50 protein-coding genes (1 of these 50 cut by a window edge) are annotated in these 56,605 nt (G+C 70.2%); 24 read left to right on the top strand and 26 right to left on the bottom strand.

What is annotated here, in order from left to right:
* Together CDO81_RS25575 and CDO81_RS25570 are read right to left on the bottom strand one after the other, a co-directional pair.
* Positions 1-405: the 5' portion of a branched-chain amino acid ABC transporter permease gene (locus CDO81_RS25575; RefSeq protein WP_088486091.1), read on the bottom strand. The gene continues 633 nt to the left of window position 1, outside the view; the window shows 405 of its 1,038 coding nt (coding positions 1-405); its start codon is at positions 403-405; its stop codon lies beyond the left edge, outside the window.
* 111 nt (positions 406-516) lie between these two features.
* Positions 517-2,208, bottom strand: a complete 1,692-nt coding sequence (locus tag CDO81_RS25570) for an ABC transporter ATP-binding protein/permease (RefSeq protein WP_088486090.1) — start codon at positions 2,206-2,208, stop codon at positions 517-519.
* A 162-nt stretch (positions 2,209-2,370) separates the two neighbouring features.
* On the opposite strand from CDO81_RS25570, the gene CDO81_RS25565 reads away from it, so the two are divergent.
* Both CDO81_RS25565 and CDO81_RS25560 read left to right on the top strand, forming a co-directional pair.
* Positions 2,371-4,314 carry an AsmA family protein gene (locus CDO81_RS25565; protein ID WP_088486089.1) on the top strand — a complete coding sequence of 648 codons (1,944 nt, stop codon included), beginning with the start codon at positions 2,371-2,373 and terminating at the stop codon, positions 4,312-4,314.
* Between the two features lie 42 nt (positions 4,315-4,356).
* On the top strand, positions 4,357-4,518 hold the full coding sequence (locus tag CDO81_RS25560) for a DUF1328 domain-containing protein (protein ID WP_088486088.1): 162 nt from the start codon (positions 4,357-4,359) through the stop codon (positions 4,516-4,518).
* Between the two features lie 64 nt (positions 4,519-4,582).
* On the opposite strand, the gene CDO81_RS25555 is transcribed toward CDO81_RS25560, so the two are convergent.
* The gene (locus tag CDO81_RS25555) at positions 4,583-5,053 is read right to left on the bottom strand and encodes a hypothetical protein (RefSeq protein WP_088486087.1); all 471 of its coding nucleotides are present in this window, start codon (positions 5,051-5,053) and stop codon (positions 4,583-4,585) included.
* A gap of 137 nt (positions 5,054-5,190) precedes the next feature.
* On the opposite strand from CDO81_RS25555, the gene CDO81_RS25550 reads away from it, so the two are divergent.
* Positions 5,191-6,456, top strand: coding sequence for an MFS transporter (locus tag CDO81_RS25550; protein WP_088486086.1), 1,266 nt, complete (start codon positions 5,191-5,193; stop codon positions 6,454-6,456).
* Between the two features lie 13 nt (positions 6,457-6,469).
* On the opposite strand, the gene CDO81_RS25545 is transcribed toward CDO81_RS25550, so the two are convergent.
* The 4 genes from CDO81_RS25545 to CDO81_RS25530 form a co-directional block, all read right to left on the bottom strand.
* The gene (locus CDO81_RS25545; RefSeq protein WP_088486085.1) at positions 6,470-7,432 is read right to left on the bottom strand and encodes an SMP-30/gluconolactonase/LRE family protein; all 963 of its coding nucleotides are present in this window, start codon (positions 7,430-7,432) and stop codon (positions 6,470-6,472) included.
* Complete coding sequence (locus CDO81_RS25540; RefSeq protein WP_088486122.1) at positions 7,429-8,259, bottom strand: NAD-dependent epimerase/dehydratase family protein; 831 nt, start codon at positions 8,257-8,259, stop codon at positions 7,429-7,431. Before CDO81_RS25540 ends, CDO81_RS25545 begins: the two co-directional genes overlap by 4 nt.
* 139 nt (positions 8,260-8,398) lie before the next feature.
* Positions 8,399-9,487, bottom strand: coding sequence for a LacI family DNA-binding transcriptional regulator (locus CDO81_RS25535; RefSeq protein ID WP_241517159.1), 1,089 nt, complete (start codon positions 9,485-9,487; stop codon positions 8,399-8,401).
* 54 nt (positions 9,488-9,541) lie between these two features.
* A complete protein-coding gene (locus CDO81_RS25530; RefSeq protein WP_088486084.1) occupies positions 9,542-11,674 on the bottom strand; it encodes an alpha-glucuronidase family glycosyl hydrolase in 2,133 nt (710 codons plus the stop codon).
* A gap of 246 nt (positions 11,675-11,920) precedes the next feature.
* Here CDO81_RS25530 and CDO81_RS25525 point away from each other — a divergent pair, with 246 nt between their 5' ends.
* From CDO81_RS25525 to CDO81_RS25450, 16 genes are all read left to right on the top strand, one after another.
* Positions 11,921-13,120: an ROK family transcriptional regulator gene (locus CDO81_RS25525; RefSeq protein WP_088486083.1), complete on the top strand. Its 1,200-nt coding sequence runs from the start codon at positions 11,921-11,923 to the stop codon at positions 13,118-13,120.
* A gap of 17 nt (positions 13,121-13,137) precedes the next feature.
* A complete protein-coding gene (locus CDO81_RS25520) occupies positions 13,138-14,787 on the top strand; it encodes a glycoside hydrolase family 43 protein (RefSeq protein WP_088486082.1) in 1,650 nt (549 codons plus the stop codon).
* Positions 14,788-14,835: 48 nt separating this feature from the next.
* A complete protein-coding gene (locus tag CDO81_RS25515) occupies positions 14,836-16,356 on the top strand; it encodes an MFS transporter (RefSeq protein ID WP_088486081.1) in 1,521 nt (506 codons plus the stop codon).
* Positions 16,357-16,412: 56 nt separating this feature from the next.
* Entirely contained in the window at positions 16,413-17,738 is a 1,326-nt protein-coding gene (gene xylA, locus CDO81_RS25510) for a xylose isomerase (RefSeq protein ID WP_088486080.1), read from the top strand.
* Positions 17,739-17,896: 158 nt separating this feature from the next.
* Positions 17,897-19,360 carry a xylulokinase gene (xylB, locus tag CDO81_RS25505; RefSeq protein WP_088486079.1) on the top strand — a complete coding sequence of 488 codons (1,464 nt, stop codon included), beginning with the start codon at positions 17,897-17,899 and terminating at the stop codon, positions 19,358-19,360.
* A 37-nt stretch (positions 19,361-19,397) separates the two neighbouring features.
* Positions 19,398-21,356 (top strand): sialate O-acetylesterase, encoded by a 1,959-nt coding sequence (locus CDO81_RS25500; protein ID WP_158218430.1) that lies wholly within the window; start codon positions 19,398-19,400, stop codon positions 21,354-21,356.
* A 107-nt stretch (positions 21,357-21,463) separates the two neighbouring features.
* On the top strand, positions 21,464-21,982 hold the full coding sequence (locus CDO81_RS25495) for an RDD family protein (protein WP_158218429.1): 519 nt from the start codon (positions 21,464-21,466) through the stop codon (positions 21,980-21,982).
* 62 nt (positions 21,983-22,044) lie between these two features.
* Positions 22,045-22,698, top strand: a complete 654-nt coding sequence (locus CDO81_RS25490) for an RDD family protein (RefSeq protein WP_241517157.1) — start codon at positions 22,045-22,047, stop codon at positions 22,696-22,698.
* A complete protein-coding gene (locus CDO81_RS25485; protein WP_088486076.1) occupies positions 22,695-23,663 on the top strand; it encodes a stage II sporulation protein M in 969 nt (322 codons plus the stop codon). The genes CDO81_RS25490 and CDO81_RS25485 overlap by 4 nt, the downstream gene beginning before the upstream one ends.
* Entirely contained in the window at positions 23,653-24,399 is a 747-nt protein-coding gene (locus tag CDO81_RS25480) for a hypothetical protein (protein ID WP_088486075.1), read from the top strand. Before CDO81_RS25485 ends, CDO81_RS25480 begins: the two co-directional genes overlap by 11 nt.
* Complete coding sequence (locus CDO81_RS25475) at positions 24,386-25,120, top strand: DUF4129 domain-containing protein (RefSeq protein ID WP_241517156.1); 735 nt, start codon at positions 24,386-24,388, stop codon at positions 25,118-25,120. Before CDO81_RS25480 ends, CDO81_RS25475 begins: the two co-directional genes overlap by 14 nt.
* Positions 25,117-26,298: a DUF4350 domain-containing protein gene (locus CDO81_RS25470; RefSeq protein ID WP_088486074.1), complete on the top strand. Its 1,182-nt coding sequence runs from the start codon at positions 25,117-25,119 to the stop codon at positions 26,296-26,298. The genes CDO81_RS25475 and CDO81_RS25470 overlap by 4 nt, the downstream gene beginning before the upstream one ends.
* 21 nt (positions 26,299-26,319) lie before the next feature.
* A complete protein-coding gene (locus CDO81_RS25465; protein ID WP_088486073.1) occupies positions 26,320-27,300 on the top strand; it encodes an AAA family ATPase in 981 nt (326 codons plus the stop codon).
* Positions 27,301-27,305: 5 nt separating this feature from the next.
* On the top strand, positions 27,306-28,667 hold the full coding sequence (locus CDO81_RS25460; protein WP_088486072.1) for a DUF58 domain-containing protein: 1,362 nt from the start codon (positions 27,306-27,308) through the stop codon (positions 28,665-28,667).
* Between the two features lie 19 nt (positions 28,668-28,686).
* Positions 28,687-29,178, top strand: coding sequence for a hypothetical protein (locus CDO81_RS25455; protein WP_088486071.1), 492 nt, complete (start codon positions 28,687-28,689; stop codon positions 29,176-29,178).
* Positions 29,179-29,267: 89 nt separating this feature from the next.
* Positions 29,268-30,362 carry a calcium:cation antiporter gene (locus CDO81_RS25450; RefSeq protein ID WP_241517155.1) on the top strand — a complete coding sequence of 365 codons (1,095 nt, stop codon included), beginning with the start codon at positions 29,268-29,270 and terminating at the stop codon, positions 30,360-30,362.
* 10 nt (positions 30,363-30,372) lie between these two features.
* Here CDO81_RS25450 and glmS read toward each other — a convergent pair whose 3' ends face one another.
* Positions 30,373-32,232: a glutamine--fructose-6-phosphate transaminase (isomerizing) gene (gene glmS, locus CDO81_RS25445; RefSeq protein ID WP_088486069.1), complete on the bottom strand. Its 1,860-nt coding sequence runs from the start codon at positions 32,230-32,232 to the stop codon at positions 30,373-30,375.
* A 130-nt stretch (positions 32,233-32,362) separates the two neighbouring features.
* Here glmS and CDO81_RS25440 point away from each other — a divergent pair, with 130 nt between their 5' ends.
* Positions 32,363-32,836: an Lrp/AsnC family transcriptional regulator gene (locus tag CDO81_RS25440; protein WP_088486068.1), complete on the top strand. Its 474-nt coding sequence runs from the start codon at positions 32,363-32,365 to the stop codon at positions 32,834-32,836.
* 82 nt (positions 32,837-32,918) lie between these two features.
* The gene (locus tag CDO81_RS25435) at positions 32,919-33,974 is read left to right on the top strand and encodes an NF038122 family metalloprotease (RefSeq protein WP_088486067.1); all 1,056 of its coding nucleotides are present in this window, start codon (positions 32,919-32,921) and stop codon (positions 33,972-33,974) included.
* Positions 33,975-34,010: 36 nt separating this feature from the next.
* On the opposite strand, the gene CDO81_RS25430 is transcribed toward CDO81_RS25435, so the two are convergent.
* From CDO81_RS25430 to CDO81_RS25405, 6 genes are all read right to left on the bottom strand, one after another.
* Positions 34,011-35,192 carry a class I SAM-dependent rRNA methyltransferase gene (locus tag CDO81_RS25430; protein WP_088486066.1) on the bottom strand — a complete coding sequence of 394 codons (1,182 nt, stop codon included), beginning with the start codon at positions 35,190-35,192 and terminating at the stop codon, positions 34,011-34,013.
* Positions 35,189-36,703, bottom strand: coding sequence for a hypothetical protein (locus CDO81_RS25425; RefSeq protein ID WP_144397407.1), 1,515 nt, complete (start codon positions 36,701-36,703; stop codon positions 35,189-35,191). The genes CDO81_RS25430 and CDO81_RS25425 overlap by 4 nt, the downstream gene beginning before the upstream one ends.
* A 71-nt stretch (positions 36,704-36,774) precedes the next feature.
* The gene (locus CDO81_RS25420) at positions 36,775-37,698 is read right to left on the bottom strand and encodes a tyrosine recombinase XerC (protein WP_088486064.1); all 924 of its coding nucleotides are present in this window, start codon (positions 37,696-37,698) and stop codon (positions 36,775-36,777) included.
* Entirely contained in the window at positions 37,695-38,411 is a 717-nt protein-coding gene (locus tag CDO81_RS25415; protein WP_088486063.1) for a DUF484 family protein, read from the bottom strand. The genes CDO81_RS25420 and CDO81_RS25415 overlap by 4 nt, the downstream gene beginning before the upstream one ends.
* Positions 38,408-39,247, bottom strand: coding sequence for a diaminopimelate epimerase (gene dapF / locus CDO81_RS25410; protein WP_088486062.1), 840 nt, complete (start codon positions 39,245-39,247; stop codon positions 38,408-38,410). Before dapF ends, CDO81_RS25415 begins: the two co-directional genes overlap by 4 nt.
* Before the next feature lie 82 nt (positions 39,248-39,329).
* Positions 39,330-40,205, bottom strand: a complete 876-nt coding sequence (locus CDO81_RS25405; RefSeq protein WP_088486061.1) for a lysophospholipid acyltransferase family protein — start codon at positions 40,203-40,205, stop codon at positions 39,330-39,332.
* Positions 40,206-40,335: 130 nt separating this feature from the next.
* Here CDO81_RS25405 and metK point away from each other — a divergent pair, with 130 nt between their 5' ends.
* A complete protein-coding gene (gene metK, locus CDO81_RS25400; RefSeq protein WP_088486060.1) occupies positions 40,336-41,517 on the top strand; it encodes a methionine adenosyltransferase in 1,182 nt (393 codons plus the stop codon).
* A 239-nt stretch (positions 41,518-41,756) separates the two neighbouring features.
* Positions 41,757-43,298, top strand: coding sequence for a methyl-accepting chemotaxis protein (locus CDO81_RS29200; RefSeq protein WP_088486059.1), 1,542 nt, complete (start codon positions 41,757-41,759; stop codon positions 43,296-43,298).
* Between the two features lie 5 nt (positions 43,299-43,303).
* Here CDO81_RS29200 and glcF read toward each other — a convergent pair whose 3' ends face one another.
* The 8 genes from glcF to CDO81_RS28275 all read right to left on the bottom strand — a co-directional run bounded on the left by glcF (position 43,304) and on the right by CDO81_RS28275 (position 50,947).
* Positions 43,304-44,554 (bottom strand): glycolate oxidase subunit GlcF, encoded by a 1,251-nt coding sequence (gene glcF, locus CDO81_RS25390; protein ID WP_088486058.1) that lies wholly within the window; start codon positions 44,552-44,554, stop codon positions 43,304-43,306.
* Positions 44,555-44,563: 9 nt separating this feature from the next.
* Positions 44,564-45,226: a class I SAM-dependent methyltransferase gene (locus tag CDO81_RS25385; protein ID WP_088486057.1), complete on the bottom strand. Its 663-nt coding sequence runs from the start codon at positions 45,224-45,226 to the stop codon at positions 44,564-44,566.
* The gene (gene glcE / locus CDO81_RS25380; RefSeq protein WP_277596158.1) at positions 45,213-46,304 is read right to left on the bottom strand and encodes a glycolate oxidase subunit GlcE; all 1,092 of its coding nucleotides are present in this window, start codon (positions 46,302-46,304) and stop codon (positions 45,213-45,215) included. The genes CDO81_RS25385 and glcE overlap by 14 nt, the downstream gene beginning before the upstream one ends.
* Positions 46,301-47,806 (bottom strand): FAD-linked oxidase C-terminal domain-containing protein, encoded by a 1,506-nt coding sequence (locus CDO81_RS25375; RefSeq protein ID WP_088486056.1) that lies wholly within the window; start codon positions 47,804-47,806, stop codon positions 46,301-46,303. The genes glcE and CDO81_RS25375 overlap by 4 nt, the downstream gene beginning before the upstream one ends.
* Positions 47,807-47,896: 90 nt before the next feature.
* Positions 47,897-48,742, bottom strand: coding sequence for a substrate-binding periplasmic protein (locus CDO81_RS25370; protein WP_088486055.1), 846 nt, complete (start codon positions 48,740-48,742; stop codon positions 47,897-47,899).
* A gap of 28 nt (positions 48,743-48,770) precedes the next feature.
* Positions 48,771-49,535 (bottom strand): PhaM family polyhydroxyalkanoate granule multifunctional regulatory protein, encoded by a 765-nt coding sequence (locus tag CDO81_RS25365; protein WP_088486054.1) that lies wholly within the window; start codon positions 49,533-49,535, stop codon positions 48,771-48,773.
* A gap of 42 nt (positions 49,536-49,577) precedes the next feature.
* Entirely contained in the window at positions 49,578-50,504 is a 927-nt protein-coding gene (locus tag CDO81_RS25360) for a TraB/GumN family protein (RefSeq protein ID WP_088486053.1), read from the bottom strand.
* A complete protein-coding gene (locus CDO81_RS28275; RefSeq protein ID WP_158218428.1) occupies positions 50,501-50,947 on the bottom strand; it encodes a retropepsin-like aspartic protease family protein in 447 nt (148 codons plus the stop codon). The genes CDO81_RS25360 and CDO81_RS28275 overlap by 4 nt, the downstream gene beginning before the upstream one ends.
* 210 nt (positions 50,948-51,157) lie before the next feature.
* Between CDO81_RS28275 and CDO81_RS28270 the strand changes: the two genes are divergently transcribed.
* Complete coding sequence (locus tag CDO81_RS28270; protein WP_158218427.1) at positions 51,158-51,982, top strand: DUF6279 family lipoprotein; 825 nt, start codon at positions 51,158-51,160, stop codon at positions 51,980-51,982.
* On the opposite strand, the gene CDO81_RS25345 is transcribed toward CDO81_RS28270, so the two are convergent.
* Genes CDO81_RS25345 through CDO81_RS25330 form a run of 4 tightly spaced genes read right to left on the bottom strand, consistent with a single transcriptional unit; the run spans position 51,972 to position 56,471 of the window.
* On the bottom strand, positions 51,972-53,195 hold the full coding sequence (locus CDO81_RS25345) for an ABC transporter permease (protein ID WP_206602177.1): 1,224 nt from the start codon (positions 53,193-53,195) through the stop codon (positions 51,972-51,974). The two genes, CDO81_RS28270 and CDO81_RS25345, sit on opposite strands and share 11 nt — an antisense overlap.
* Complete coding sequence (locus CDO81_RS25340; RefSeq protein WP_088486050.1) at positions 53,195-54,502, bottom strand: ABC transporter permease; 1,308 nt, start codon at positions 54,500-54,502, stop codon at positions 53,195-53,197. Before CDO81_RS25340 ends, CDO81_RS25345 begins: the two co-directional genes overlap by 1 nt.
* Positions 54,502-55,791: a TolC family outer membrane protein gene (locus CDO81_RS25335; protein WP_158218426.1), complete on the bottom strand. Its 1,290-nt coding sequence runs from the start codon at positions 55,789-55,791 to the stop codon at positions 54,502-54,504. Before CDO81_RS25335 ends, CDO81_RS25340 begins: the two co-directional genes overlap by 1 nt.
* Positions 55,788-56,471 (bottom strand): ABC transporter ATP-binding protein, encoded by a 684-nt coding sequence (locus tag CDO81_RS25330; protein ID WP_088486048.1) that lies wholly within the window; start codon positions 56,469-56,471, stop codon positions 55,788-55,790. The genes CDO81_RS25335 and CDO81_RS25330 overlap by 4 nt, the downstream gene beginning before the upstream one ends.
* Positions 56,472-56,605: the final 134 nt, after the last annotated feature.

The raw sequence follows: 56,605 nt of genomic DNA, 5'->3' as shown, positions 1-56,605 counted from the left end.
GCCCATGGCGGTGACGATGGCCAGGGTCAGCAGCACCTGGAGCCACAGGGGCGGCTGTTGCTGCAGCAGCCACGGGGTGGCGAGCGACAAGGCCACGGGCAGCGCCAGCGTCTTCAGCAGCACGGACTTGAATCGCCCGGCGGGCCAGCGCTCGCGCAGTCCCTGCGTGACGTCCAGCACCGCCGCGGCCACGGCCATCATCAACAGCAGCCACACCGTGCCCGGCACCTTGCCGAGTTGCAGCGACGCCAGCGTGAGCGCGCCGAAGGCGACGAACTCGCCCTGCGGAATGAAGATGATGCGGGTGACGGAGAACACCAGCACCAGGGCCAGGGCGACCAAGGCATAGATGGCCCCGTTGGTGAGGCCGTCGAGCCCGAGGATGGCGGCAATCGTGAGGTCCATGGCAACGCGGAAAGAAGGCGTGGCCGATCCTATGCGCGATTGATCGACCGAACGGTCGGGAATTCACCCAGGCCCGCCTGCCGCCGGGCCAGGCAGGCACCGGTGGCTCGCTCAGTCGCTTGACTTCTTCGCCGCTTCGCTGCCGGTGCGCGCCAGGGTCCAGCGACCGCCGTCGGTCAGCTTGAGCACATGGCGATGAAAGCCCGCCACGGCCGCCCGGTGGGCGATGCTGACCAGCGTCGTGCCGCGTTCGCGCAGCCGCTCGTACAGGCGCTTCTGGTTCGCGTCGTCGAGCGCGCTCGTCGCCTCGTCCAGGATGGCCAGGCGCGGCTCATGCACGAGCAGCCGCGCGAAGGCCAGGCGCTGCTGCTCGCCGCCGCTGAGCACCTTTTCCCAGTCGCGCACCCGGTCCAGTCCGCCCTCGTCTTCGGCCAGGTGGCGCAACTGCACCTCGTCGAGGATCTTGAGCAGCGCGGCATCGTCCAGCGTCGATTGCGAGCTGGGGTAGATCAGTTGGCTGCGCAGCGTGCCGGTCTGCAGATAGGGCCTCTGCGGCAGAAAGAACACGTCCTCCCGCGGCGGGTGCGAGACCTGCCCGCTGCCCTGGGTCCACAGCCCCGCGATGGCGCGCAGCAAGGAGCTCTTGCCACAGCCGCTCGCGCCCGTGATCAGCAGCGAGCCGCCTTCGGGAACGCGCAAGGACAGGTTCTCCACAAGCACACGGTCGCTGCCCGGCGCCTGCACGGTCAGGCCCTGCAGATGCAGCTCCTGCCCTTCCTGGCGTGCGATGCCCGCCTCGGGCGGTGGCGATTCCAGCACCCGCGCCATCACGTGCAGCCGGTCGATGCCGGCGACGAAGCGCGACAGGCTTTCGAAGTTGTCGATGATCAGCGACACCGCGCCCAGCACCGCCGCAAAGGCGCCCGCCGCCTGCACGGCCTGGCCCACTTCCAACCGCCCCGACAGCACCTCGGGTGCCAGCACCACGCTGGGCACCAGGAGGCTGAGCTGGCTGAAGCCGCGCTGGAACAGGTTCAGGCCGAACTGCGCACGGATCAGCCGGCGGGTGTTCAGCAAGGTGGCACGCAGGCGCTGCTGCAGCTGGTGGCGCTCCTGGTCTTCGCCGCCATAGAAGGCGATGGATTCAGCGTTCTCGCGCACCCGCATCAGGCGGAAGCGGAAGTCCGCCTCGCGCTTGAGCTGCCAGTGGTTGAGCTTGATCAGCGGCCGCCCGAACAGCCCGAGCGAGAGCACCGTGCCGGCCAACGCATACGCCACCAGGAAGCCGACGAGCGTGTGCGACAGCCGCCACAACACCGCACTGAAGGCCACCAGTTGCATCAGCGACCCCAGCAGGATGAGCAGGAAATGCAGCGAGCGGCCGGTGAAGGTGTTCACGTCGTCGGCCATGCGCTGGTCCGGGTTGTCGATGTCTTCGCCTGCCAGATGGAAGTAGCGCCGTTCGCGCAGATAACCCTCCAGGAAGCGCTGCGTCAGCCACCGGCGCCAGTCATTGGCATACGCATCACGGGCGTAGTAGTAGGTGGCAAACACCGGCACCGCGAAGGCCAGCACCCACAGCATCTGGCGCACGGCGGCCCAGAACCTGTCGGCGTCGCGCGCTGCCAGCGCCGACGTGATCTCGCCGGTCTGGTCGTTGAGCATGACGGCCAGCTGGGTATCGGCCAGCATCAGGACGATGATGCCGGCGAGAAAGCCCCAGGCCCAGGCCCGCCGGTCACCCACCCAATAGGGCCGGGCCACGGTCAGAAATCGTTGCAGCGCGGAAGCGTTCTCAGCCATGGCCAGCCGTTGTCAGTGATGCGGCAAGGCTAGTCGCCGGCCCGCGGGCTGGCTGTCGGACGGCAGGCCGACGCAGCGCCGGGCCCCGCCGTCGCCGTGTCCTACAGGCCGCATCGTGCGCGTCCCACGCTCGCGCGGGAGCGTGCCCACGAGCATCGGCTCATGAGATTTGCCATCAAAGCCGTCGGCGCGGCCGCACTGGCCCTGGTGGCCGGGGTCGCCGGCATGGAATGGGCGGGCTGGCCCGGTGTGGCGCCCTGGCTGGCCACGCGCGCCGACCGGGGGCTGCAGCTCGACGGTGACGCCCGGCTGCATCTGCTGCTGGACCCACGCCTGCAGGCGTCTCGCCTGGCCGTGACCGGGCCGGCCGGCGAGGCGCTGGCCGAAGCCGGTGCGGTGCTGCTGAAGTGGCGCTGGGCTGACCTGTGGGCCTGGCGCCACGGCGCACCGCTGCGGCTGCGCCTGGTGCAGGCCGACCGCCTGAAACTTTCCTGGCAGCGCGATGCCGACGGGCGAACGGCCTGGCCCGTGCAGCCGAGTGGGCAACGCCAGGAGCGCGCCGAGCTGCCGCAGATCGATCACCTGATCATTCGTGACGGCCAGGCCAGCCTCGACGACCAGCCACTGCGCCTGCGCGGCGACGCTCGCTTCTCCACCGCCGCCAATGGCCATTGGCAGGCCGACCTGCAAGGCCAGCTGCGAGGCCAGCAACTCGCGCTCAAGGCCGAAGCCGGGGCTGGTCTGGCCCTGCTGGCGCCCGCCGACGCGGGGCTGCCGCCGGTGCAGTTGCGGGCCGAACTGACCCAGCGCGAGGGCCGGCTGAGCTTTGAAGGCACGGCCTCGTCGCTGCTGGATGCCCGCGCGCTGGACGGCCGGCTGGAGGTGCGCGGCCGGTCGCTCGCCGACATCGGCCGGCCCTTCAACATCACGCTGCCACGCACACCACCCGTGACGCTGAGCGGGCGACTGCAACATGCGGCGGGCGTCTGGCAGCTGGGCGGCGCCCAGGCGCGCGTCGGCCAGAGCCAGCTCGCAGGTGACTTCTACTTCGACACCCGGCCCGCGCGGCCGCAACTGAGCGGGCTGTTGCGCGGCGGGCTGCGCCTGGCCGACCTTGGTCCGGCCGTGGGCGCCGACACCCGCCCGAGCCGCCCCGGTCGCGTGTTGCCCGACCGCCCTTGGGACCTGCCCTCGCTGCGCACCATGGACGCCCGCGTGGCCGCGGCCCTGAACCAGCTGGACCTGGGAACACCCAAGCTCGCGCCGCTCTCGCCGGTGAACGTGAGCCTGGTTCTGGAAGACGGCGTGCTCGACCTGCAACACCTGCATGCCGGCATTGCTGGCGGCGAGGCCACCGGCGCCGTGCGGCTGGACACCCGGGTCGCCCCGCCGCAATGGACGCTGGGCCTGGGCGTGCGCGGCATGGCCATCGAGCAATGGCTGCGCCTGCCGACCCGCGCCTTGGCGGACGACCCGGTCACCGGCCGGCTGCGGGCCGACCTCGACCTCTCCGGCCGCGGCCGCAGTCCCGCCGAGCTGCTGGGCAGCCTGGACGGGCCCGTGCGGCTACAACTCGACAAGGGCCAGATCTCCCACCTGCTGACCGAGGCCGTGGGGCTGGACCTGGCCCAGGGCCTGGCCGTGTGGCTGCGGGGCGACCGCAAGCTGATGCTGAACTGCGCCGAGCTCGCGGGCCGCTTCAAGGCCGGGGCGCTGCGGCCACGCACCGCGGTGGTCGACAACCGGGACAGCCGCATCGACATCGATGGCCGGATCAACTTCGCCGATGAATCGCTCGACCTGCGGCTGAAGGCCCAGCCCAAGGACTTTTCGCTGCTCACGCTGCGCACCCCGCTGCGTGTGCAAGGCACGCTCGCCGACCCACGCGTGGCGCTGGAAGGCAAGGCCCTGGGCGGCAAGGCGATCGCGGCGATCGCGCTGGGGGCGCTGGCGCCGCCGGCAGCCCTGCTGGCCTTCGTGGACCCCGGCGAGGACGTGCCGCCGGTGCGCTGCGACACCGCGGCGCCGCCTGCCGCTGCAGCGTCGGCGGCCTCCTACCCCGCCGCGCGGCAGCAGCCGGCATCTCGCGGCAAGGCCGCGCCCTAGATTGACGTTGCCAACACTTTCCTTCCCTTACAGGAGATCCTCATGCTGCGTTACGCCATCATCTTCTTCGTCATCGCCCTCGTGGCGGCCCTGTTCGGCTTTGGTGGCATTGCCGCCAGCGCGGCAGGCATCGCCCAGCTGCTGTTCTATGGCTTCGTCATCCTGGCCATCGTGAGCCTGGTGGTGGGCCTGATCCGCCGATAGTCACGCCGATGACAAGCGAAACGGCGGGCCCAGAGCCCGCCGCTTCGTTTCTGCCCCCACCGGCTCAACGCCCGCGATGCGGCTGCTCCCGGACAGCATCGAGAAACTCCCGCAGCGTGCCCTGGCAGGGCGCCTGCGGGCACAGGAACAGGCCCTCGGCCTCGGCCGGCACATCCACCGCGAAGCCCAGCACCCGCAGGCAGTTCATCGCATCGCCACACAGGGCCACCGTGCGACCACAGCGCCAGGCCATCTTCAGCAACGCCTGCAAGCGTGCGCAGCCGGTCGGCGCCGCCCAGGCGTCCGAGTTCAGCACGATGACGCCGTCTGCCCAGTCGGCCTCGGCCGGAGGTTGGCCCCATTCGTCGTCCAGCCGCCAGTCGATGCGCTTCACGCGGGCATCGGCTGCCAGAGGCGCGAGATCCTGCGCCCGGGCGCGCAGCACATCCGCGGTGCCGACCACGCATATCAGCAGCTGGGCTTGTTCGGCGGTCGGGGTGGCTCGGGGGTCGGACAGGCAATCGGTGGTGGGCATGGCGGTGCTCCGCAATCGGGGGTTCTGCAACTCTGGCGCTCGCCGCCCGCGCGCGCCAGGGCATACCGGCGCGAACCCGCGTAGGACGACATCCCTGCTGCCACGTTCAAGCGGCATCTGACGCACACTCCGCACCCATGGCCACCTCTGCACCCGCCTCCGCCGCCACCGCCGCCGGGGCCCCGCCCTCCCTCACGCGCTACCAGCGCTTCGTGACCGCCCTGCTGACACTGCTGCAGTTCGCGGTCATCCTGGACTTCATGATCATGTCGCCGCTGGGCGCCATGATCATGCCGGCCATGGGCATGACCGCCCAGCAGTTCGGCATGGTGGTGTCGGCCTATGCCTTCAGCGCGGGGCTGTCAGGCCTGCTGACCGCGGGCTTTGCCGACCGCTTCGACCGCAAGCGGCTGCTGCTGTTCTTCTACGGCGGCTTCCTGCTCGGCACACTGTGGTGCGGCCTGGCCACCAGCTTCGAGTCCCTGCTGCTGGCCCGCATCGTGACGGGCCTGTTCGGCGGCGTCATTGGCTCCATCGTGATGGCGATTGCGGCCGACCTCTTCGAGCCCGCACTGCGGGGCCGCGTGATGGGCCTGCTTCAGGGCGGCTTTGCGGCCAGCCAGGTGCTGGGCCTGCCCTTCGGCCTGTATCTCGCCACGCATGGCGACTGGCACACGCCCTTCCTGGCGCTGGTGGCCTTTGGCACCGCAGGCGGCCTGCTGATCGCCTGGCGCATGAAACCCGTGGATGCCCACTTGAAGCTCAAGCAGGAGCGCAGCGCCTTTGCCCACCTGTGGCACACGGTGGCCCAGCGGCGACATCTGCACGCCTTCCTCATCACCGCGCTGCTGACCACCGGCGGCTTCATGATCATGCCGTTCGCCAGCGCCTTCTCGGTGCACAACGTCGGCATCGACCTGGCCCACCTGCCCATCGTCTACCTGGTGACCGGCATCAGCACGATGTTTGTCGCCCCGCTGGTGGGCCGCCTGGCCGACCGCTTCGGGCCGCTGCCGGTGTTCTACACGGGCAGCGCCCTCACGATCGCCATGGTGGCCATCTACACCCGCCTCGGGCCTTCGCCGCTGATCGCGCTGGTCGCCATCAACGTGGTGCTGTTTGCGGGCATCTTCTCGCGCATGGTGCCCTGGCAGGTGGTGGTGACTGGCATCCCAGCGCCGGAGCAGCGCGGCGCCTTCACGGCCATCAACGCGGCGCTGCAGCAGCTGGCCGGCGGCCTGGCAGCGCTGATCTCGGGCCACATCGTGGTGATCGCGGCCGATGGCCGGCTGGAGCACTTCCCGTGGGTGGGCAATGTGCTCATCGGCACGACGCTGGCGGTGTGCGTGCTGATCGGACCGCTGGCGCGGCAGCACACTGCTGAGCGCCGGGTCAGCCCCTGAGTTCGCCCCGCCCTCAGGCCACCGCGCCGCGGGTGTTCACGTAGAGCGCGTAGACCGAGTGCGTGCTGGCCATGAAGAGCCGGTTGCCCTTGGCCCCGCCGAAGCACAGGTTGGCGCAGCGCTCCGGCAGATGGATGTGAGCCAGCGGCCGGCCTTCGGGGCTGTAGACCCGCACGCCGTCGAGTTGCGCCGGATCGGCCGCCTTGCTGCCGTCACCGCCGAAGCCGCACCACAGGTTCCCCTGCACATCCACCGCCATGCCGTCGAAGGCGCCAGGGCCACCGGCGTCGATCAGCAGCCGCTTGTTCGACAGCCGCGGGCCGTCGGCGTCATAGGCCCAGATGAGGCGGTGCGGCCGGGCGCGGCTCTCGATGACGTACAGCGTGCGGCCGTCCGGGCTGAAGGCCAGGCCGTTGGGCCCCTGCAGATCGTCGAGCTGCAGGCTCAGCTCGCCTGTCGCGCCGTCGATGCGGTACACGCCGTGCGGCAGTTCGGCCTCGGCGCGCTCGCCCTCGAAGTCGCTCGCGATGCCGAAGCTCGGGTCACTGAACCACAGGCTGCCGTCGGCCGCGCAGGTGATGTCGTTGGGCGAGTTCAGGCGCTTGCCCTGCCAGCGGTCGGCCAGCACGGTGATGCGGCCGTCGTACTCGGTGCGGGTGATGCGCCGGGTCAGGTGCTCGCAGCTGACCAGGCGCCCCTGGCGGTCGCGCACATGGCCGTTGGCGTTATTGCTCGGCCGGCGGAAGTCGCTGACTGCGCCGGTCGTTTCGTCCCAGCGCAGGATGCGGTTGTTCGGGATGTCCGACACCAGCAGATAGCGGCCGTCGCCGAACCACACCGGGCCCTCGGCCCAGGCCAGGCCGGTGGCGATCTGCTCGACCCCCGCGGCAAACAGCCGCAGCGGCAGGAAGGCGTCGTCCAGCACCTCGATGGCCGGGTCGGGCCGGCGCGCGTTGGGGGCGAAGGCGATGTTCATGGCGCCGGGTCTTTCTCGAAGGGGCCCAGCACCACGAAGCCGCCGCCCTGGCAGCGCACTTCGGGCCGGCTTGGGTCCACGTAAGGATGGGCCGCCTCCACCTGGGCGCGCCAGGGCTCGGAGCTGTCCTGGGGCCGGTAGCCGATGTGGCGCGCCGCGCTGTTGTCCCACCAGGTCGAGCGGTTGTCGCTCACGCCGTAGATGACACTGTGGCCGACCACAGGCGCGCTCAGCGCAGCCACCAACAACCGCTCCAGGTCGTCGTAGCTGAGCCAGCTGGCGAGCATGCGGCGGTCGGTCGGCTCGGGCCAGCAGGAGCCGATGCGCAGGCTGACGGTTTCCAGGCCGTAGCGGTCGAAGTAGAACTGCGCCAGGTTCTCACCGAAGGCCTTGGACAGGCCGTAGTAGCTGTCGGGCCGCGGCAGTGCCTGGGGCGTGATGGTCTCGCCCTGGCTGTAGAAGCCGATGACGTGGTTGGAGCTCGCGAACACGATGCGCTTGACGCCGCGCTGGCGCGCCGCTTCGTACACGTTGTAGGCGCCGACGATGTTGGCCGGCAGCACCACGTCGAAGGGCTTCTCGATGGACACGCCGCCAAAGTGCAGCACGGCGTCCACGTCCTTCAAGAGCGACTGCATCGCGGCGAGGTCTTCGAGCGGCGCCTGCACCACTTCCTCGCCCTCGCCGGCGGGGTCCATGGGGGCCAGGTCGGACAGGCGCAGCACGTCGCAGTAGTGCTTCATGCGCGGGCGCAGCACGCGACCGAGGTTGCCGGCGGCGCCGGTCAGCAGCAGGCGCTTGAAGCGCGGGGCAGAGAGTCGTTCCATGTCGTGGCTCATCGTGATCACGGGTTTCACCGTTGGCCGAGCGCCGGGCCGCCCCAAGCCGGCCGGCGGGCGATGTGCTTGCGGCGCCATGCCGCACGCATCGCCGTCCCCTCGGGGGGCCGACCAGGCGCACGCGCGTTCAGCGGCGCGCCTGGGCGAGGGGCTTGGGTCTCAGCCGCGGGGCCGCGTCGGACTGGCGTCGGACCAGTTCGAAATCCATGAGCTCATGCTCGCAGGGCAGAGGCTCGCCGGTGCGGCGCGCCTTGATGTGGCGCACCAGCAGATCCACCGCGGCGCCGGCCATCTCCATGATGGGCTGGCGCACGGTGGTGAGTTCGGGCCAGATGGTGGTGGCCAGGGGGGCGTCGTCGAAACCGACGACGGTCAGGTCGCTGGGCACGTCCAGCCCCATGCGGTGGGCGATGGCGACGGTCGCTGCTGCCATGTCGTCGTTGCTCGCGAAGATGGCCGTGGGGCGGCGCTCCTGCGACAGCAGGAACTCGGCCGCATCCAGGCCCGAGCGGTAGGTGAACATGCCCTGCGCGACGACCTCTTCCTCCTCGATGTTCAGGCCCGCATCGGCCATCGCCGCATGAAAGCCCGCCAGGCGCCGCGCGCTGCTGCTCTGGTAGGGGTCGCCGATGATGAAGCCCAGCCGGTGATGGCCGAGGTTCAGCAGGTGGCGCGTCATCTCGTAGGCGGCGTCAAAGTCGTTGATGCCGACAGCGCACACGGCCTCCGGCGGCTGGCCCGCGGACACGACCACGGCCGGCGTGTCGGTCTCGGCCACGAGCTTGAGCAGCGGCTGGGAGTCGCAGAAGGGGGGCGGCAGGATCAGGCCGTCGATGCCGTTGGCGATCATCTCGGCCACCGGCTTCTCCTCGCCCTCGCGCGCCGCCTCGCAGCGCTGCACCACCAACTGCACATGGCGCAGCGTGGCCTTGTTGAGCAGCCCGATCAGGAATTCGTTGAGATAGCCCGCCGTCGGGTCGATGTAGAGCATGCCGATGCGGATGGGCTCCGATCCGGCGAGGTGGCGGGCGGCTTGGTTGGGCAGGTAATTGAGCTCGGCCACGGCGGCGTGCACCTTCTCGCGGGTGCCGGGCCGGACGTTCTGCTCGCCATTGATGACCCGGGACACCGTCATCGGCGACACCCCGGCCAGTCGTGCGACATCGGCGATGGTGGCGACCTTGGTGCTGCGGCCAGCACGAACGGTAGGCTTCAAAGGTGTCCCTCAGGTGGTGGTGAGCTTGGTCGCACAATCATATTTGAGGGGGCGTCACCCGCCCTGACCCGGTGCGAATTTGAATCGGCGGGCCCGGTAGGCCTCCAGTGCTTCCGCGGGCGGCTGCGTGCCCGCGGGCCACGGCAGGCCTGACACCGCCTGGAAGTAAGCCAGGCAGGCGTCCCGCCACCAGCGCGCCTCGCGGGCCTGCACCGCCAGGTAGGCGGTGACCTCGGCATGCCGCCGCGCATCCACGACGCCTCGCAGGCCCGCCCATTGCTCGCGCATGGCCTCCACGCGGGCCACGCCGCGGTCGTAGTGGGCCACGAGTTCCTGCCACAGCGTGCGGCCCGAGGCCATGCGGTGGTCCCAGGGCAGGTGATGGAACCACAGCAGCAAGGCCTCGGGCGTGGTGGCGGGCTCAGACCAGCGCGCGGCCAGCGCCGGCGCGTACTGCGCCACCGAGCCGCTGCCGCGCGGCGACCGATCAAACCCGATGCCGTCGGGGCCCGCTCGGTGGAAGTAGGTCGGGTTCCAGTCAGCCCGCTCCAGGTCGCTGACCCAGGGCGCCGGCCCGTGGTGGTGACCGGTGCCCATCAGGTGATGCAGGCCCAGCGGGGTCATGTAGTCGACCACCGCCTCGCGTGAATCGAGCATCAGCGCGGTGACGGTGTCGACAGCCCGGCGGTCACGGGTGAAGGTCTGCTGCACCCACTCGCGCGCCACGCGGGCGGCCGCCAGGTCGGTGTCCCAGGCCAGTCGCCCGAAGGCATACCAGTTGGCGCAGTCGAAGTGGGAGCCGCACCAGTTGCGATCGGTGCCGATGTTGGCCACGCCGGCCATGGCCGTGATCTGCCGCGCGACGGTGGCCCCCGGCGCCGGGCGATGGGTGTCCGCGCGCAGCACTTCTTCGAACAGCGGCCCGAGGTAGACGAGGTGGGTCGAGAAGCCGAGGTATTCCTTCGTGATCTGCACCTCCAGCGCCGTGGCGGTGCGAGGCATGGCGCCGAACAACGGATGGAAGGGCTCGCGCGGCTGGAAGTCGATCGGCCCGTTCTTGACCTGCACGATGACGTTGGCTGCGAACTGCCCGTCCAGCGGCTGGAACTCGGCGAAGCCCTGGGCCGCGCGGTCGCGCGCGTCAGGGGCATAGACGAAGGCTCGCCACATCACGATGCCGCCATGCGGCGCCAGCACCTCGGCCAGCATGTTGGCGCCGTCGGCATGGCTGCGGCCATAGTCCTGCGGGCCGGGCTGGCCCTCGGAATTGGCCTTGACCAGGAAGCCGCCGAAATCCGGGATGGCACGGTAGATCTCGTCCGCCTTGGCTCGCCACCAGGCGCGCACCGCCGGATCGAGCGGGTCGGCCGTCTGGAGCCCGCCCAGTTCCACCGGCGCCGAGAAACGCGCGGACAGGTAGACCCGCAGGCCGTAGGGCCTGAACACCTGCGCCAGGGCCGCCGCCTTGGCGAGGTAAGGCGCCGTCAGCGACTCGGCCTTGGCATTCACGTTGTTGAGCACCGTCCCATTGATGCCCAGGGATGCGTTGGCGCGGGCGTAATCGACGTAGCGTGCATCGCGCAGGTCCGGCAGCTTCCACCAGTCCCAGATCGAAGAGCCGGCATAGCCGCGCTCCACGCTGCGGTCGAGGTTGTCCCAGTGATTGAGGAGGCGCAGCGGCAGCCGGGGCGCGCTGAACTCGTCCAGGCGCGCCAGGTCGGCGCCGGTCTGCGCGGCACGCAGCCAGGCGAAGCTCCCGTAGAGCAGACCGCGGTCGGCGTTGGCTGCGATCACCGTGACCTCCCGGCCCTGCAGCCGCACGCGCCGCAGCAGATAGCCCTCGCCGCCGAGCGCCTGCCAGGGCAGGGTGAGGCCGGCTGGCGCGGTGGCCGGCGTGACCAGCAGCAGGGCACCCGGCTGCGGCACCGTGGCCACCGCCGGCAGGCGTCCGGTCAGGCCCTGGATGCCGCGTTGCAGATCCCCCAGCGCCGCGCTCAGCACGGGCGAGGTGGCCGCTCCAGGCGCGATCACGAGGCTGCGCGCTTGCGCAGCCAGTGCCGCCGCCGCCTGAGGCGGCAGGGGCCGGTAGCGCAGCCACAGGTCGTAGCCATCTTCCACCGCGCTCCAGGCGGTTGGCAGCGCGACGGCCAGCAGCCATCCCACCAGGGTTCGGGCCCAGAACTTCATGCGGTCTCCTTCGGTGGCCCGACCCCGGAGGCGCGGGAATGTTAGAGAAAACGTGCTTGCGCGAAGCAAAATGGTAGCGCTACATTTGAGCTCACAGCAAGCCAATCCGGCGCCCAAAGCCCCTCGCCCGCCGAGTGGCCCTGGAGCGCTGCGTTCCCGGAGACACACGTTGACCCTCGCCCCTGCCACCCCCGCTGCCGCCGTGCGCCGCAGCGCTGACGGGCACCTCGCCCCTTGAAGGCAGGCATGCAGTTCACCGCCGACCAGCATCTGCTCAAGGACCTCAACCGCATGGCCATCGTGCGGCACCTGGGCGCACAGCCCGGGCAGTCGCGCGCCGCGGTGGCGGAAGCCTTGCAGCTCACCAAGTCGACCGTCAGCACGCTGGTGAAGGAGCTCATCGCCGAAGGCTGGCTGCTGGAACGCGAGGTGGTCGCCACCGGCGAACTCGGCCGCCGCCCCACGCCGCTCTTCATCGACCCAGGCCGCCTGGTGCTGCTCGGCGCCGAAATGGGCGTGGACGGTGTGAACGCGGTCGTCACGTCCTTGACCGGCGACGTGCTGGCGCGGCTGCGCTCGCCGCTGGACGCTGCCCGCGACCCGCAGCTGGCCCTGGTGCGCGCGGCCAAGCTGCTGGTGCAGTTGCACGCACGGCTGGACACGCCGCAGCAGCAGGTGATCGGCATCGGCATCGGCCTGCCCGGCGGCGTGGATGAAGCCACCGGGCACCTGCATTTCGCCCCCAACCTCGGCTGGCGCGACCTGCCAGTCGGCCAGTTGCTGACCGAGCATCTGCGCGGCACGCCGTTGCAGACCGTGCCGATGTTCGTTCAGAACGAGGCCGACGTGGCGGCCCTGGGCGAGCTGGAGTTCGGCAGCGAAGGCCGGGCCGACCCGCTCATCTACCTGAGCCTGGGCGTGGGCGTCGGTGCCGGCGTCATCGTCGAGGACCGGCTGCTGACCGGCGCGCGCGGCCTGGCCGGCGAGGTCGGCCACATGACACTGGCGCTGGACGGCCCCCGTTGCAGCTGCGGCCGGCGCGGCTGCGCCGAGACCCTGATCGGCCTGCGCGCCATGCTGCCCGCGGCCGATGACGCCGGTGGCCTCGCCGAGGTGCGGCGCCGGCTCGACGCCGAGCAGCCCGACTGCCGCGCCGCCGTGGCCAACGCCGGCCGCTACCTCGGCCTGCTGCTGGGCAACCTGTGCGCCGCCTATGACCCCGGCCGCATCGTGCTCGGCGGGCCGTCCGTCGAGCTGGGCCCGCCCTTCCTGCAGCACGCCTTCGCCACGCTGGAGGAGCTGGCGGGCGCGGCCGGCGAATCCTCTCCCACCGTCACCCTGTCCCGCTTCGGGGCCGACGCCGTGCCCGTTGGCGCGGCCGCCCTGGCCCGCTACCGGCTCACCCGTCCCCTGATCGCCGCCCGCCGCCTGGCCGTGGCGGCCTGACCTTTCCTGCGCTCCTCATGATCACCAATCCCATCCTGCCGGGCTTTCACGCCGACCCGTCCATCTGCCGTGTGCCTGGCGCTGATGGCGTGGACGACTACTACATCGCCACCTCCACCTTCGAATGGTGGCCGGGCGTGCGCATCCACCACTCGCGCGACCTCAAGCACTGGCGCCACCACAGCTATGCCGTCACCCGCAAAAGCCAGCTCGACCTGATCGGCCATCCTGACTCGTCCGGCGTCTGGGCGCCCTGCTTGAGCTACGCCGGCGGTCAGTTCTGGCTCATCTACTCCGATGTGCGCTCGCTCTACGGTGCCCACAAGGACGTCCACAACTACCTCATCACGGCGCCCAACATCGACGGCCCCTGGAGCGAGCCCATCTACATGAACAGCTCGGGCTTCGACCCCAGCCTCTTCCACGACGACGATGGCCGCCACTGGTTCGTGAACCAGCAGTGGATCCACCAGCCGGGCAAGCACAACTTCAACGGCATCCTGCTGCAGGAGTACGACCACGACGCCCGCCGCCTGGTGGGCCCGGTGAAGAACATCTATGCCGGCACCCCGCTGGGCGTGGTGGAGGGCCCGCACCTGTATCGCCGCAATGGCTGGTACTACCTGCTCACCGCCGAAGGCGGCACCTTCTACGAACATGCCGTCACGCTCGCCCGCTCCCGCAACATCGACGGGCCTTACGAGACCCTGCCCGGCAACCCGCTGCTGACCGCCTGGCAGCAGCCCACCGACGGCCTGCAACGCAGCGGCCATGCCAGCCTCGTGCAGACCGCGCGCGGCGACTGGTACCTGGCCCACCTGGCCGGCCGGCCGCTGGAGTGGAGCGGCCCCCACACCGATCGTCAGAATGGCGTCTACCAACATCTGCATTGCCCGCTCGGCCGCGAGACCAGCCTGCAGCGCATCGTCTGGCGCGCGGACGACTGGCCCGAGATTGACGGCGGCGGCAATGCACCGCGCCTGCACGTGGCCGACAGCGGCCTGCCCGAGCACCCGTTCCCGCCCGAGCCCGCACGCGACGACTTCGACAGCCCCACGCTCAACCCGCACCTCAACTCGCTGCGCGTGCCTTTCGACGAGCGCTGGATCTCCCTCACGGAACGGCCGGGCTGGCTGCGCCTGAAGGGCCGCGAGTCGCTGATGAGCACGTTCGACCAAAGCCTGGTCGCGCGGCGTCAGCAGCACTTCAACTGCCGCGTCGAGACGCGCGTGGATTTCGAGCCCGAGCACTTCCAGCAGATGGCGGGTCTCGTTGCCTACTACAACACCAACAACCACGCCTATTTGCACGTCAGCCGCGACGTCGATTCCGGCCTGCGCGTGCTGCGGCTGACGGTCAACCGCCGCGGCGCGCTGACCGAGCCGGCCACGCCGGTCGAGCTGGCCGACGGGCCGGTGGAGCTCGCGGTGCAGTTCCGCCACGACCACTACCAGTTCCAGTGGCGCCAGGGCGGCGCGGCCTGGCAGGACGTCGGCCCGCAACTCGACACCGCGATGCTCAGCGACGAGTACGTGACCCACTTCGAAGGCGAGTTCGCGCGCAGCTTCGGCTTCACCGGCAACTTCATCGGTCTGGCCTGCCAGGACCTGTCCGGCACACGCCGCGCCGCGGACTTCGACCACTTCAGCTACGAAGCGCAGGCCTGAGACCGCGCCAAGCTGAAGACGACAACGACAACGACACGAGACAACCCGATGGCAACCCACCCGCCCCTGTCCTTCCTGGAGAAAGCCGGCTACAGCGCAGGCGACGCCGCCGCCAACTTCGTCTTCATGTCGATGGTGCTGTTCCAGCTGAACTTCTACACGGACGTGTTCGGCCTGTCGGCCGGCACGGCGGCCGCCATCCTGCTGTGGCCGCGCCTGTGGGACGCGGTGTTCGATCCCGTCATGGGTGTGCTGGCCGACCGCACCAACACCCGCTGGGGCAAGTTCCGCCCCTGGGTGCTGTGGACGGCCGTACCCTGGGCCGTGGTGATGGTGCTGGCCTACACGACACCCGACCCGGCCTGGGGCTGGAGCACCGGCATGGTCATCGCGTACGCGGGCATCACCAACACGCTGCTGATGACGCTCTACTCGATGAACAACATGCCCTACTCCGCCCTGGGCGGCGTGATGACGGGCGACCTGAACGAGCGCACCAAGCTGAACTCCTACCGCTTCGTGTCGGTCAACGTGGCGCAGTTCATCGTGGGCGGCTTCACGCTGCCGCTGGTGGCCAAGTTCGCGCAGGGCCATGACCGGGCCCATGGCTGGCAGGTCACGATGACCATCTGGGCGGTGCTGTGCCTGGTGCTGTTCATGGTGACCTTCTTCACCACACGCGAGCGCATCCAGCCGCTGGTGGAGGTCAAGTCCTCGCCCCTGCAGGACTTTCGCGACCTGCTGAAGAACGGCCCGTGGATCGCGCTGGTGGCGTACACCGTCTTCAACTTCGGCATGCTGTCCATGCGCGGCGGCGCCCACTACAACTACTACCACCACTACGTGGACAAGGCCGCGATGTTCGACTTCGTCGCCGCCCTGGGCCTGACCACGCCCGACCCGGCCGGCACCGGCAGCCTGGCCGACGCGCTGGGCTACATCGTGCATGGCACCCGCGACCAGCTCGCCGGCTCCAACGTGGCCGACGTCTACAACAGCATCATCAACATGGCGGGCTTTGCGACCACCATCGTCGTGATCATGCTGTCCTCCGGCCTGTCGGCACGATTCGGCAAACGCAACGTGGCAATCGCCGGCTTCGCGTTGTCAGCACTGCAGGCCTGCGCGCTGTACGCGATGCCGCCGGACGCCGTGTGGGGCATGCTCGGCCTGCACATGCTCGGCTCGGTGTTCTATGCGCCCACCATCGCGGTCATGTGGGCCATGTATGCCGACGCGGCCGACTACTCCGAATGGCAGACCGGCCGGCGCTTCACGGGCATGGTGTTCGCCACCATCGGCTTCTCGCTGAAGTCCGGCCTGGCGCTGGGCTCGGCCTGCTTCCTGTGGGTGCTGGCCGGCTTCTTCGGCTACGACACCCAGCAGCCCGGGGCGCCCGAGGCGATCGCCGGCTACCGCTTCATGTCCAGCTTCGGCGTGGGCGCGCTGTTCGCGGCCTGCACGCTGTGCATGCTGGCCAACAAGCTCAACAAGCACACGACGCTGCAGATGGCTGACGACCTGACCGAGCGGCGCCTGAAGGCGGGCCTCGCTCCCGCCGCCACCTGACATCCGACACCTCCCTCCCCTTCCCTTCCCAGAACCCGTTTCCGCAGGACACCGCCATGAGCTCCGCCCACACTGCCTACTCCGATCTGCCCGTCGTCACCTACGAAGGCCCCCAATCCACCAACCCCCTCGCCTACCGCTGGTACGACGCCAACCGCGTGGTGTTGGGCAAGACCCTGGCCGAACATCTGCGCCCGGCGGTCTGCTACTGGCACAACTTCTGCTGGAAGGGCGAGGACGTGTTCGGCCTGGGCAACACCGTCTTCCAGCGCCCCTGGTTCGCCGAAGCCGACCCGGTCAAGGCGGCCTACCTCAAGCTCGACGCGGCCTTCGACTTCTTCGGCAAGCTGGGGCTGCCCTACTGGTGCTTCCATGACCGCGACGTGGCCCCCGAGGGCGCCACGCTCGCCGAGTCCAACCGCATCCTCGACGGTCTGCTGGAGGCCGCGGCCAAGAAGATGCAGGACGGCAAGGTCCAGCTGCTGTGGGGCACGGCCAACCTGTTCTCGCACGGCCGCTTCATGAGCGGCGCGGCGACCAATCCCGACCCCGAGGTCTATGCCTACGCCGCCGCGCAGGTCAAGCAAGTGCTGGAGTGGACGAACCGCCTGGGCGGCGCCAACTACGTGCTGTGGGGCGGCCGCGAAGGCTACGAAACCCTGCTGAACACCGACCTCAAGCGCGAGCTGGCCCAGTACGGCCGCTTCCTGAGCGCCGTGGTCGAGCACAAGCACAAGATCGGCTTCAAGGGCACCATCCTGATCGAGCCCAAGCCGCAGGAACCCACCAAGCACCAGTACGACTACGACAGCGCCACGGTCTACGGCTTCCTGAAGACCTACGGCCTGGAGAACGAGGTCAAGGTCAACATCGAGGTGAACCACGCCACGCTCGCCGGCCACAGCTTCGAGCATGAAGTGGCCACGGCCTGCGCCCTGGGCATCTTCGGCTCGCTCGACGCCAACCGCGGCGACGAGCAGCTCGGCTGGGACACCGACCAGTTCCCCAACAACCACGTGCAACTCGTGCCGGCCATGCTGGAGATCATCCGCGCGGGCGGCTACACGACGGGCGGCACCAACTTCGACGCCAAGGTGCGCCGCCAGAGCATCGACCCCATCGACCAGCTGGAGGGCCACATCGGCGGCATGGACACCATGGCCCGCGCCTTCCTGGCCGCCGCCGCGCTGTACGAGAGCGGCCAGCTGGAGAAGGTCGTGGCCGACCGCTATGCGGGCTGGAACGGTGAACTCGGCCAGAAGATCCACGCAGGCGCGAGCCTGGACGACCTGGCTCAGATCGTCCATGCGCAAGGCATCTCGCCGCAGCCGCGCTCCGGCCGCCAGGAACGTCTGGAAAACATCGTCAACCAGTTCGTCTGACGGCGCCGCCAGGCCGGGCCCAGGAAAAGCGCCACAGAGGCACAGAGACACCGAGGGGCTCGTGCCTCTGACCGGCGCTCTCTGTGAGTCTGTGTCTCTGTGGCTGTGTTCATTCAGCGGTGCCCTGAGCGCCCGCCTTTCCCTTGCGGTGATTCGCCATGTTCCTTGGAATTGACCTCGGCACCTCCGAGCTGAAGCTGCTGCTCCTGGACGAGCAGCACCACATCGTCGCCACCACCGGCGTGCCACTCACGGTGCAACGCCCGCAACCGCTGTGGAGCGAGCAGCAGCCCGCCGACTGGTGGGCCGCCCTCGACCAGGGCATGGCCCGGCTGAAGGCTGAGCACGATGCCGCGCTGGCGCAGGTGCGCGGCATCGGCCTGTCGGGCCAGATGCACGGAGCCGTGGCCCTCGATGGCGACGGCGCCGTGCTGCGCCCCGCCATCCTGTGGAACGACGGCCGCAGCGGCGCGCAGTGCGCCGCGATGATGGCCGCCTGCCCCGAGTTGCCGACCATCACCGGCAACCTCGCAATGCCCGGCTTCACGGCGCCCAAGCTCGCCTGGATGCGCGAGCATGAGCCCGCCCTCTTCGCCCGCGTGGCCCGGGTGCTCTTGCCCAAGGACTGGCTGCGCCTGCAGCTCAGCGGCGAGGCGGTCAGCGAGATGAGCGACGCCGCCGGCACGCTGTGGCTGGACGTGGCGCGCCGCCGCTGGTCGCCCGAGGCCCTGGCGCTGACGGGCCTGACCGAAGCCCACATGCCGCGGCTGGTGGAAGGCAGCGAAGCCAGCACCACGCTCAAGCCCGAACTGTGCGCACGCTGGGGCCTGCAAGCGGGCGTCGTCATCGCCGGCGGTGGGGGTGACAACGCCGCCAGCGCCGTCGGCATGGGCGTTGTGAAGCCGGGAGACGGCTTCTTGTCGCTGGGCACCTCCGGCGTCATCTTCCTGTGCAACGAGGCCTTCAGCCCCAACCCGGACCGCGCCGTGCACGCCTTCTGCCATGCGCTGCCGGGCACATGGCACCAGATGAGCGTCATGCTCAGTGCGGCCAGCGCGCTGCGTTGGGTCACGCAGACCCTGGGGCAGCCGAACGAAGCCGCGCTGATCGAGCAGGTGGCTGCCCTGACGCCCGCACAGCGCCAGCAGGCCCCGATCTTTCTGCCCTACCTCAGCGGCGAACGCACGCCGCACAACAACCCGCATGCACAGGGCGTGTTCTTCGGCCTGACGCAGGCGCACGGCCCGGCTGACCTCGGCTATGCGGTGCTAGAAGGCGTGGGCTTTGGCCTGCTGGATGGCTGGCAGGCCCTGCAGGCTGGCGGCGGCCACGCCGACCAACTCTGGCTCGTGGGTGGCGGCGCGCGCAGCGACTGGTGGGCTCGCCTGCTGGCCTCGCTGCTGGACGTGCGCCTCGTGACCGGCGTAGGTGCCGAAGCCGGTGGCGCGCTGGGTGCCGCCCGCCTGGCCTGGCTCGCCGTGGGCGGCACGGTGGCCGAGGTCTGCCGCACGCCGGCCGTGGCGCGGGTGGCCGAGCCGGACGCCACGCTGGCCGCTTCGCTGCGCGACCGGCATGCGCGCTTCCAGCGGCTGTACGCTGCGTTGCGCGCCGAGTTCGGCTGAACCCATCGCCCCGCTCCCTCATCTCCTGCTGCCACCGATGAAGAACCCCCTGATGTTCCTGGCCGCCGCCCTGGCCCTGGCCAGCTCTGCCGCCCATGCCGATGTGCGTCTGGCCGAAGTGTTCGGTGAACACATGGTGCTGCAGCGCGACCGACCGCTGCGCCTGTGGGGCCAGGCCACGCCAGGCAAGACCCTGGCGGTGGCGTTGGCCGGTCGCCGCGCCCAGGTGAAGGTCGGCGCCAGCGGCCGCTGGCAGGTGCAGTTCCCGCCGCTGCCCGCGGGCGGCCCTCACCGCCTGACGGTGGCCGGCGACGGCAGCGTCGAGTTGCAGGATGTGCTGATCGGCGATGTGTGGCTGCTCGGCGGCCAGTCCAACATGGAGTGGCCGCTCGCGCCGACCGACACCGGCCCGCAGGACATCGCCTCGCCGCAGAACCCCCAGTTGCGCCAGCTGCGCGTGCCGCTGCGCGCCAGCCTCCAGCCCGAAGCCGAGATCGCGCCTGCGCCGTGGGTCGTGGCCGAGCCGGGCCGGGTCGGCGAGTTCAGCGCCATCGGCTATCACTTCGCGCGCCGCCTTCAGTCGGTGCAGGGCATTCCCATCGGCCTGGTGAACGTGGCGTGGGGCGGCTCCATGCTTGAAACCTGGGTTCGGCGTGATGCCGCCCTGCAAGACCCCGACCTCGCCCCGGCCGTGCGAGCCCTGCCCGCCGACAACGCCAGCTACAGCACGGCCCTGCGCCAGCGCCTGTCCGCCCGCGTCACCGTCTGGCAGCCGGGACTGCCGCTGGACGGGGGGGATGCCACCGGCTGGTCTGCCGCCCAGGACCTCGACGCCGCCTGGCCCACGCTGCAGGCGCCTGGCGTCTGGGAGGGCCAGGGCCTGGCCGACCTGGACGGCGTCGTGTGGCTGCGCAAGCGCATCGAACTCAGCCCGGCCCAGGCCGCCGGCGCCGCCGAACTGCACCTGGCCAAGGTGGACGACTGCGACGAGGTCTGGGTGAACAGCCAGCGCGTGGGTGGCCAGTGCGGCTACGACCAGCCTCGCCGTTATGCCGTGCCGGCCGGCGTGCTGCGGCCAGGCGCGAACTGGATCGCGGTGCGGGTGACCGACACCGGTGGCGGCGGCGGCTTTCATGGCGATGCCGCGGCGATGCGGCTCGACACGGCCGCCGGCAGCGTGCCGCTGGCCGGCCTCTGGCGAGCCCGGGTCGAGAAGATCACCGTCGCTGACCAGCCGACCGCCAATGACGCGCCCACGCTGGCCCACAACGGCCTGATCGCACCGCTGCACGGCCTGTCGGTGCGCGGGGTGCTCTGGTACCAGGGCGAGAGCAACGTGTGGCGCGCCGAGGCCTACGCCGGCACCTTCCGGCGCCTGATCCAGGACTGGCGCGGCCAGTTCGGCGACGCCAAGCTGCCTTTCCTGTTCGTGCAACTGGCCAGCTTCCTGCCCTTGGCCGACAACCAGCCGGGCGCCGGCGGGTGGCCCGAACTGCGCGAGGCCCAGGCCGCCGCCCTCACCCTGCCCCACACCGGCATGGCCACGGCCATCGACGTCGGCGATGCCAACGACATCCATCCTCGCAACAAACGCACGCTCGGCGAGCGCCTTGCGGCCCTGGCCTTGCGTGAGCTGGGTCTGCGGGGCGCTCCGGCTGGCGGCCCGCGCGTGATCGGGCATGAGACGCGTGGCGACACGTTGGTGCTGCGCCTGGCCGACACCGCCGGCGGCCTGCGCCCGGCGCGCGCTGGCGAACCGCTGCGAGGCTTCCTGGTGGCGGGTGCCGACCGGCGCTGGGTGCCGGCCGAAGCACGGCTGGAAGGCGACCGCATCGTGCTGCGCAGCGCGGCGGTCGCGCAGCCGGTCGCCGCCCGTTATGCCTGGGTCAACAACACCAGCGAAGCCAACGTCGTCGGCGGTGACGGGCTGCCGTTGCCGCCCCTGCGCACGGACCGCTGGCCCCTCGAATCCGCCGGCCGCAAGTACGGCCCCTGAACCCCGCGCCCCCCGGCCCAGGGGAATTTTTCGCTGGTAAAGATACCGATCAGGCGGGCCGTCAGCCCGAGGCACACTCTCGCCCAAACACCAGGGAGGGAATGCCAATGACGACCACCGAAGACCAACGCTTCGCGCCACCGCTGGCGCATGTGGAGGATGTCGCGCCGGCCGAGCCTGCGCTGGCAGGTCGCGGCATCCGGCTCGGGGCCGCCATCATCGATGCGGTGATTGCCGGCGCTGCCGGCTGGGCGTTTGCGATGATCCCGTGGTTCGCGAGCATCTCGCAGGCCCATCTCAAGGCTGCGGAACAGGGCATGTGGACCTGGAATCCGATGGGTCTGCTGATCGGCATTCCCATCTTCCTGCTCATCCAGGGCTGGCCCCTCGTCACCCGCGGCCAAACCATCGGCAAGATGCTGTGCAAGCTGCGCATCGTGCGCACCGATGGCAGCAAGGTCGACGCCTTTCGCCTGCTCGGCCTGCGCTACGGCATCGGCTCGCTGACCGGCGTGGTGTCCGGCTTCGCCATGATCTACGGCCTGATCGATTCGCTGCTCATCTTCCGCGGCTCGCGCCAGTGTCTGCACGACACCATCGCTGACACCAAGGTGATCCAGCTCTGAGCCCGCCCGCCCCTGCCTCGCGCATCGACACGCTGGCCCAGGTCGAGACGCCGGAGGGCATCGTGCTGGCCCTGCGGCCGGCCGGCCTGGTGGCGCGGTCCATGGCCTTCCTGATCGACCTGCTGATCCGGCTGTCCCTGTACGTCGGCATGGCCATCGCCTTCGGCGCGATGGGCGGCTTCGGCCTGAGCATCCTGCTGATCTCGATGTTCTGCATCGAATGGCTCTACCCCATCGTCTTCGAGCTCAGCCGCTGGGGCGCGACGCCGGGCAAGCGCACCTATGGGCTGCGTGTCGTCATGGACACCGGCCTGCCGATCACGCCGGCGGCCTCGTTCACCCGCAACCTCGTGCGCGTCGCTGACTTCCTGCCCCTGGCCTACGGCATCGGCCTCGTGACGATGCTGCTCAACGGTGAGAGCAAGCGCCTGGGCGACCTCGCCGCGGGCACCCTGGTCGTGCACGCCGAGCCCGTCGTGCTGCATGACGCCCCGCCCGCTGCCGACCCGGTGGCGCCCTCGCGAGCCCTGGGCCCGGCGGAGCAGGCGGCCATCCTCTCCTGGGCGGGCCGCACCCGCCGGCTCACGCCGGCCCGCGTGGAGGAACTCGCGCAGCTCGCCAGCCCCCTGCTGCCCACCACCGCCGAGACGCCCAAGGCTGCCGCGGCCACCCGCCTGCTGGGCGTCGCCCAGTGGCTGATGGGGAAGCGCGCATGACGCCCATGCGTTTCGAAGCCCAGTACGGCAGCCTGTGGACGGCACTCGCCGAGCAGGTGGCCGAGGCGCAGCAAGGCAAGGCGGTCGACGCCGCGTTGCTGGCGGCGCGCTACCGGCGCGTCTGCGAGAACCTGGCACTGGCGCAGTCGCGCGCGTATCCGGTGCACCTCATCTCGCGGCTGGAGAGCCTGGCGCAGGACGCCCACCAGCTCATCTACCGCCGGCAGGACTACGGCCTGCGGGCGCTCGGCCAACTGCTGCGCGTCGACCTGCCGCGTGCCGTGCGGGCCGAATGGCGGCTGGTGCTGGTCGCACTGGCCTTGTTCGTGCTGCCGCTGGCCCTGGCCTTCGGGCTGTCGCTGGCCGGGCCGGACTTCCCGCTGCGTGTGCTCGATGCACGGCAGCTGCGCGAGTTCGAAACCATGTACGGCGACGGCAAGGCCCACGTAGGCCGCCTGCGCGAGGCTGCCACCGACTGGCAGATGTTCGGCTACTACATCTTCAACAACATCGGCATCGGCTTTCGCACCTTCGGCGCGGGCATCCTCGCCGGCATCGGCAGTGCCTTCGTGCTGGTGTTCAACGGGCTCTTCATGGGTGTCATCACCGGCCACCTGACCCGGGTGGACCTGGGTCACAACCTCTGGCCCTTCATCGCCACGCATTCCTCCTTCGAACTGACCGGCATCGTGCTGTCGGGTGCCGCGGGCCTGCGCCTGGGCCTGGGCTGGCTGGCGCCGGGCCGGCTGCGGCGGCTGGACGCGCTGCGCGCCTCGGCGCGGGCCGCGGTGCCGCTGGTGTATGCCGCCTTCTTCCTGCTGGTGGTGGCGGCAGCCTTCGAGGCGTTCTGGTCACCGGCCGCTTGGGTGGCGCCCTGGGTCAAGTACAGCGTGGCCGCGGTGTGCTGGACGTTGGTGCTGCTGTGGCTGCTGCTCATGGGTCGCGGAGGCGCTCGTGCGCGTTGAAGGCCTGGCCCTGGCGCTGCGGCCACGCAGCCCGTCCGAGGCCTGCGACCTCGGCGCCGCCCTGGTGCGCGCCCACGCTGCCTCCATCTGGCGCTGCTATGCGCCGCTGCTGGTCGCTGTGACGGTGCTGGCGCTGTGCACGATCGAGACCTACGGCTGGCTGCCCGCGCTCATCATCTTCTGGCTCAAGCCCTGGCTGGACCGCAGCCTGCTGTTCGTGCTGTCGCGCGCGGTGTTCGGCGAGGCCACACACTGGCGCGACCTGTGGCAGGCGCGCCGCCTGGTGCTGGGTGGCCAGTGGCTGCGCACGCTGCTGTGGCGGCGTTTCTCGCCCTGGCGGGCGTTCACGCAACCGGTGGAGCAGCTCGAGGCCCAGCGCGGCAGCGCGCGGCGCAAACGGGTGCGGCTGCTGATGAACGACCACCGCGGTGCAGCCGCCGGACTGCAGACGGCCTTCACCCACGCCGAGGCCGCGATCACCTACGGGCTGGTGGCGCTGGTGTGGTGGTTCGCGCCGGAGGGCCAACGCAGCTCGGTGTGGGACTGGTTCTTCCATCCGTCGGCCCACGCGACAGGCGAGCTGGGCATGAACCTCGCCATGACCGCGGCCTACACCGCCGTGGTGCTGTTCCTGGAACCCTTCTACGTGGCCGCCGGGTTTGCGATGTACCTGAACCGTCGCGTGGCGCTGGAAGCCTGGGACATCGAACAGGAGTTCCGCGGTGCGTTTGCCTGAGGCTCACCTGCGCGCCGCCCTGCTGGCCACCGCGCTGCTGGCCGGGCCCGCCGTGGCCGCCGAGGCGCCCGAGCCGCCGGCCCTGAGCGCCAGTGCGGTCATGCAGGCCGCCAGCGCGGTGGAGGCCGACCCGCTGCTGGGCGGCTTCGAGAAAGGCCGCACGCTGAAGTTCAAGACCAAGGACAGCAAGCCGAACGAAGACGACGTCAACTGGTGGCTCGCCCTGTTCAAGAACCTGTCGTTCGGCCTGCGCCTGGTGGTGTGGCTGGTGGTGGCAGGGCTGTTCATCCTGGCGCTGCTGCGCCTGCGCGACTGGCTCAAGCGCAGCGGCCCCGCCACCTTGCAGGCGCCCGATGCCCCCACCCATATCGGCAGCCTCGACATCCGGCCCGAGAGCCTGCCTGACGACATCGGGCTGGCTGCGCGCCACCTGCTGGAGCAAGGCGCGCTGCGGGCGGCGCTGTCGCTGCTCTACCGCGGCGCGCTGTCTCGGCTGGTGCATGCGCATGGCGTGCCCATCCGCGCCGCCAGCACCGAGCGCGACTGCCTGAAGCTCGCCGCCGCGCACCTGCCCCCGGCGCAACACGCCTTCCTCGCCGAGCTGGTGAGCGCCTGGCAGGCGGTCGCCTATGCGCACCGCGAACTGCCGCGCGACGATGCCACGCAGCTGTGCCTGCGCTTCGAGGCCGCCATGGCGGCGCCGGCCGGAGCTCGCGCATGAGCCGCCAAGCCCTGGCCTGGGTGGTGGCCGTGCTGCTGCTCGGGGTGAGCGGCTGGTGGCTGGCGGAGAACACCGAATGGGTGGAAGACCGCACGCCCCGAGGCGCCCGGGGTGAGGCGCTGACCAACCCGGTCTACGCCGCCGAGCAGTTGCTGCGCCAGCTCGGCATGCAGGTCGAGCACCGCGAATCGCTGGACAGCCTGCCCCCGCCCGGGGCTCGGCTCGTGCTGCTGTCGGCCGACTGGCAGCTGGTGCCCGGGCGGCTGGACAGCCTCAAGCGCTGGGTCGAGCAGGGCGGGCACCTCGTGCTGCCGCACGGCGTGGAAGATGACGATGATGACGCGCTCGCCGACTGGCTGCCCATCATCGACCTGCCCAGCGGCAAGCCCATGCCCAAGGAGGCGCCTGTGCTGCCCGGCATGGCCGCCTCCGCCCCCACGCCGCAATCGCACGCCCACACCGAGCTCATCTCCACACCGCCGCTGTGGGGCAGTACCCAGCGCCTGATCACCTGCGACAACGCGCAGATGGCGCGCGCGCTGCACCTGCGTCAGGGCGAGACGGCCCGTTGGACGGCCGCTCGCGGCCAGGACGTGCGCGCGATGCGTGTGGCAGTCGGCCAAGGCAGCGTGACGCGCCTGAGCCACCTGCCCAGCATCTTCTTCAACACACCCGCGCTGCGCTGCGACACCCCGCTGTTGCTGGCCGCGGCGGTGCAGGCCGAACCCGGCGCCACCGCCTGGGTCTACCTGCAGGAAAAGCGCGAGGCGCTGATGCCCTGGCTGTGGCAGCAGGCCTGGGTGGTCATCGTGCTCGGCCTGCTGACCCTGGCCCTCAGCCTCTGGCGTGCCGCGGTGCGCTTCGGCCCGCTGCAGGCAACGCCGCCGCGGCTGCGGCGCTCGGTGGCCGAGCAGGTCACCGGCCTGGGTGCCTGGCTGCAGCGGGGGGGCACCGAAGCCCTGCTCGCGGCCCAGCAGCGCGCCCTGGACGAAACCGCCGCCCGCCACCTGCCGCGCTACCGCGGCCAGCCGGTGCCCGAGCGAGCCCGGCTGATCGCCGACGCCACAGGCCTGCCGGTGCACGACCTGGCCGCGGCCATGACCGCCCGCTACAGCACCCGCGCCGAACTGGCCCACCGACTGCAACTGCTCGAGACGGCCCGGCGCCGTCTCTCCTGACTCCCGACGAAAGGCCCCGACATGATCAAACCCGAGGAACTCCAGCTGGCCCGGCAATGGCTGCATGCCCTGCGCACCGAGCTGGGCAAGGCCGTGGTGGGCCAGGCCGAAGCCATTGAGCAGATGCTGGTGGCCGTGGTGGCCTCGGGCCATGTGCTGGTCGAAGGCGTGCCGGGCCTGGGCAAGACGCTGCTGGCCCGAGCGCTGGCCCAGACGCTGAAGCTGCGCTATGCCCGCGTGCAGTTCACGCCCGACCTGATGCCGGCCGACGTCATCGGCCACAGCGTGCTCGACGACACCGGCACCGGCCTGGGCCGGCTGCGTGTGCGCCAGGGCCCGGTGTTCACGAACCTGCTGCTGGCCGACGAAATCAACCGCGCGCCGGCCAAGACGCAAAGCGCCCTGCTCGAAGCCATGCAGGAATACCAGGCCACGCTCGAGGGCGAGACGCTCCCGCTGCCCCGCCCCTTCATCGTGATGGCCACCCAGAACCCGGCCGATACCGAAGGCACCTACCCGTTGCCCGAGGCCCAGCTCGACCGCTTCCTGCTCAAGATCCGCATCGGCTACCCGACGCATGACGAAGAGGCCGCCGTGGTGCGGCTCGTCACCACCGAGCGCGCGGGCCATGAGCTGCCGCTGGACGCGCTGCAGCCGGTGCTCGACGACGTGCACGTGATGGCGCTGCAGCGCCTGTCGGGCCTCGTGAAGGCCGACGACCGCGTCATTGACTACGCGGTGCGCGTCGTGCGGACCACGCGGCAATGGCCGGGCATCGAGGTGGGCGCCGGCCCACGGGGCAGCCTGGCGCTGGTGCGCGCTGCGCGTGCCATGGCCCTCATCAACGGCCGTGACTTCATCACCCCCGACGACGTGGCCGCCCAGGCCCGCGCCGTGCTGCGCCACCGCGTGACCATGTCGCCCGACGCGCAGATTGAGGGCCGTGACATCGACGACCTGCTCCAAGCCGCCCTCGAAAGCGTGGAGGCGCCGCGGCTTTGAAGCCCATGCGCCGCCTCGTGCTGCCCAGCCGGGCCAGCATCGCCGCCCTGGCCCTGCTGGCGGGCGCGGCCCTGCTCGCGCGCCTGCTGGGGCTGCCGCTCGGCACCACCGCGGTGGCTGCCGGCGCGGTGCTGGCCGCCCTGCTGGTGCTGGCGGGCGTGGACCTGTGGCGCAGCCTGGTGCTGTGGCGTGCCGACGGGCTGCGCGTGGAGCGCCGGCTGCCGGCGGCTTTCGCCATCGGCGTGCCCACCGAGCTGACGCTAGCCGTGGTCAACCCCGGCCGCCATGCCTGGCAGCTGCAGGTCTTCGATGACCTGGACCCCGTGTTCGACTTCACCGGCCTGCCGCGCGCGCTGACGTGCGCTGCGCAGACAAGCCAGCCGTTGAGCTTCCAGGTCACGGCCCGGCAGCGCGGCGTGGTGCGCCTGGGCCGCACGCAGCTGCTGTGGCGCACCCGTGCCGGGGTGTTTGAAGTGCGCGAGTCGGTGGGCGAGGCGCAGTCGATGCGCGTCTACCCCAACTTCGCTGCGCTGGCGCGTTATGCCTGGCTCAGCGGCGACCGGCGCCTGGCGCAGATCGGCATCAAAAGCTTCGTGCAGCGCGGCCAGGGCACGGACTTCCGGCAGCTCGCCGAGTACCGCCGCGGCGATCCCCTGCGCCACCTCGACGCCAAGGCCTCGCTGCGCCAGCGCAAGCCGGTGGTGCGCGAGTACCAGGACGAGCGCGACCAGAGCGTCATGTTCCTGCTCGATTGCGGGCGCCGCATGCGGGCCGATGAGCAATCAGCCGGTGCCGGCGAGAACAGCCACTTCGACGACGCCCTCGACGCCCTGATGCTGCTGGCCTACGTGGCCCTGTCCGAAGGCGACGAAGTGGGGGCGATGACCTTCGGCAGCGCGCCGGGCGAGAGCCGCGACTTCGCGCCCCGCAAGGGCCTGGGCACGCTGCATGCACTGATGAACCGCATGCACGACGTGCAGCCCGGCGCCCACCATTCCGACTACCTCGCTGCCGCCGAAGGCCTGATGCGCCGGCTGCGCCGCCGCTCGCTGGTCATCATCCTCACCAACTTCCGTGACGAGGATGCACCCGAACTGCAGCCCGCGCTGCGCCTGCTGCGCCAGCGGCACCTGGTGCTGCTGGCCAGCCTGCGCGAGACCGCGCTGTCGCGCCTGGCCGCCGGGCCCCTGGACCGCCCCGAGGCCGCAGCCACCGTGGCCAGCGCCCATCTGCTGTCCCAGGCGCGCCAGGACGCTTTCGCCCGCGTCGTCGACCACGACAAGCTGTCCGTCGACGTCGAACCCCAGGCCCTGGCCGCCTCGCTGGTGAACCGCTATCACCAGGTGAAGCGGGCGGGGCTGCTTTGAACCCTGAACGGAGAGTCTGATGTCCACCCCGAATCCCTACGCCCCGCCCAAGGCCGATGTGCTTGACCTGCCGCAGCACGAGGCGGCGCCGCCGCTGTGGAATCCCAACGCCGCGGCCAGCTGGAGCCTGCTCTTCAGCCCCATCTTCGGCGCCTGGCTGCACATGAAGAACTGGCAAGCCATGGGCGAAACGGAAAAGGCCGCGACTTCCAAGACCTGGCTGGTGACGGTCACTGTCTTCCTGATCTTGCTGGTGCTGATCTCCGTCGCCTTGCCCGAGAGCAAGGGCGTGGATGCGCTCGCCCGATTCGGCGGCTTCGGCCTGCTCATCGCGTGGTACTACCAGATCGGCAAGTCACAGAACGCCTTCGTCCTGGCCCGCTATGGCAAAGACTACCCCCGCAAGGGATGGCTCAAGCCCTTGGGCCTCGCGCTGCTGGCCTGGGTGGCCTTCTTCCTCGTGGCGGTGGTGATCGGCGTGATCGCTGGCGTCGCCTCTGGCCAAGGCTGACCGGGCGCGGCCCTGGCCGCGCGGTCCTGCCTGTTAGTCTCCCCGGCACGCTGCCCCGCCGCCGCATTGACCACGACAGGAAGAACGCATTGAGACTGACGCCCCAACTCCCCCGATGGTCCATCCTCGCGCCGCTGGCCGCCTGCGTGCTGCTCGGTCTGTCGTTCACCGACATCCGGTCCTCGCTAGGACTGGGCTGGGATGCCATGCTCGCGGCCGGGTTGGCGGCCGGCATCCTGGCCGCGGTTTTCCACGCGGAGGTGGTGGCGCACAAGGTGGGCGAGCCCTACGGCACGCTGGTGCTGGCCATTGCGGTGACGGCCATCGAGGTGGCGCTGATCGTGTCACTCACGATGGCCGCAGGCGGCAGCGCCACGGGCCTGGCGCGAGACACCGTGTTCGCCGCCGTGATGATCATCCTCAACGGCATGGTGGGCCTGTGCCTGCTCGCCGGCGCGGGCCGCCACCGGGAGCAGTCCTTCGGCCTGCATGGCGTGTCGGCCGCCCTGGCCACGCTCGCGGCCATCTCGGTCCTGACCCTGGTGCTGCCCAACTACACCACCACCACACCGGGGCCCACCTACAGCAGCAGCCAGCTGATGTTCATCGCGGTGGTGTCGCTGGTGCTCTACGGCACCTTCGTGCTCGTGCAGACCGTGCGGCACCGCGACTACTTCCTGCCCGCGGTCGAGGCCGCGGATGAAGACGTGCATGCCGCCCCCCCGCCCACGCGCATGGCGGTGCTCAGCCTGCTGCTGCTGCTCGTGTGCCTGACCACGGTGGTGCTGCTGGCCAAGATGCTCTCGCCCCGGCTGGAAGCCGCCGTCGCCGCGCTGGGGGCGCCCAAGGCCCTGGTCGGCATCATCATCGCGGGCATCGTGCTGCTGCCCGAGAGCATTGCCGCCTACCAGGCCGCGCGCGCCAACCGTCTGCAGACCAGCCTCAACCTGGCGCTGGGCTCGGCCCTGGCCAGCATCGGCCTGACCATCCCGGCCGTGGCCCTGGTGTCACTCGCCACCGGCTGGACCCTGTCGCTGGGCATCGACGCCAAATCCACCGTGCTGCTGCTGCTGTCCCTTACCGTCGCCGCCCTGTCGCTGGGTACCGGGCGCACGACGGTGATGCAGGGGACGGTGCATCTGGTGATCTTTGCGGTGTATCTGTTCACGGCAATCGTGCCGTGAACCCGCACGCTCACTCCACCGTCACGCTCTTCGCAAGGTTCCGCGGCTTGTCCACGTCCGTGCCCCGCGCGCAGGCGGTGTGATAGGCCAGCAATTGCAACGGCACCACGTGCAGGATGGGTGACAGCGCGCCGTAGTGCTCGGGCATGCGGATGACGTGCAGGCCGGCTTCGCTTTCGATGGCGGTGTCACCGTCAGCAAACACATAGAGCTGGCCGCCGCGGGCGCGGACTTCCTGCATGTTGCTCTTGAGCTTTTCGAGCAGTGCGTCGTTGGGGGCCACGGTCACCACGGGCATCTCGGCGGTCACCAGCGCCAGCGGGCCGTGCTTGAGCTCGCCGGCCGGGTAGGCCTCGGCGTGGATGTAGCTGATTTCCTTGAGCTTGAGCGCCCCTTCCAAGGCGATCGGGTAGTGCAGGCCACGGCCGAGGAACAGGGCGTTTTCCTTGCGGGCGAACTCCTCGCTCCAGGCGATGACCTGGGGCTCCAGGGCCAGCACGGCCTGCACGGCCACGGGCAGGTGGCGCAGGTCTTTCAGGTGCTGGGCCTCGACCTCGTCGCTGAGGTGGCCGCGGGTCTGGGCCAGCGCCAGCGTCAGCAGGAAGAGGCCCACCAGCTGGGTCGTGAAGGCCTTGGTGGAGGCCACGCCGATCTCGGCACCGGCGCGGGTGATGTAGGCCAGCTCGCATTCGCGCACCATGGCGCTGGTGGCCACGTTGCAGATGGTCAGCGTGTGGGTCATGCCCAGGCTGCGGGCGTGCTTGAGTGCCGCGATGGTGTCGGCCGTCTCGCCGCTCTGGCTGATGGTGACGACCAGGGTCTTGGGGTCGGGCACGCTGTCGCGGTAGCGGTACTCGCTGGCGATCTCCACGCTGGTGGGGATCTTGGCGATGCTCTCCAGCCAGTACTTGGCGGTCGAGCCCGAGTAGTAGCTGGTACCGCAGGCCAGGATCAGGACCTTGTCGATGTCCTTGAAGACACGGTAGGCGCCGTCGCCGAAGAGCTCGGGGCTGATGCCGGTCACCGCGTCCAGCGTGTTGGCGATGGCCACGGGCTGCTCGAAGATTTCCTTCTGCATGTAGTGGCGGTAGGGGCCCAGCTCGGCCGCGCCGCTGTGGGCGTGCACAGTCTTGACCTCGCGCTGCACGGCCGTGAAGCGGCCGGTGGCGGCGTCCAGCCGGCTGAGCCAGTAGCGGCCGAGCTGCAGGTCCACCACATCGCCCTCTTCGAGGTAGACGATCTGGTCGGTGACGCCGGCCAGGGCCATGGCGTCGGAGGCGACGAAGTTCTCGCCCTGGCCCACGCCCAGCACCAGCGGCGAGCCCTCGCGCGCGGCCACCACGCGATGCGGCTCGTCGCGGCAGAACACGGCCACGGCATAGGCGCCCTTCAGGCGCGGCAGGGCGGCCTGCACGGCCTCCAGCAGGTCGCCGCTGTAGAGGTGGTCGATCAGGTGGGCGATGACCTCGGTGTCGGTCTGGCTGGCGAAGGCATAGCCGCGGGCCTTGAGCTCGGCGCGCAGTTCGTCGTGGTTTTCGATGATGCCGTTGTGCACCAGGGCGATGCGGCCGACGCTGGCCTCGTTGGCATTCGGGCCGGCCGAGAAGTGCGGGTGGGCGTTGTGCACCGCCGGCGCGCCGTGGGTGGCCCAGCGCGTGTGGGCGATGCCGGTGCCGGCGCTGATGCCGTCCTGCTCCGCCTGGGCTTGCAGCTCGGCCACGCGCGAGGTGCTGCGGGCGCGCTTGAGGCCGCCGTCCTGGTGCACGGCCACGCCGCAGGAGTCATAGCCCCGGTACTCCAGCCGCTTCAGGCCTTCGACAAGGATGGGGACGATATTGCGCTGACTGACCGCGCCGACGATGCCGCACATGGATGGATCTCCGTTGAGAAGTGGCGGCATCGTAGGCAAGGCGCAGTGAAGGATGCGTGCAAATTGATCGCACAGAAGAAATGAAATTTCACGCCTATGCTGAGATGAAATTTCCTTTCATAATGTCGCCATGGATGACGCGCTTGATGCCATCGATCTCCGCCTGCTTGAGGTGTTGCAGAACGACGCTGCCTTGAGCAACCAGGACCTGGCCGCCCGCGTGGCCGTGTCGCCGGCCACCTGCCTGCGCCGGGTCAAGCGGCTGGTGGACGCGGGCGTCATCGAGCGGCGCGTGGCCCTGCTGTCGCCGGACAAGCTCGGTGCCGGACTGCAGGCCCTGCTGGAGATCACGCTCGACCGCCAGGGCGCCGAGCACCTGGACGCCTTCGAGGCCCGCGCCGTGCAAGAGGCGGCGGTGCAGCAGTGCTGGCGGGTGTCGCCAGGCCCCGACTTCGTGCTGGTGGTGCAGGTGGCCGACATGCCGGCCTACCACGCCTTCACGCAGCGCCTGCTGACCCAGGACGCCAACGTGCGCAACATCAAGGCCTTCTTCAGCGTGAAGCGGGCCAAGTTCGACACCAGGGTGGGTTTACCCTCTCCCTAGGTTGACAGTCGTCCCCGGAGCGAGGGGCAAGCGGCGTACCTGCGGCCAGGACAATCCACGCAATACCGCCTCTGGAGTCCCCATGTCGTTCCGCCTCACGCTGCGCCCGGTCGCCCTCGCACTCTCCCTGGGCCTGGCTGGCCTTGCGCCCAGCGCCCACGCGCTGAACATCGTGCTGCGCGATATCAGCAGCACGCCGATGACGGCCGAGCAGCTCGGCGCCTTCCAGCAGGCGGCCAATTACTGGTCCAGCAAGCTGACCGACAACGTGACGGTCTATATCGACGTCGGCTTCAATTCGCTGGGCGCCAACATCCTTGGTCAGGCCAGTTCGTCGGCGTCGTCCGTCAGCTACAGCACCCTGCGCAGCGCCCTCGTGAACGACGCCAAGTCAGCCACCGACGCCACCGCGGTGAGCCACCTGCAAACGGGCAGTTCGCTGAGCTTCTACGCCACCCAGGGCGACCTCAGCACCCGGCTGGACAACGACAACACCGCGAACAACCGGTTCCTGTCGGTCAACACCGCCAACCTGAAGGCGCTGGGCCTCACGACCAACACCACCGCCAACAACCCCGACGCCACCATCATCTTCGCCACGGGCTTTGCCAGCAGCTTCGCCTACAGCCGCGTCAATGGCCAGGTGCCCGCCAACAAGACGGACTTCATCACGGTGGCCGAGCACGAGATCGGCCACGCGCTGGGTTTTGTGTCGGGTGTCGACAGCATCGACGAATGCCTGGCGGCGAACAACAGCTGCAAGAACAGCTTCGAGACGCAGGCCTGGTACTCGCCGCTGGACCTGTTCCGCTACTCGGCCGCCGGCAAGCTCGACGTGACGGTGGGCGGCACGCGCTACTTCTCGATCGACGGCGGCGCCACCGCCATCGAGTCCTTCTCGACCGGCGCCTACAACGGCAATGGCTGGCAGGCCAGCCACTTCGGCACCAGCGTCATCACGCTGATGCGCCCCTTCGTGGGCGATGGCCAGTCCTACGACGCCACCACGAGCGACCTGCTGGCGTTCGACGCCATCGGCTGGGACGTGGCCGCCGCCGTGCCCGAGCCGGCCTCCTATGCGTTGCTGCTGGGTGGCCTCGCGGCTCTCGGCCTGAAGCGTCGTCGCCAGGCGGCCTGAGCGTTCGAGCGGCCTGGGCCGCTCACGCGCCGGCCCTCAGCGTTTGAGGATGCCCAGCCCCTTGAGGTAGTCGCCCTCGGGGAAGCGCACCGTCTGCGGGTGGTCTGCCGCGGCGGACAGGCGCTCGACGATATAGCCATCGACGCCTGCGTCCAGCCCGGCACCCGCCACGATCTTGTGGAACAGGTCGGGCGAGATGCCACCTGAACACGAGAAGGTGTAGAGCAGGCCGCCGTCGTTCAGCAGCAGGAAGGCCAGGCGGTTGATGTCCTTGTAGGCACGCGCGGCCCGTTCGGCGTGCGCGGCCGTGGGCGCAAACTTGGGCGGGTCCAGCACGATGGCGTCGAAGCGCCGGCCTTCGGCCAGGCAGCGCCGCAGCGTGGCGTTCACGTCGGCATCCCAGGCCTGGTGGCGCGCCGGATCGAACCCGTTGAGTGCCACATGGGCCGTGGCCCTGGCGAGCGCCGGGCCGGAGGAGTCGACGCTGATGACCTCATGCGCACCGCCGGCCAGCGCCGCCACCGAGAAGCCCCCGGTGTAGCTGAAGCAATTCAGCACGCTCTGGCAGCCGTAGTGCCGCACGGCCTGGGCGAAGCGATGGCGGCTGTCGCGCTGGTCGAGGTAGTAGCCGGTCTTGTGGCCTTCGGCCACGTCCAGCGTCAGCTGCCAGTCGTGCTCGCGCAGGGTCAGGGCCGTCTCGCCCTCGCCGCGCAACCAGCCGGTCTGCACGGGCAGACCTTCCCACTCACGCGCCTGCGCATCGGAGCGCTCGTACAGCCGTGTGAGCCCGGTGGCGGCCAGCAGCGCATCGGCGATCACCGCCTTCCAGCGCTCCACGCCGGCACTGGTGAACTGCGCCACCAGCGTCTGACCATAGCGGTCGACGATGAGGCCGGGCACGCCATCGGCCTCGCCGTGGATGAGGCGCACCGAGTCGGACGCGATCGCCAGCCGCGCACGCATGGCCAGCGCCTGGTCGATGCGGCGGCGGAACAGCGCGGCGTCGATGCGCTCGCCTTCGTCGAAGCTCCAGGCCCGCAGGCGGATCTGCGACTGCGGGCTGTACGCGGCCCAGGCCAGGAACTGCCCCTCGGCCGACACGACCCGCACCGTCTCGCCCGCATCACCACCGCCGCGGGCAATGGAGCTTTCGAACACCCAGGGGTGGCGCTTGACGAGGGAGCGCTCCTTGCCGGGGCGCAGGGTCACGGTCTTCATCGTTGCAGCGTCCCGTAGGCGTAGCTCAGCGACAGATGCGCCAGCGGCGTCGACTGGCTGCTGCCGCGCAGCGTGTGAAAGCCCCCCAGGCCACCACGCAGGCGCAGTCGCTCACTCACCGGCCACTGGGCCCACAGCTCGGCCTGCGTGACGGCCCCGCCGCCCACCCTCACGCCACCACCCCCGGCAGCGCCCACCAGCCATTCACCGCCCACGCGCAGGCCGCCCCACAGGGGGTCGCTCTGCACGCCCAGGCCGAACAGGCCGAAGGAATAGGCGCCCGCACTGCCGGCCGCTGCACTGCCCGCCTGGGCCGCGCCATACCAACGCGGCGAAAACTCGCGCGACATGCTGACCGCCAGATGCGTGACAGCCTCGACACGGCCGTCCTTGAAACGCATGCGCGGCAAGTACATCGCGCTGGCGCCCAGCTGCTGCACGCGGACCGTCCCGCCCTGCTCTTCGCCCAGCGGCACCGGCGTCTGATCCAGCGGCATCGCCAGCACGGCGCGCACATAAGGCGCACGGTAGGCTCCGCTGTACGAATGCGTGTAGCCAGCATCCAGGCGGACGCTCGGCCCCCAGGGTGTGATCCAGCGCACGGTGGGACCCGCCCGCAGCAGCAATCCGCTGCCGGTATCCAGGTTGCCGCCGCCGCCCAGGCCCACACCGAGCTGGCCGCCGACGCGCAGGCGCGGCGTGCCGAAGACCGCCCAGTCCTGGCCGATCTGGCCCAGCACTTCCATGTAGCCGTCTGCGCCGCCCTTGGCCGCGCCTGCTGCCTCCACGCCCCACCAGCTGCCGTCGGCGATGTACTGGCGCAGCTCGGCACCGGCCTTGCCGATGCGCCGCGTCAGGGGCTTGCCGTTGCGGTCGCGGCTGGCGCTGGTGGGCTTGTCGAAGCCAGCGGTCAGCGTGATCTCGTCAAAGCCCAGCCCGGTGCGATCGGTCGCGCGGCCAAAGCGGCCGGCGTCCTCGGGCGAGAAGCTCGGAAAGCCCATCGCGCGGCCGAGCGTGAAACTCAGGCCCGTGCCGCTGCGCACGTTGCCGCCCGGGAAGCGGATCTGCGACAGGCCCACGCCGGTGTACCAGGCGCCCACTTCGGTGCGCAGCGACAGCTCCGGGCGCAGCATGAGGCCGCCGCCGAAGCGCAGTTGCTGCGTCGACAAACCGCCCCCCGCACCCACGTAGAGGCTGGCCGACACATGCGTGTTCGAGGTGAGCCGCCAGCGCCGCTGGCCGGTAAAGCCCACGGTGAAGATGCCGCCGTAGTTGCCCTTGGCCGCGCCATACACACCGGGCCCGAAGCCCCAGTCGTCGTCCAGCGCCATCAGGTAGTTGATGGACGCAAAGGCGGTGCGTCCGCCGTCGGGCATGCGCATCGTCGTCCAGTTGCCCTCGACCGCCGCGGGGCGCACGGTCTGCACACGCGCAAACGGTGCATCGTCAGGGGCGGCATGCGCGAACAACGGCGCGAGCGCGATCAGCGCTGCGCCCGATCGAGCCGACACCGCAGAGCCGGCTTTGCCGGGCTGACGGTGTCGCCCCTTTGAGGGGGCCGGCGAAGCCGGTACGGGGTGGGTCATTTTTTTGCGCGCGGATGAGCCGCGTCGTAGATGCGGGCGAGGTGCTGGTGGTCCAGCTGGGTATAGACCTGGGTCGTCGTGATGTGGGCGTGGCCGAGCAGTTCCTGCACGGCGCGCAGGTCGCCGCTGGACTGCAGCAAGTGCGAGGCGAAACTGTGGCGCAGCATGTGAGGGTGCACATGGGCCGGGCTCCCGGCCGCCACCGCACGGGCGCCCAGCATCGCGCGCAGCGTGGAGCCTGCGATGCGGTGCCCGCGCGCGCCCACGAAGAGCGCCGGCTCGCCCGCCGCCGCCAGCTGCGGGCGCACGGTCAACCAGTCGCGCAGCGCGTCGGCCGCCGCACGACCCAGCGGCGTGCTGCGGCGCTTGCCGCCCTTGCCCAGCACATGCACCTCGCCGGCCTGCAGGTCGACCCAGCCGGCCGCCTGGGCACTGGCCTGAGCGTCCAGGCTTGTCAGCTCAGCCGCGCGCAGGCCGCAGCCATAAAGCAGCTCCACCAGCGCACGGTCACGGGCTTCGAGTCGCGAGTCGGGCACGTCATCCGGCGTGAAGGCGGCCAGTTGCACGGCGTCGTCCACACCCAAGGCCTTGGGCAGAGGCTTGGGCGCCTTGGGGGCGCGCAGGCCATCGAAGGGGTTCAGCGCCACGCGACCCTGCAGGCCCAGCCAGCGGTACGCACTGCGCCAGACCGACAGCAACAGCGCGATGGACTTGGGCGCCAGGCCCTCGCGGTGCAGCAGCGCCGCCAGCCGCCGGGCCTGGGCCAGCGTGAGACTGCGCGCCGGCAGGGCCGCCTCGGCCAACATGGCCTGCAGGCGCAGCAGGCCGTCGGTGTAGAGACGCAGCGTGCGCGGACTCAGGCGTTGCTGCACGCGGGCGTGCTGCAGGTAATCCTGGAAGTCCGGCGCCAGCTCGGTCATGCCGTGGCCAGCAGGCCAGCGAGGCCCGCGCTGGCGATCTCGCCGACGCGGGTGAGGAAGTCGGTGCCCATTTCGGCCGTGTAGCGGGTGGGGTCGGGCGAGCCGAGCACCAGCAGACCAAAGGGCTTGTCGTCCAGCACGCCGGGCTGGTGCAGCGGGATGAGGGCCAGCGACGTGGCCGTGCCACCGCTTTCGCTCAAGCCCAGCCAGCGTGCCGCCTCGAAGCCCGAATTGACGCCGCAGTACGGCTGGCTGAGGCTGGAGGCGAAGCTCTTCACATCCGCACTCACGGCGGCGGCGTATTCGGCCTTTTCGAAAGCCGCCGCCACGCCCCACAGCCGCAGGCTGGCCTGCGGGATCATGAATTGATGGCGCAACTCGCGCAGCAGCACCTCCGGCAGTTCAGCCGGCGCGCCCGCAGCGCGCATGACGGCCAGGGTCCAGCGGTGCAGGCGGTCGGCGATGGCGACGTTGTCCTGGCCGTTGCGGATCATGTCGATGATGCGCAGCTCCAGGCCCTTGATCTTGTCGCGCAACATTTCCGCCTGGCGCTCCTGCAGCGACACGGCGCGGGCGCCATGCGGATGCTGCAATTGCACGGTCGCCAGCAGCGCGGCGTGGCGCTCGAAGAAACCGGGCGTGGCCGCCAGGTAGTTGGCGATGTCGGTTTCGGTGATGCCTTGCACCGCATCCGCGGCCGGGTTGGAACTCACAGCTCGATCTCTCCGTCAAAAACTTTCACTGCGGGGCCGGTCATCAGCACCGGGTTCTCGCCACCCGCCCATTCGATGCGCAACAGGCCGCCACGGGTCTGCACCTCCACGGCCGCATCCAGCCAGCCGAGGCGGATGCCTGCCACCACGGCCGCACAGGCACCGGTGCCGCAGGCCAGCGTCTCGCCGGCATCACGCTCGTACACGCGCAAGGCGATACGGTCGCGCGCCAGGATCTGCATGAAGCCGGCATTGACCCGCCGCGGGAAGCGCGCGTGCTGCTCAATGCGCGGGCCGAGCGTGAGCACCGGTGCAGTCTCGACATCGTCCACGCGCTGCACCGCATGCGGGTTGCCCATCGACAGCACGGCCAGCTCCACGCCTTCCACCGGCCACAGCTCGAAGCCGTTCAGGTGTCGCGGCTGCAGTTGGCCGGCATCAAAGGGCAAGGCGGCGTGGTCAAACACCGGGGCGCCCATGTTGACCGTCACTCGCCCGTCGTCCTGCAGCTTCAGCAGCAGGCGGCGGTTCATGGTGTCGACCTGGATCTCGCGCTTGTCGGACAGGCCGGCGTCGGCCACGTAGCGCACGAAGCAGCGCGCGCCATTGCCGCAGTGCTCCACCTCGTCGCCCGTGTTGTTGAAGATCCGGTAGCGGAAGTCGGCGCCGGCATCGGTGCCGGGCTCGATCACCAGGATCTGGTCGCAGCCCACGCCGAAGCGGCGGTCACCCAGCAGGCGCATCTGGGCTGGCGTCAGCGCAAACGGCTCGCGCGTGGCGTCGATGACAACGAAATCGTTGCCGGCGCCGTGCATCTTGGTGAAGCGCAGTTTCATCGTCAGTCTTGCCCGGCTGTCCGAACGAACTGACGCGCGCTCTCGGGGGGCATCGAGCGCATGGAGCGTGGGGGCATGTTCATCATGCGGGATTATCGGGCGCCGCACCGATGTCGAGCCCGCGCGGTTGCTTGTAGCGGTGATAACCCCAGAGATATTGCCCGGGTGCGCGGCGAATCAGGCTTTCCATGGCGGCATTGACCGCGGTGGCGGCCGCCTCGGCGGGCGCATCGGCCGGGATATCCGGCGCTGGCAGCACATGCACGATGAAACCCTCGCCACCGGGCCGGCGCTCACCCCAGATCAGCAGCAGCGCCGCGCCCGTCTGCTGCACCAGGCGCGCCGCCAGGGTCATGGTGTAGGCCGGTCGACCGAAGAACGGGGCCCACACGCCCAGGCCGTCAGGCGGGACCTGATCCGGCAGCAGGCCGATCACCTCGCCGCGGCGCAGGGCGCGGATCATCTGCCGCACGCCAGCCAGCGAGGCGGGCGCCGTGGCCAGGCCGGGGCGCTCGCGCGAGCCGGCCATCACCTCCCGCAGCGCGGCCTGGCGCGCGGGCCGGTAGAGCACCGTGATGGGCGCTTCAGGCGTGGTGAATCGCTCGGCGATGGCCTGGGCACAGATTTCGAAGCAACCCAGATGCGGCGTGAGCAGCACCAGCCCGCGCTTGTGGGCCAGGGCCTGCTCGATGAGCTCGCCGCCATCCCACTGCAAGGCCGGGCCCAGCGGCTTGCCGCGCTGCCCGACCCACAGCCACGGCAGCTCCGCCGTCATGCGACCCGCCGCGGCGATCGCGGGCCGGGCCTCGTGCCAGGGAATGCTGGCCTGCGCCACGTTGGCCTGAAAGCGCCGTCGGTAGGTTGGCGAGGCCGCATACACCACCCAGCCCAGAACGGCGCCCAATGCGTGCAAAAGCGCCAGCGGCAGCCGTGAAAACAAGCGAAAGAGCTGGGTCATGTTTCTTATACTGCGCGAATCGCCGAGTTACTGAACTACTTGCGGGGCGATTCACAAATCCCGCTAAAGCGTTCGCCGCACCTCCTGGAGCCACGGCGACGCCGTCCAACACATCAACCGGAGTTTAAAAGTGGCGAACGATTTCCTCTTCACGTCTGAATCCGTCTCGGAAGGACACCCCGACAAGGTGGCCGACCAGATTTCCGACGCCATCCTGGACGCGATCTTCGAGCAGGACCCGCGCTCCCGCGTGGCCGCCGAGACCCTGTGCAACACGGGCCTCGTGGTGCTGGCCGGCGAGATCACCACCAACGCCCACGTCGACTACATCCAGGTCGCGCGCGACACCATCAAGCGCATCGGCTACGACAACACCGAGTACGGCATCGACTACAAGGGCTGCGCGGTGCTGGTGGCCTACGACAAGCAGAGCAACGACATCGCCCAGGGCGTCGACCACGCCTCCGACGACCACCTCAACACCGGTGCCGGCGACCAGGGCCTGATGTTCGGCTACGCCTGCGACGAGACGCCCGAGCTGATGCCCGCGCCCATCTACTACGCGCACCGGCTGGTCGAGCGCCAGGCCCAGCTGCGCAAGGATGGCCGCCTGCCCTTCCTGCGCCCCGACGCCAAGAGCCAGGTCACGATGCGCTACGTGGATGGCAAGCCGCACAGCATCGACACCATCGTGCTCTCCACCCAGCACGCGCCGGAGTATTCGCTCGGCAACCGCATGACCGATGCCTTCTACGAGGCGGTGCGCGAGGAAATCATCAAGCCGGTGCTGCCCAAGGAATGGCTGACGGCCGACACCAAGTACCTGATCAACCCGACCGGCCGCTTCGTCATCGGCGGCCCGCAGGGTGACTGCGGCCTGACCGGCCGCAAGATCATCGTCGACACCTACGGCGGCGCCTGCCCGCACGGCGGTGGCGCCTTCAGCGGCAAGGACCCGTCCAAGGTCGACCGCAGCGCCGCCTACGCGGCCCGTTATGTGGCCAAGAACGTGGTGGCTGCAGGCCTGGCGCGCCAGTGCCAGGTGCAGGTGGCCTACGCCATCGGCGTGGCCAAGCCGATGAACGTGACCGTCTACACCGAAGGCACCGGCGTCATCCCCGACGATCAGATCGCCAAGCTGGTGAACGAGCACTTCGACCTGCGCCCCAAGGGCATCATCCAGATGCTCGACCTGCTGCGCCCGATCTACTCCAAGACCGCCGCCTACGGCCACTTCGGCCGCGAAGAGCCCGAGTTCACGTGGGAGCGCACCGACAAGGCGGCAGCCCTGCGCAAGGCACCCGGCCTGTAACGCAGCCCCGGCCCCACGCCCAGCCCCCGACGCCTCGCGGCCCTCGGGGGCTTTTTCATGGCCATGCCGAAGCCAGGACTCAGCGTCACCACTCGGCTGCCAAGTTGTTCTCAATTATCGTTTTTATCATTTATGCATGATTGCATCGTTTAGCAAGCCTCGCTAGAGTCAGTCACCGAGAACACCAGCCGGGTCTTCATGGAAGCACGCGGCGTTGGCATTCGATTAGGAGACACGCGATGAAGATGCAATCACTCAGGATCGGCACCCGGCTGGGCCTCGGCTTCGGGCTGGTGCTGCTGCTGCTGGCCCTGGCGCTGGGGCTGAGCTACCGCCAGATCGGCACGGTCGGCCCGCGCATCGACACCCTGGTGGAACTCCAACGCCGCCAGGACCTTGCCCAGGACTGGCGCACCCAGACCCAGCTGAACGTCACACGGACGGACGCCGTGGCGCGCGCGGGCGGGTCCGGCCCGGTGGCCGAGTTCTTCTCGCCACTCATCAAGGCCACCAGCGCCAAGATCAACGAGTTGCAGGAAAGCCTGACGAAGTCCGTCGACAGCGACAAGGGCAAGGCCCTGCTCGACGACATTGCCGCCTCCCGCAAGGCCTACATCGACATCCGCAACCAGGTGTTCGCGCAGCTCAAGGCGGGCGAGGCCGAGGCCGCACTGCAGACGCTGGAAGGCAAGATGCGGCCGGCCTCCGAAACCTATGTCGCCGCCATCAGCCGCATGGCCGATTTCCAGGGCGAGCGCGTGCGCAACGAGACCCAGCAGTTCATGGACGAGGCGCGTCGCACGCAGATGCAGATGCTGGTCATCGCCATCGCCTGCCTCAGCCTCGGCGTGGCCGCAGCCTGGCTGATCACGCGTTCGGTCGTGGCGCCGCTGCGCGAGGCCATCCATGCCGCTGAGGAAGTCGGCCAGGGTGACCTGTCGCGCGAGATCCGCTCCTCCGGCCAAGACGAAACGGCCCAACTGACCCACGCGCTGTCGCAGATGCAGCACTCGCTGCGCCACCTGGTGGGCTCGGTGCGCGACAACGCCAATGGCGTGGCCACCGCCAGTTCCGAGATCTCGATGGGCAGCAACGACCTGTCCTCACGCACCGAGCAGCAAGCCAGCGCCATCCAACAGACGGCGGCGTCGATGGAGGAGCTGTCTGCGACCGTCAAGCTCAATGCCGACAACGCCGGTGAAGCCGACCAGCTCGCCCACACCGCCAGCGAAGTCGCCCGACAGGGCGGCGCGGTGGTCAGCGAGGCGGTGCAGCGCATGAAGGGCATCGAGGAGAGCTCGCGCAAGATCGCCGACATCATCGGCACCATCGACGCCATCGCCTTCCAGACCAACATCCTGGCGCTGAATGCAGCCGTCGAGGCCGCCCGCGCTGGCGAGCAGGGCCGCGGCTTTGCCGTCGTGGCCAGCGAAGTGCGCATGCTCGCGCAGCGCAGCGCCGAAGCCGCCAAGGAGATCAAGGCCCTGATCGGCGACAGCGTCGAGCGGGTGGAGCAAGGCTCGGCCCTGGTCAACCAGGCCGGTCAGACCATGGACCAGGTGGTCGAGGCCATCGGCCGCGTGGCGCTGATCGTGCGCGAGATCAGCGCCGCGAGCCGCGAGCAGAGCACCGGCGTGAGCCAGGTCGGCCAGGCCATCACGCAGATGGACCAAGCCACCCAGCAGAACGCCGCCCTCGTCGAAGAAAGCGCCGCCGCCGCCGAGAGCCTGAAGAGCCAGGCCGAGGAACTGGTGCGGCTGGTGTCGGCGTTCAAGACCTGAGCGGCTCAGCCGCCGCTCACCCCACGCAAGGCGTCGTCCAGCACCTCCACCCAATGCCGCACCGGCTGCGCCGTGCCGCTTTGCAGGTGCTGGATGCAACCGATGTTGGCGGACACGATCTGCTCGGCCTGCAGTGGCGCCAGTGCCGCCAGCTTGCGGTCGCGCAATTGCTTGGACAGCTCGGGCTGCAGCACCGAGTAGGTGCCGGCCGAGCCGCAGCACAGGTGGCTGTCGTTCGGTGCGCAGCCGATGGTGAAGCCCAGCTCGCGCAACGACGCCTCCACGCCGCCGCGCAGCTGCTGGCCGTGCTGCAACGTGCACGGCGGGTGGTAGGCCAGGCTGCCGGGCTTGGCCTTCAGGCGTGACTTGAGTGCGGGGACAAGGCTGGGCAGCAGCTCGCTCAGGTCACGCGTGACCTCGCTGATGCGCGCGGCCTTGTCGGCATAGGCCGGGTCTGCGCTGAGCAGATGCGCATAGTCCTTGACGATGACGCCGCAGCCCGAGGCATTCATCACCAGCGCCTCGACACGCTCGCCGTGGCCCGACACCAGCGGCCACCAGGCGTCGATGTTGCGGCGCATGTCATTCAGTGCCGCCTCATGGTCACCCAGGTGCTCGCGGATGGCCCCACAGCAGCCGGCGCCATCGGCCACGACGGTCTGGATGCCGGCGGCGTCCAGCACGCGGGCCGTCGCGCTGTTGATGTTGGGCGCCATGGCCGGCTGCACGCAGCCGAGCAGCAGGGCCACCTTGCGGTTGAGCTGCCGGGTGGGCCAGTCGTGGGCGGTGGGTGGCGCCTTGGCGGGTACCTTGTCCTTGAGCGACGCGGGCACCAACGGGCGCAGCGCCTGGCCCAGCTTCATCGCGGGCTTGAAGAGCGGCGAGGTCAGGCCCTCCTTCAGCAGCCACCGCACGCGCCGCTCGCCTGACGGGCGCTCGACCTTGGCGTCCACCACACGGCGGCCGATGTCCACGAGCCGGCCGTACTCGACGCCTGACGGGCAGGTGGTCTCGCAATTGCGGCAGGTCAGGCAGCGGTCCAGGTGGACTTGCGTCTCGCGAGTGGGTGTGGCGCCTTCGAGCACCTGCTTGATGAGGTAGATGCGGCCACGCGGGCCGTCGAGTTCATCGCCCAGCAGCTGGTAAGTCGGGCAGGTGGCAGTGCAGAAGCCGCAGTGCACGCAGCGGCGCAGGATGGCCTCGGCCTCGGTGCCATCGCGGGTGCCGGTGAATTCAGGAGCGAGGGTCGTTTGCATGCGCAGGCGTCAGGCCTCGAAGACCAGGGTCCAGAAGTAGTCGAGTTCGCGGAACTCGAAGCGCCGCCCAGGCAGCAGGGCCTCGAATTCGGCAGCGGTCGGGAAGTTCTTCAGCACCTCGTGCGTGCTGCCGTCGGACAACTGCCGCTGCTGGAAGCCGTTGCCTTCGTCATCAACACGCACGATGGGCGTGCTGTCACCGGCGACATAGCGGTTGTCGATCAGCACGACGCGCGCGCCCGGCGCGAGGCAGGCCTGCAGCTGGGCCAGCCAGGCCGCACGGCGCGACACGGGCACATGCGAGAACCACAGCCCCGCAAACGCGGCATCGAAGCGGCATGCGGCGAGGCTGGCGGGCAAGGCATAGGCATCCGCGATCTGGAAGCTGACGCGGTCGAAGTCCAGCGCCTTCTCACGCGCGAGGGCAAGCACCTCGGGGTTGATGTCCGTGCCCAGCCAGGCCGTGGCCTCAGCCGTGGCCTCGGGCAGCCAGAAGCCCGTGCCCGTGGCCACTTCCAGCACGCGGCGGCCGGCGAACTGCGCTCGCAGCCAGGCCTTGAGGGCGGCGATGTCGGGCTGGCGGTGAGGCTTGTCGAACACGCGCTCGTACTCTGCGGCCCGCTGGGCGTAGTAGCGGGGCATGACGCGGGCGACGTTGTCAGAGGTCTGCATACAGGCGCCCCGGGTTGAAGACGCCGTGCGGGTCGAAGCTGGCCTTGAGCCGGCGATGAATGGCCGCCAGCGGAGCGGACAGCGGTGCAAAGGCGCCCGCGGACTTGTCCAGCGCGCGGAAGAGCGTGGCGTGGCCGCCCACGCTGGCCGCGGCCTCGCGCACGGCAAGCGGCTCCATGGGCGTGACCACCCAGCGCTGCGCGCCGCCCCATTCGATGAGCTGCTCGCCGTGCAGCTTGAGCTCAGGCGCCGTGCTGGGCAGCGACAGCCGCCACAGACGCGCGCCGCCGGCCACCGCGCGCTCGGCGCCGACGAAGAACTCGTCGGTCTGGTCGCGCAGGCCGGTCCAGAAGGGCTCGGCGAGCTCGGCCGGAATCACGTCGCCCCCGAGCTTGCGGCAGGCCGCGCCCACCGCCGCGTCGGCACCGGCCAGGCGCAGCAGCAGGGCGCCGTCCCACCAGGCGCTGGCTTCGATGGGCAGGGGCTGGCCGCCCCAGGTGTTGATGGCCTTGAGGGCCGCGGGCTGGTCGAACTCGAAGCGCAGCGTGGCCGATGCGGCCGGCCACGGCAACACCTTCAGCGTCACCTCGGTGATCAGGCCCAGCTGCCCCATCGAGCCGGCCAGCACACGGCTGACGTCAAAGCCCGCGACGTTCTTCATCACGGTGCCGCCGAAGCTCAGCAGCTCGCCCTGGCCATTGATCAGCACGGCGCCCAGCACATGGTCGCGCACCGAGCCCAGCGCCGCGCGCGTCGGGCCCGACAGCCCTGCGGCCACCATGCCGCCCACCGTGCCCCGGCCGTCGCCCGCGCCCACGAAACGGGGCGGCTGGAAGGCCAGGCGCTGGCGCTGCTGGGCCAGCAGGTTCTCCACCTGCATCAGCGGCGTGCCGGCCAGGACGCTGATGTAGAGCTCCGACGGTTCGTAGGCCGTCACGCCAGCGAGCGCCAGCGTGGACAGCGTCTCGCCCTGCAGCGGGCCACCGTAGAAGTCCTTGCTGCCGTGGCCGGTGATGCGCAGCGGCATGCCGGCACGACCGGCGTCCTGGATGCGGGATTGCAGGTCGGCCAGGTTCAAAACCGCTCCAGCTCGGGAAAGGCCAGCAGGCCGCGCTTCACATGCATGCGGCCGTACTCGGCACAGCGGTTGAGCGTCGGGATCTGCTTGCCGGGGTTGAGGGTGCCGGCGGGGTCGAAGGCGGCCTTCAGGGCGAGCATCTGCTCGCGCTCTGCCGGGCTGAACTGCACGCACATGGAGTTGAGCTTTTCAACGCCCACGCCATGCTCGCCCGTCACGGTACCGCCCAGGGCCACGCTGCGCTCCAGGATCTCGGCCCCGAACAGCTCGCAGCGGTGCAGCTCGTCGGGGTCATTGGCATCGAACAGGATCAGCGGATGCAGGTTGCCGTCGCCGGCATGGAACACGTTGGCGCAGCGCAGGCCGTACTTCTTTTCCATCTGCTGGATGTCGAGCAGGATGGTGGCGAGGTGCTTGCGCGGGATGGTGGAGTCCATGCACATGTAGTCGGGGCTGATGCGACCGCTCGCCGGGAACGCGTTCTTGCGGCCGCTCCAGAACTTCAGGCGCTGGGCTTCGTCGACGCTGACCTGGCAGCGGGTCGCGCCGCTGGCCTGCAGCACCGCCTCCATGCGGGCGATCTCCTCGGCGACCTCTTCCGGCGTGCCGTCGCTCTCGCACAGCAGGATGGCTTCGGCGTCGAGGTCGTAGCCGGCGTGCACGAAGTCCTCCACCGCGGCGGTCATCGGCTTGTCCATCATCTCCAGGCCCGCCGGGATGATGCCGGCCGCGATGATGGCTGCGACCGCGTCGCCGGCCTTGCGCACGTCGTCGAAGCTGGCCATCACGCAGCGCGCCAGCTGCGGCTTGGGCACGAGCTTGACGGTGACCTCGGTGACCACCGCCAGCATGCCCTCGCTGCCCACCACCAGGGCCAGCAGGTCCAGGCCCGCGGCATCCAGCGCCTCGCTGCCGAACTCCACCGGCTCGCCCTCGACCGTGTAGCCGCGCACCCGCAGCACGTTGTGCAGCGTGAGGCCGTACTTCAGGCAGTGCACGCCGCCGGAGTTCTCGGCGATGTTGCCGCCGATGCTGCAGGCGATCTGGCTGCTGGGGTCGGGCGCGTAGTACAGGCCATGCGCCGCTGCCGCCTCGCTGATCGCCAGGTTGCGCACGCCGCACTGCACGCGAGCCGTGCGGGCCAGCGGGTCGATGGCCACGATCTGGTTGAAGCGGGCCAGCGCCAGCGTGAGCCCGGCCTCATGCGGCATCGCGCCGCCCGACAGCCCGGTGCCCGCGCCGCGCGCCACCACCGGCACGCCCAGGCGGTGGCAGGCCTTGAGCACGCCGGCCACCTGGGCCTCGGTCTCGGGCAGGGCCACGGCCAGGGGGCGCTGCCGGTAGGCCGTCAGGCCGTCGCATTCGTAGGGCGTCGTCTGCTCGGGTTGGTAGAGCAGCGCATGGGCGGGCAGCACCGGCGCCAGCGCGGCCACCAGCTGCTGCAGTCGCGCCGCACGGTCGACGGCAGTCTCGATGGCGGGATCTCGGTGAGGGGTGTTCATCGCGGCCGGTTCAGGTCAGGGACACCACACCGGGCCCCGATGGCCGGCGACTTTAGCCCGGCCAGCCCACGCGCCGCTGACACGGGGGGATCAGAACACCAGCCAGTACGCCGGGCGCTGCAGCGGCGTGGCCGGCGGCAGCAGCGGGTTGCGCAAAGGGATCGTGGCCCGCTGGCTGAGGCGGTGCCGGGTGATCAGGTCGCCGAAGTAGCGCTGGAACAGGCGCTGCAGGCTGCCATCAGCCACGGCGGCCTCCATGCCGCGTTCGAGGTCCGCCGCGAGCTGCGGCCGGTCGGGGCGCACGAACAGGTAGGACGCTGCCGGGTAGCGGATCAACACATGGGGTTCAATGATCAAGTCCTGCGCCAGCCCGCCAGCGGCTTCGTCGTCGATCTCGAACACCGCGCGCGGGAAGTAGTCGACCCGGCCGCGGCGCAGCATGTCGAACAGCACCTCGTAGCGGCTGGCCGTCTGCACCGGCAACCCGTTGTCGCGCAGGATGTCGGTGTCGGGCCAGTCCGCGCCCTGCCCTGCGGTGAAGCGCTTGAGCTGCTCCGGCGTGCGCAGCTCGGCCCAGCGGCCCACATGCTCCCGGCGCACGAGCGCGATGCGGCAGCCGATCAGGCCGCGGTCCACCGGCACGCGAATGGGGATCATCTGCTGCTCGCGTTCGATGCTGGTCATGGTCCAGGCCAGGTCGAGCCGCCCGGTCCGCCCCGACAGCTCGCGGATCACCCGCGCCTGCGTCATCGGCTCCTGCGACTCCAGGAACTCGTGATCGGTGTCTGCCCGTTCGGCGGCGAGCTTCAGCACCGCCAGCAGGTAACGCCAATGCGACTCGCGTCCCGGCTCGTGCATCGGGAACACCAGCGGCGCGCCGGCCCGCGCCCACATGGGCGCGCTGACCAGCATCAGCATCAGGGGGCGGCGCTTCATCACGCCTGTCCAGTGCGGGTGGACGCTTTCAGGCCTTGCGGCGGGTTGTCGTGCTGCGCTTGGCGGCGGGCCGCGCAGCGGCTTTGGCTGCGGGCTTGGCCGGGGCCTTGGGCGCGCCGGCGGCCAGGCCCTTGGCCACGCTGCCCACCACGGCGCCCGGCACGGTGGCCGCCTTGCGCAGGGTGTCGCTGGCGGCATCGAAGGACTGCTTGACCAGATTGCCCGCCAGGTTGCGCGCGGCATCGGTGGCGCTGTCTTTCATGGCCGTGGTGGCCAGCTGGGTGAACTGCTGGGTCAGCGCAGTCCACCATTGCGTGGGGTCGACCGCGCCCATCGGCAGGCCCGCGGCCTTGGCGGCATCACCGGCCGTCTTGCCTGCCGCGCGGGCGGTCTTGGCGGCCGTCTTCACCGCGGTCTTGGCGGCGGCCTGGGCGGCAGGCGCAGCGGCGGCCACGATCTCCGGCGGGATGCTCGGCCAGGCGGGCGCGTCCATGCCGGTGGGCAGCTTCAGGCTGTCGCGCAGGTCGGTCAGCGGCACATTCATGGACTTGAGGGTCGACAGCGTCATGCGCTGCACCTCCAGCGCCTGGATGGTGGCGCCGAGCATGCGGGCGTTCTGCTCCAGCCAGAACTGCACCGTGCGCAGCTCCTCGATGCGTTTGGCCAGCTCCTCGGGGTTGAGCGTGGGGGCGACCCACTGGCCGATGCCCGGCAGCGCCGAGCCCGCGTTCTTGACGAGGCCCTGCAGGAACTCGAAGCCGGGCACGAACTTGGTGAAGCTGTTGTCGCTCATGGTCTCCCCTTCATGGTCAGGGCTTGCCCCGACCCCCGCATCCTACTGGCTGGGCAGCAGGGCTTCGACGGTAAAACCCTCGGCCGCCAGCAGGCGCGGCAAGGCCTGCGGGCCCGTCATGTGCAGGGCGCCCACCGCCACCAGCAGGCGTTGCCCCGCGCCGTGCAGCGCGCTGATGCGGGCGGCCAGCGGCCCGTTGCGGCCATCGTTGACCCGCGTCATCCAGGCCCGCTCGGCCGGCGTGTCGGCACAGCCGCACCAGCGCGGGTAATCGGCCAGCGTCTTCAGGTCGCCACGCGACCACACCTCGGCCAGCTTGCGCATCGGCGCCCGGACCTGCCCGCGGCGCAGCTGCTGCAGGCCGCTGGCCACCACGGTGGCCAACTCGCCAGGCGGCGGCGAGAGCGCGTCCAGCTGCTCCTGCACGGTCTCCAGCGACTGCACCGGCCGGCCCTCGGCGCGCGCCCAGGCCATCAGCATCAGGTCCTGGCCGAACGCGGCATCGAAGCCGTCGCGCCGGGCTTCGGTCAGCGAGAGCGTGCTCAGCTGCAGCACGGCCGGCAGCGACTGCAAGGCCGCCGCCGGCAGACAGGCTGCCGCCCACTGCGCCTGCAGTTGCCGGGCCAGCGGCGCCGGCAGCGGAGCCTCCTGAGGCAGGGCGGCCAACGCGGGGCCGACGTCGGCCGGGTCCAGCTCCACGGCCAGCACTTCGGTCGCGGCCCAGGCCGCCCGCAAGGCCGGGCCCGGGTAGGCCCAGTCGGCCCGGCCCATGTGCAGGCTGCCGAACAGGTAGCTGCTGTGACCACCCTTGCTGATGCGCCACAGCAGGCCGCGGTCCGGCGCCCGCGCCGTCCAGGTCGCCACCTGCTCGGGGCTGGGCTGGGCCACGGGCGGCGGGCAGGCGGCGTGGGCGCTGCCGAGGCAGGCGGCCCAGAGCAGCAGGCATCGGGTGAGGGGGCGCAGGTTCATGACGGGTCGATACGCAGCTCGCCGGGCTTCTGCGAGAAGTGCAGCCGGCCCAGCACGTCCATGCCCAGCAGCGGCGCGGCCAGGTCCGGCAGCACCGTGACGGCCAGCCGGTCGGCCCGCACGCCGCCGTCGAGCGCGATGTCGGCCCGCGCCACGAAGCCACGGGTGGCACCGGCGGCCGTCTGCGTGCTGACCGCGGCCAGCGGCGTGAGCCCGGCACGCTCAGCCAGCGCCTGCGGCAGCGCGGTGACCGTGGCACCGGTATCCACGAGGAAGTCGACCTCGATGTTCCCGACCCGCCCCGGCCAGTGGAAATGCCCGTCCGGCGAGCGGGCCAGCACGATGGTCTGCCCGGCCAGCTGAAAGCGCGACGCTTCGCGGTGCCGCTCCCAGGCCTTGATGCCCAGAAAGATCACCACCGTCACGACGAGCCAGATCGTCACCAGCTTGAAGGTGTGGGGAAGCTCCTTCTGGGGCACGGCGGGCGCGGACGAAGTCCAGGGAGTGATGGAGGCTGCAACGATAACCGGCCCAGGCCGGCCCCGGGCCGCGGCGGGCCTTGGGCGGCATCCGCGGCCATGGCGCCCCGCCCTACAAGCGGATGGAATGCCCTCGCACATGACAAGGCCGTGCCATGCCGCCACCATCCCGCCATGCAGCTGTTCAAGCGCCTCGCCACCCTGCTCGCCCTGGCCTTGGCCCTGGGCCTGGCGGGCTGCTCCAGCCTGACGCTGGCCTACAACCAGTTGCCTTTCCTGGGCGGCTGGTGGATCGACAGCTACCTTGACCTCGACAGTGCCCAACAGGCGCGCATGAAGGAGCAGCTGCGCGCCTGGCAGGCCTGGCACCGGCGCGAGGAGTTGCCCCAGTGGGTGGCGCTGTTGCGCCAGGCCGGCGCCATGCTGGACCACGGCACGGTCACCGCCGAGGACCTGCTGGCCCTGGAACGCGCCGGCCGCGCCAGCCTGGAGCGTTGCCTGCAGCATGCCGCGCCGCTGGCCGCCCCCGTGCTGGCCGACCTGCGGCCCCAGCAATGGGCGCATTTGCAGAAGAAGATGGAAGAAAAGCACGCCGAATGGCGCGAGCGCAACACCGGCCGCGATGGCCAGGACGAGCGCGCCAAGCGCTATGTGACGACGCTCGAACGCTGGCTGGGCGACCTGGACCGCAGCACCCGCCGCCAGGCGCGCGCCGAGGCCGAAGGCTGGCACTTCGACGTGGCTTCGCTGTCGCAAGCACGGTCCACCCGCGAAGCCCGCACGCTGGAGGCGCTGCGTGCCTGGTCGCGCCAGGATTTCAGCAGCGGCACTGCCGAGCTGATGAAGCTCGCCCAGCCGCTGCCCGCCGAGCAGGCGCTGCGCGACGAAGGGATGGCGAGCGTGCTCAAGCTGCTCAACGGGCTGAGCCCTCAGCAGCGCGACAAGGTCAAGCGCCACTGGGCCGACTGGACCCAGCAGCTGCGCAGCCTCAGCTCCTGAGCGCTGCGACCGGCGAGAGCCGGGCGGCGCGTCGGGCCGGCACCCAGACCGCGACCTGGCCCAGCAGCCACAACGCCAGCGCGCCGGCGGGCAGATACACCCACGGCAGACGGGGCAACTCGTAGTGCTGCATCAGCAGCTGGCTCAGGCCCCAGGCGCCCACGAGGCCGATGAGCACGCCGGTACTCGTCAGCAGCAGATTCTCGAGCTGGAAGTAGCGCAGGATCTGCTGTTCGGTGGCGCCCAGCGCGCGGCGCGTGCCGATCATGCGGGTGCGCTGCTGAACCCAGAAGCTGGCCAGCCCGACGATGCCCATGGCCGTGACCAGCAGCAGGCACACGCAGACGCCGCCCATCAGCCAGGCCATGGCGCGGTCCTGGGCGTAGAAGTCGCTGCGCATCTCGGTCAGGCGCCGGCCCTGGGTGACCACCCGCGCCTCGTCACCCGACTCGAGCACGGCCGTGGCCGCCTTGATGACCGCATCCAGTTGCGCCGGATCAGCCCGGAGCACATAGGCCCCGGGTCCGTGCAGCGGCAGGATGATGGCCGCGCCGCTGCCGTCGCCGCCGCGGGCGCGCATCAGCTGGGTATGGGTGAGCGTCTCCACCACGCCGATGATGGTCGAGGGCGAGCGGCCGAAGATGTAGACCCGCTGCCCGAGCGCCGAACGGCCGGGGAAGAACTTGTCGGCCATCACCTTGTTGATGATGACCTGGCCGATGACGGGGTCCGGCACGCTGAAGGCCTTGAAGCCGTCCAGCACTTCGTCGGGCGTGAAGTTGCGGCCTTCGATGAGCTTCAGGCCAAAGGCCGGGATCATCTGCTCGTCGGCGGCGTACTGCGCCGCGGTGACCCGCGTGCCCTTGTAATCGGGCTCGAGCGACACGCCGCTGTTGTTGCTGTTGTTGCCGTAGACGATCTGGCTCGTCACGGTGGCGGCCTTCACGCCGGGCAGTGCGCGCAGCCGCTGGGCATCCTCGGCGGCGATGGCGGCATTGCGCTCGGGCGGCACCGGCTTGGCACCGCGCAGGTTGAGCACGGCGATCTCGGCCTCGGCCAGGCCGCTGTCGGTCTTCAGCGCGTCGACGCGCGTCTGGATCAGATGCAGCGCGTTGGTGACGATGGCGCAGGTCAGCGCCACCTCCAGCACGATGAGGCCGGCCGCGATGCGATGGCGCCGCAGCGTGGACAGGATGGGCATGAAGTCTTTCATCACTGCACCTTCAGTTGGACGGCCGGCGTGACCAGGGCCGCGCGCCAGGCCGGCAGCAGGCCGGCGATCAGGCTGGCCAGCAGGGCCAGGCCCAGGGTCAGGGCCAGCATGGAGGCATCCAGCTCGGCCAGCTTGGCGTAGTCGTTGGGGCTCTGGCGCACCAGCCACAGGCCGCCCTGGGCCAGCACCAGGCCGAGCAAAGCACCGGCCATGCCCAGCAACCCGGCCTCGACCAGGAACTGCCGGAAGATGTCGCCGCGCGTGGCCCCCAGCGCCCGGCGCACGCCGATCTCGCCACTGCGGCGCAGCGTCTTGGCCAGCAGCAGCCCGACCATGTTGACCACGCAGACCGCCAGGAAGCCGAAGGCCAGCCAGGTCTGCAGGCGCACATCGGCCGGCAGCACTTTCTGGGCGCCCAGCCAGTCCATCACAGGGCGCAGGCGCACATTGGTCGGCCGCTCGAACCGCCCCGCCTTGCGTTGGGCTTCGGAGTAGGCGACGAGATAGTCGCGGTAGGCCGCGGCGTCCTCGGGCTTGTCGAGCTCGACCCAGTACTGGATCCAGGAGCAACTCGCGTTCAGGTCCAGCGAGCTGCCCCCGTTGGCGCCCTTGCCCCAGCAGTCCATGTTGCCCCAGTGGCCCATCTTCAGAGCCATCGCGGTGGAGAACGGCAGGTAGAAGTCCTCCGTCTCGGTATAGCTGCCGAGGGTCAGATCCCAGAAATGCGGCTGCACCTTCCAGGGCTTGAGCACCCCGATGATGCGCAGCGGCTGGCCGCGCACGATGACCTCACGGCCCAGGCTGTTGGCACCGCCAAACAACTTCTCATTGAGCGCGGAGGAAATGACGGCCACGCGGGCTTCGGCCTCGTCATCCGCGGCGTTCCAGCCGCCGCCGAACTGCCAGGGCGCATCGAACATCGCAAAGAAGTCGGCCGAGGTCATGCGCACGCTGGAAAACACCGGCTTGGTGCTGGCCTCGGGCAGACCGACCGCGGTGTTGAAGCCGCTGGACATGACCTGGCGTGGCGCCTTGCGGTCGCGCAGCAGCGCGGTGGCGTCGAATCGCGTGAGGTCGAAGGTGGGCTCCTGGCCCGCCTGCCAGCCGACCATGTCGCCCGCGTCCAGCTGCACGTTGAACAGCCGCGCGCTCTTGTGCGGGATCGGGTCGCCCGACAGCACGTGATAGACGGTCAGGGTCGTCATGCAGGCACCGATGCCCAGGCCCAGGGCCAGCACCATCAAGGCCGACAGGCCCTTGGCGGCGCGTGTGTTGCGCCAGGCCAGTTCGAGGTAGTGAAGGAACATCAGCGGGTCTCCAGCAAGGCGTTGACCGCAGCCAGCTCCGCATCCCCAAGGGAGCCTGCGGCCTGGTGCAGGGCCAGCAAGGCCAGCACGTGGCGATGGCGGGCCTGGGTCTGGGCGTTCTGCGCGCTCGCCAGGGTCTGGATGGCGAGGAGCAGGTCGGTGGTACTGCGGGTGCCGAGGGTCAGGCCGGTGCGCGTGGCCTCCAGGGCTCGCTCGGCCGCCTGCACGGCCACCTGCGTGGCGCGCAACTGCGCCTGGCCCTGCCCGACGGCCAGGACTTGCGCGCGCACCTCGCGCAGCACTGCCCGGCGGCCCGCTTCGAGCTGCTCACGGGCGGCCTCGCGCTGGAAGCTGGCGCGGTCGGTGGCAGCGGCCACGGCGCCACCAGCGAACAGCGGCACCGTCAGGCGCAGGCCAATCAAGGTGGGCGTGCGGCCGGCGTCGATCGCCGAGACGCCATCCCCGCGCCGCTGCGTGGTGTCCACACCCATGCTGAGCGTCGGAAGGTGGCCCGCGCGCGCCGCGGAGATGCGCTGTTCGCTGGCCTCCACGTCCAGCGCCAGGCCGCGCAGCACCGGGTTGCCTTGCAGGGCGCGCTCGGCCCAGGCGTCGGCGCTGTCGGGCAGGGGCTGGGCTTGCAGGTCGCGACGCAGTGGCTGCAGCTGGATCGGCGCGGTGCCGGTCAGCTGGGCGAGCGCCTCGCGCGCATCGGCCACGGCCAGCTCGGCTGCCAGCGTGTTGCCGCGCGCCAGCTCGCGGTAGGCGCGCGACTGGTCAGCCTCGACCTGTGCCGACAGGCCGGCCTTGAAGCGCGTGTCGGCCTCGCTGACCTGGCGGGCAAACGCCTCTTCGTTGTCGCGTGCCGTGGCGAGCTGCGCCTGGGCAGACAAGAGCCCGAAATACGCTTCGGCCACGCGCGCCCGCGCCGCCTGCTCGGCCGCCGCCAGGCGGGCCGACTCCGCAGAGGCCTGCGCGCGGCTGGCGTCCCAGGTGCGCAGCGCGGCCAGGTCGAACAGCGGCTGGCTCAGGCTGCTGGTGACGCTGCGGGTGCGCCCGCCATCACCGTTCTCGCGCTGCTCGCTGGCCTGCACGCTCCACTGCGGCAGCAAGGCGGCACGCGCCTCGCGGGCGGCAGCCTCCTGTGCACCACTGAAGGCGGCCGCCTGGCGCAGCACCGGGTCCGCCGCCCGGGCCTGGGCCCAGACCTGCAGCAGGTCCTCGGCCCGCGTCGCGCCTGCGGCAAGGGCCAACGCCAGGGCCGCCAGGGGCAGATGAACGGGGATTCTCACGCCGCCAGCTCCGCGGTCAGGTCCACCACCTGGCCGTCGATGACATGCACATTGCGCTGCGCGCGGGCGGCCAATTGCGGGTCGTGCGTGACCATCACGATGGTGGCGCCGTCGCGGTGCAGCTCCTCCAGCAGCTCCATCACGCTGCGGGCCATGGCGCTGTCCAGATTGCCGGTGGGCTCGTCGGCCAGCAGCAGGCGCGGCTCCCCCGCCAACGCCCGCGCAATGGCCACGCGCTGCTGCTGGCCACCCGACAGCTCAGCCGGGTAGTGCTTGGCCCGCGCCGACAGCCCCACCCGCGCCAGCGCGTCGGCCGCCCGCCGCCGGCGCTCCACCGCCCCCATGCCGCGGTAGCGCAGCGGGACTTCGATGTTGTCGAGCACGTTCAGGTCCGGGATGAGGTTGAAGGCCTGGAAGATGAAGCCGATCTTCTGGTTGCGGATGCGCGAGCGCTCGCCGTCGCCCATGCGGCTGACGTCGATGCCATCGAGCTTGTAGGTGCCCGCACTGAAGGCCTCGAGCAGGCCGGCGATGGTCAGGAACGTCGTCTTGCCGGAACCCGACGGGCCGGTGACGGCGACGAACTCGCCTTCGTTGACGGTGAGGTTGAAGTCGCGCAGGGCGTAGGTCTCGACCATTTCAGTGCGGTAGACCTTCTGCAGTTTTTCCATGTGGAGCATGGGGTTCTCCTAGACGTTGGTGTGGGGGGCTTTTGCTTTGAGCCTTTGTGTTCGGTGCACCGTGCCGGGAGTTCGCCCCGGCGGGCGACCTACTTTTTGAGCGACCAAAAAGTAGGCAAAAAGTCGCCCCCCGA

The sequence above is a fragment of the Roseateles puraquae genome, from assembly GCF_002205845.1.
GTDB classification, from domain to species: domain Bacteria; phylum Pseudomonadota; class Gammaproteobacteria; order Burkholderiales; family Burkholderiaceae_C; genus Pelomonas; species Pelomonas puraquae.
Note: the sequence above shows the minus strand (reverse complement) of the source record. Positions and strands in the feature narration are given on the sequence as shown.

Bases quoted from the DNA above. Each gene is read 5' to 3' on its own strand.
- glcF (WP_088486058.1), bottom strand. From the start codon at position 44,554: ATGCAAACGACCCTCGCTCCTGAATTCACCGGCACCCGCGATGGCACC.
- CDO81_RS25420 (WP_088486064.1), bottom strand. From the start codon at position 37,698: ATGACCGAGCTGGCGCCGGACTTCCAGGATTACCTGCAGCACGCCCGC.
- CDO81_RS25360 (WP_088486053.1), bottom strand. From the start codon at position 50,504: ATGAACCTGCGCCCCCTCACCCGATGCCTGCTGCTCTGGGCCGCCTGC.
- CDO81_RS25455 (WP_088486071.1), top strand. From the start codon at position 28,687: ATGTCCACCCCGAATCCCTACGCCCCGCCCAAGGCCGATGTGCTTGAC.
- CDO81_RS25430 (WP_088486066.1), bottom strand. From the start codon at position 35,192: ATGAAGACCGTGACCCTGCGCCCCGGCAAGGAGCGCTCCCTCGTCAAG.
- CDO81_RS25540 (WP_088486122.1), bottom strand. From the start codon at position 8,259: ATGGAACGACTCTCTGCCCCGCGCTTCAAGCGCCTGCTGCTGACCGGC.
- CDO81_RS25555 (WP_088486087.1), bottom strand. From the start codon at position 5,053: ATGCCCACCACCGATTGCCTGTCCGACCCCCGAGCCACCCCGACCGCC.
- glmS (WP_088486069.1), bottom strand. From the start codon at position 32,232: ATGTGCGGCATCGTCGGCGCGGTCAGTCAGCGCAATATCGTCCCCATC.
- CDO81_RS25405 (WP_088486061.1), bottom strand. From the start codon at position 40,205: ATGACCCAGCTCTTTCGCTTGTTTTCACGGCTGCCGCTGGCGCTTTTG.
- CDO81_RS25485 (WP_088486076.1), top strand. From the start codon at position 22,695: ATGACGCCCATGCGTTTCGAAGCCCAGTACGGCAGCCTGTGGACGGCA.
- CDO81_RS25460 (WP_088486072.1), top strand. From the start codon at position 27,306: ATGCGCCGCCTCGTGCTGCCCAGCCGGGCCAGCATCGCCGCCCTGGCC.
- xylA (WP_088486080.1), top strand. From the start codon at position 16,413: ATGAGCTCCGCCCACACTGCCTACTCCGATCTGCCCGTCGTCACCTAC.
- CDO81_RS25515 (WP_088486081.1), top strand. From the start codon at position 14,836: ATGGCAACCCACCCGCCCCTGTCCTTCCTGGAGAAAGCCGGCTACAGC.
- CDO81_RS25435 (WP_088486067.1), top strand. From the start codon at position 32,919: ATGTCGTTCCGCCTCACGCTGCGCCCGGTCGCCCTCGCACTCTCCCTG.
- CDO81_RS25470 (WP_088486074.1), top strand. From the start codon at position 25,117: ATGAGCCGCCAAGCCCTGGCCTGGGTGGTGGCCGTGCTGCTGCTCGGG.
- CDO81_RS25385 (WP_088486057.1), bottom strand. From the start codon at position 45,226: ATGCAGACCTCTGACAACGTCGCCCGCGTCATGCCCCGCTACTACGCC.
- CDO81_RS25365 (WP_088486054.1), bottom strand. From the start codon at position 49,535: ATGAGCGACAACAGCTTCACCAAGTTCGTGCCCGGCTTCGAGTTCCTG.
- CDO81_RS25500 (WP_158218430.1), top strand. From the start codon at position 19,398: ATGAAGAACCCCCTGATGTTCCTGGCCGCCGCCCTGGCCCTGGCCAGC.
- CDO81_RS25495 (WP_158218429.1), top strand. From the start codon at position 21,464: ATGACGACCACCGAAGACCAACGCTTCGCGCCACCGCTGGCGCATGTG.
- CDO81_RS29200 (WP_088486059.1), top strand. From the start codon at position 41,757: ATGAAGATGCAATCACTCAGGATCGGCACCCGGCTGGGCCTCGGCTTC.
- CDO81_RS25520 (WP_088486082.1), top strand. From the start codon at position 13,138: ATGATCACCAATCCCATCCTGCCGGGCTTTCACGCCGACCCGTCCATC.
- xylB (WP_088486079.1), top strand. From the start codon at position 17,897: ATGTTCCTTGGAATTGACCTCGGCACCTCCGAGCTGAAGCTGCTGCTC.
- CDO81_RS25530 (WP_088486084.1), bottom strand. From the start codon at position 11,674: ATGAAGTTCTGGGCCCGAACCCTGGTGGGATGGCTGCTGGCCGTCGCG.
- CDO81_RS25340 (WP_088486050.1), bottom strand. From the start codon at position 54,502: ATGTTCCTTCACTACCTCGAACTGGCCTGGCGCAACACACGCGCCGCC.
- CDO81_RS25330 (WP_088486048.1), bottom strand. From the start codon at position 56,471: ATGCTCCACATGGAAAAACTGCAGAAGGTCTACCGCACTGAAATGGTC.
- CDO81_RS25440 (WP_088486068.1), top strand. From the start codon at position 32,363: ATGGATGACGCGCTTGATGCCATCGATCTCCGCCTGCTTGAGGTGTTG.
- CDO81_RS25375 (WP_088486056.1), bottom strand. From the start codon at position 47,806: ATGAACACCCCTCACCGAGATCCCGCCATCGAGACTGCCGTCGACCGT.
- dapF (WP_088486062.1), bottom strand. From the start codon at position 39,247: ATGAAACTGCGCTTCACCAAGATGCACGGCGCCGGCAACGATTTCGTT.
- CDO81_RS25465 (WP_088486073.1), top strand. From the start codon at position 26,320: ATGATCAAACCCGAGGAACTCCAGCTGGCCCGGCAATGGCTGCATGCC.
- CDO81_RS25345 (WP_206602177.1), bottom strand. From the start codon at position 53,195: ATGAAAGACTTCATGCCCATCCTGTCCACGCTGCGGCGCCATCGCATC.
- CDO81_RS25545 (WP_088486085.1), bottom strand. From the start codon at position 7,432: ATGAACATCGCCTTCGCCCCCAACGCGCGCCGGCCCGACCCGGCCATC.
- CDO81_RS25370 (WP_088486055.1), bottom strand. From the start codon at position 48,742: ATGAAGCGCCGCCCCCTGATGCTGATGCTGGTCAGCGCGCCCATGTGG.
- CDO81_RS25550 (WP_088486086.1), top strand. From the start codon at position 5,191: ATGGCCACCTCTGCACCCGCCTCCGCCGCCACCGCCGCCGGGGCCCCG.
- CDO81_RS25570 (WP_088486090.1), bottom strand. From the start codon at position 2,208: ATGGCTGAGAACGCTTCCGCGCTGCAACGATTTCTGACCGTGGCCCGG.
- CDO81_RS25565 (WP_088486089.1), top strand. From the start codon at position 2,371: ATGAGATTTGCCATCAAAGCCGTCGGCGCGGCCGCACTGGCCCTGGTG.
- CDO81_RS25525 (WP_088486083.1), top strand. From the start codon at position 11,921: ATGCAGTTCACCGCCGACCAGCATCTGCTCAAGGACCTCAACCGCATG.
- CDO81_RS28270 (WP_158218427.1), top strand. From the start codon at position 51,158: ATGCAGCTGTTCAAGCGCCTCGCCACCCTGCTCGCCCTGGCCTTGGCC.
- CDO81_RS25560 (WP_088486088.1), top strand. From the start codon at position 4,357: ATGCTGCGTTACGCCATCATCTTCTTCGTCATCGCCCTCGTGGCGGCC.